General features: G+C 62.8%; 47 protein-coding genes, 4 pseudogenes and 1 riboswitch (1 of these 52 running past the window's edge). Of the genes and pseudogenes, 26 read left to right on the plus strand and 25 right to left on the minus strand.

What is annotated here, in order from left to right:
* Positions 1 to 390: 390 nt before the first annotated feature.
* A riboswitch (cobalamin riboswitch) is annotated at positions 391 to 612 on the plus strand.
* A 94-nt stretch (positions 613 to 706) separates the two neighbouring features.
* The 7 genes from H620_RS0102835 to H620_RS0102860 all read left to right on the plus strand — a co-directional run bounded on the left by H620_RS0102835 (position 707) and on the right by H620_RS0102860 (position 7216).
* Positions 707 to 892, plus strand: a complete 186-nt coding sequence (locus H620_RS0102835; RefSeq protein ID WP_027906678.1) for a CbtB domain-containing protein — start codon at positions 707 to 709, stop codon at positions 890 to 892.
* 10 nt (positions 893 to 902) lie between these two features.
* Complete coding sequence (locus H620_RS0102840; RefSeq protein ID WP_027906679.1) at positions 903 to 1595, plus strand: CbtA family protein; 693 nt, start codon at positions 903 to 905, stop codon at positions 1593 to 1595.
* Entirely contained in the window at positions 1595 to 2005 is a 411-nt protein-coding gene (locus H620_RS0102845) for a cobalamin biosynthesis protein (protein ID WP_023380816.1), read from the plus strand. The genes H620_RS0102840 and H620_RS0102845 overlap by 1 nt, the downstream gene beginning before the upstream one ends.
* Before the next feature lie 32 nt (positions 2006 to 2037).
* On the plus strand, positions 2038 to 2790 hold the full coding sequence (gene cobM / locus H620_RS0102850; protein ID WP_027906681.1) for a precorrin-4 C(11)-methyltransferase: 753 nt from the start codon (positions 2038 to 2040) through the stop codon (positions 2788 to 2790).
* 66 nt (positions 2791 to 2856) lie between these two features.
* The gene (locus H620_RS26195) at positions 2857 to 3099 is read left to right on the plus strand and encodes a DUF1272 domain-containing protein (RefSeq protein ID WP_023380818.1); all 243 of its coding nucleotides are present in this window, start codon (positions 2857 to 2859) and stop codon (positions 3097 to 3099) included.
* Positions 3100 to 3315: 216 nt separating this feature from the next.
* Positions 3316 to 3930, plus strand: a complete 615-nt coding sequence (locus H620_RS0102855) for a response regulator transcription factor (RefSeq protein ID WP_023380819.1) — start codon at positions 3316 to 3318, stop codon at positions 3928 to 3930.
* A gap of 13 nt (positions 3931 to 3943) precedes the next feature.
* On the plus strand, positions 3944 to 7216 hold the full coding sequence (locus tag H620_RS0102860) for a transporter substrate-binding domain-containing protein (RefSeq protein ID WP_027906682.1): 3273 nt from the start codon (positions 3944 to 3946) through the stop codon (positions 7214 to 7216).
* Here H620_RS0102860 and H620_RS27665 read toward each other — a convergent pair.
* The 3 genes and pseudogenes from H620_RS27665 to gntR form a co-directional block, all read right to left on the minus strand.
* Complete coding sequence (locus H620_RS27665) at positions 7191 to 7685, minus strand: methyl-accepting chemotaxis protein (RefSeq protein ID WP_374375096.1); 495 nt, start codon at positions 7683 to 7685, stop codon at positions 7191 to 7193. The genes H620_RS0102860 and H620_RS27665 overlap by 26 nt on opposite strands.
* A gap of 42 nt (positions 7686 to 7727) precedes the next feature.
* Positions 7728 to 8510, minus strand: a pseudogene (locus tag H620_RS27670) (PAS domain-containing protein); the annotation flags it as partial.
* Positions 8511 to 8621: 111 nt separating this feature from the next.
* The gene (gene gntR, locus H620_RS0102870; protein ID WP_023380822.1) at positions 8622 to 9641 is read right to left on the minus strand and encodes an HTH-type transcriptional regulator GntR; all 1020 of its coding nucleotides are present in this window, start codon (positions 9639 to 9641) and stop codon (positions 8622 to 8624) included.
* A 207-nt stretch (positions 9642 to 9848) separates the two neighbouring features.
* On the opposite strand from gntR, the gene H620_RS0102875 reads away from it, so the two are divergent.
* Positions 9849 to 10388 carry a gluconokinase gene (locus tag H620_RS0102875; protein ID WP_023380823.1) on the plus strand — a complete coding sequence of 180 codons (540 nt, stop codon included), beginning with the start codon at positions 9849 to 9851 and terminating at the stop codon, positions 10386 to 10388.
* A 110-nt stretch (positions 10389 to 10498) separates the two neighbouring features.
* A complete protein-coding gene (locus tag H620_RS0102880; RefSeq protein ID WP_023380824.1) occupies positions 10499 to 11851 on the plus strand; it encodes a GntP family permease in 1353 nt (450 codons plus the stop codon).
* A 30-nt stretch (positions 11852 to 11881) separates the two neighbouring features.
* Here the strand turns inward: H620_RS0102880 and H620_RS0102885 are convergent, their stop codons facing one another.
* The 4 genes from H620_RS0102885 to H620_RS0102900 all read right to left on the minus strand — a co-directional run bounded on the left by H620_RS0102885 (position 11882) and on the right by H620_RS0102900 (position 17233).
* Complete coding sequence (locus H620_RS0102885) at positions 11882 to 13306, minus strand: sigma-54-dependent transcriptional regulator (RefSeq protein ID WP_023380825.1); 1425 nt, start codon at positions 13304 to 13306, stop codon at positions 11882 to 11884.
* Positions 13275 to 14768 carry a sensor histidine kinase gene (locus tag H620_RS0102890; protein ID WP_027906683.1) on the minus strand — a complete coding sequence of 498 codons (1494 nt, stop codon included), beginning with the start codon at positions 14766 to 14768 and terminating at the stop codon, positions 13275 to 13277. Before H620_RS0102890 ends, H620_RS0102885 begins: the two co-directional genes overlap by 32 nt.
* 292 nt (positions 14769 to 15060) lie before the next feature.
* The gene (locus tag H620_RS0102895) at positions 15061 to 16518 is read right to left on the minus strand and encodes a sensor histidine kinase (RefSeq protein ID WP_023380827.1); all 1458 of its coding nucleotides are present in this window, start codon (positions 16516 to 16518) and stop codon (positions 15061 to 15063) included.
* A gap of 118 nt (positions 16519 to 16636) precedes the next feature.
* Positions 16637 to 17233, minus strand: a complete 597-nt coding sequence (locus tag H620_RS0102900; protein ID WP_023380828.1) for a lytic transglycosylase domain-containing protein — start codon at positions 17231 to 17233, stop codon at positions 16637 to 16639.
* A 185-nt stretch (positions 17234 to 17418) separates the two neighbouring features.
* Here H620_RS0102900 and gspG point away from each other — a divergent pair, with 185 nt between their 5' ends.
* Together gspG and H620_RS0102910 are read left to right on the plus strand one after the other, a co-directional pair.
* Positions 17419 to 17844, plus strand: a complete 426-nt coding sequence (gspG, locus tag H620_RS0102905) for a type II secretion system major pseudopilin GspG (RefSeq protein WP_023380829.1) — start codon at positions 17419 to 17421, stop codon at positions 17842 to 17844.
* An 11-nt stretch (positions 17845 to 17855) separates the two neighbouring features.
* Positions 17856 to 19046, plus strand: a complete 1191-nt coding sequence (locus tag H620_RS0102910) for a type II secretion system F family protein (RefSeq protein ID WP_023380830.1) — start codon at positions 17856 to 17858, stop codon at positions 19044 to 19046.
* 42 nt (positions 19047 to 19088) lie between these two features.
* Here the strand turns inward: H620_RS0102910 and H620_RS0102915 are convergent, their stop codons facing one another.
* From H620_RS0102915 to H620_RS0102935, 5 genes are all read right to left on the minus strand, one after another.
* Positions 19089 to 20624 carry a DHA2 family efflux MFS transporter permease subunit gene (locus H620_RS0102915; protein WP_023380831.1) on the minus strand — a complete coding sequence of 512 codons (1536 nt, stop codon included), beginning with the start codon at positions 20622 to 20624 and terminating at the stop codon, positions 19089 to 19091.
* Positions 20621 to 21814: an HlyD/EmrA/EmrK family protein gene (locus H620_RS0102920; RefSeq protein WP_023380832.1), complete on the minus strand. Its 1194-nt coding sequence runs from the start codon at positions 21812 to 21814 to the stop codon at positions 20621 to 20623. The genes H620_RS0102915 and H620_RS0102920 overlap by 4 nt, the downstream gene beginning before the upstream one ends.
* 30 nt (positions 21815 to 21844) lie before the next feature.
* Complete coding sequence (locus H620_RS0102925; RefSeq protein ID WP_023380833.1) at positions 21845 to 22318, minus strand: MarR family winged helix-turn-helix transcriptional regulator; 474 nt, start codon at positions 22316 to 22318, stop codon at positions 21845 to 21847.
* Positions 22319 to 22482: 164 nt separating this feature from the next.
* Entirely contained in the window at positions 22483 to 23115 is a 633-nt protein-coding gene (locus tag H620_RS0102930) for a response regulator transcription factor (RefSeq protein ID WP_027906684.1), read from the minus strand.
* A 14-nt stretch (positions 23116 to 23129) separates the two neighbouring features.
* Complete coding sequence (locus H620_RS0102935) at positions 23130 to 24536, minus strand: sensor histidine kinase (RefSeq protein ID WP_027906685.1); 1407 nt, start codon at positions 24534 to 24536, stop codon at positions 23130 to 23132.
* Positions 24537 to 24730: 194 nt separating this feature from the next.
* Between H620_RS0102935 and H620_RS0102940 the strand changes: the two genes are divergently transcribed.
* The 3 genes from H620_RS0102940 to H620_RS0102950 all read left to right on the plus strand — a co-directional run bounded on the left by H620_RS0102940 (position 24731) and on the right by H620_RS0102950 (position 29340).
* A complete protein-coding gene (locus H620_RS0102940; RefSeq protein ID WP_023380836.1) occupies positions 24731 to 26353 on the plus strand; it encodes an acyl-CoA synthetase in 1623 nt (540 codons plus the stop codon).
* 39 nt (positions 26354 to 26392) lie between these two features.
* The gene (locus tag H620_RS0102945) at positions 26393 to 28162 is read left to right on the plus strand and encodes an acyl-CoA dehydrogenase C-terminal domain-containing protein (protein ID WP_027906686.1); all 1770 of its coding nucleotides are present in this window, start codon (positions 26393 to 26395) and stop codon (positions 28160 to 28162) included.
* A gap of 170 nt (positions 28163 to 28332) precedes the next feature.
* On the plus strand, positions 28333 to 29340 hold the full coding sequence (locus tag H620_RS0102950; RefSeq protein ID WP_023380840.1) for a FecR family protein: 1008 nt from the start codon (positions 28333 to 28335) through the stop codon (positions 29338 to 29340).
* A 12-nt stretch (positions 29341 to 29352) separates the two neighbouring features.
* Here the strand turns inward: H620_RS0102950 and H620_RS0102955 are convergent, their stop codons facing one another.
* Complete coding sequence (locus tag H620_RS0102955; RefSeq protein WP_023380842.1) at positions 29353 to 30672, minus strand: Na+/H+ antiporter family protein; 1320 nt, start codon at positions 30670 to 30672, stop codon at positions 29353 to 29355.
* Positions 30673 to 31205: 533 nt separating this feature from the next.
* Here H620_RS0102955 and H620_RS27675 point away from each other — a divergent pair.
* The 5 genes and pseudogenes from H620_RS27675 to H620_RS0102975 all read left to right on the plus strand — a co-directional run.
* Positions 31206 to 32171: pseudogene (locus tag H620_RS27675) on the plus strand (methyl-accepting chemotaxis protein); the annotation flags it as partial.
* Between the two features lie 345 nt (positions 32172 to 32516).
* Positions 32517 to 33029, plus strand: a pseudogene (locus H620_RS27680) (methyl-accepting chemotaxis protein); the annotation flags it as partial.
* 179 nt (positions 33030 to 33208) lie between these two features.
* On the plus strand, positions 33209 to 34126 hold the full coding sequence (locus H620_RS0102965; protein WP_023380846.1) for an AEC family transporter: 918 nt from the start codon (positions 33209 to 33211) through the stop codon (positions 34124 to 34126).
* A 48-nt stretch (positions 34127 to 34174) separates the two neighbouring features.
* Positions 34175 to 34786 (plus strand): cell wall hydrolase, encoded by a 612-nt coding sequence (locus H620_RS0102970; protein ID WP_027906687.1) that lies wholly within the window; start codon positions 34175 to 34177, stop codon positions 34784 to 34786.
* Positions 34787 to 34959: 173 nt separating this feature from the next.
* Positions 34960 to 35811 carry a CAP domain-containing protein gene (locus H620_RS0102975; RefSeq protein WP_023380848.1) on the plus strand — a complete coding sequence of 284 codons (852 nt, stop codon included), beginning with the start codon at positions 34960 to 34962 and terminating at the stop codon, positions 35809 to 35811.
* A 20-nt stretch (positions 35812 to 35831) separates the two neighbouring features.
* Here the strand turns inward: H620_RS0102975 and H620_RS0102980 are convergent, their stop codons facing one another.
* The gene (locus H620_RS0102980) at positions 35832 to 36800 is read right to left on the minus strand and encodes a GlxA family transcriptional regulator (protein ID WP_027906688.1); all 969 of its coding nucleotides are present in this window, start codon (positions 36798 to 36800) and stop codon (positions 35832 to 35834) included.
* A gap of 101 nt (positions 36801 to 36901) precedes the next feature.
* On the opposite strand from H620_RS0102980, the gene H620_RS0102985 reads away from it, so the two are divergent.
* On the plus strand, positions 36902 to 37513 hold the full coding sequence (locus tag H620_RS0102985) for a LysE family translocator (RefSeq protein WP_027906689.1): 612 nt from the start codon (positions 36902 to 36904) through the stop codon (positions 37511 to 37513).
* A 24-nt stretch (positions 37514 to 37537) separates the two neighbouring features.
* Here H620_RS0102985 and H620_RS0102990 read toward each other — a convergent pair whose 3' ends face one another.
* A complete protein-coding gene (locus tag H620_RS0102990) occupies positions 37538 to 38437 on the minus strand; it encodes a LysR family transcriptional regulator (RefSeq protein WP_027906690.1) in 900 nt (299 codons plus the stop codon).
* Positions 38438 to 38554: 117 nt separating this feature from the next.
* On the opposite strand from H620_RS0102990, the pseudogene H620_RS26200 reads away from it, so the two are divergent.
* The 4 genes and pseudogenes from H620_RS26200 (at position 38555) to H620_RS0103010 (ending at position 43566) form a co-directional block, all read left to right on the plus strand.
* A pseudogene (locus H620_RS26200) lies at positions 38555 to 38908 on the plus strand (cupin domain-containing protein).
* A gap of 299 nt (positions 38909 to 39207) precedes the next feature.
* A complete protein-coding gene (locus H620_RS0103000) occupies positions 39208 to 41625 on the plus strand; it encodes a glucose/quinate/shikimate family membrane-bound PQQ-dependent dehydrogenase (protein ID WP_027906692.1) in 2418 nt (805 codons plus the stop codon).
* Between the two features lie 111 nt (positions 41626 to 41736).
* Complete coding sequence (locus H620_RS0103005; RefSeq protein WP_023380857.1) at positions 41737 to 43008, plus strand: carbohydrate porin; 1272 nt, start codon at positions 41737 to 41739, stop codon at positions 43006 to 43008.
* 171 nt (positions 43009 to 43179) lie between these two features.
* Entirely contained in the window at positions 43180 to 43566 is a 387-nt protein-coding gene (locus H620_RS0103010; protein WP_023380858.1) for a VOC family protein, read from the plus strand.
* Positions 43567 to 43572: 6 nt separating this feature from the next.
* Here H620_RS0103010 and H620_RS0103015 read toward each other — a convergent pair whose 3' ends face one another.
* The 7 genes from H620_RS0103015 to H620_RS0103045 are packed head-to-tail and all read right to left on the minus strand — an operon-like array spanning position 43573 to position 49853.
* Positions 43573 to 44940, minus strand: coding sequence for an ATP-binding protein (locus H620_RS0103015; protein ID WP_027906693.1), 1368 nt, complete (start codon positions 44938 to 44940; stop codon positions 43573 to 43575).
* Positions 44937 to 45599 (minus strand): response regulator, encoded by a 663-nt coding sequence (locus tag H620_RS0103020; RefSeq protein WP_023380860.1) that lies wholly within the window; start codon positions 45597 to 45599, stop codon positions 44937 to 44939. The genes H620_RS0103015 and H620_RS0103020 overlap by 4 nt, the downstream gene beginning before the upstream one ends.
* 2 nt (positions 45600 to 45601) lie before the next feature.
* A complete protein-coding gene (locus H620_RS0103025) occupies positions 45602 to 46243 on the minus strand; it encodes a tetratricopeptide repeat protein (protein WP_023380861.1) in 642 nt (213 codons plus the stop codon).
* Entirely contained in the window at positions 46240 to 47046 is an 807-nt protein-coding gene (locus H620_RS0103030; RefSeq protein ID WP_027906694.1) for an SDR family oxidoreductase, read from the minus strand. The genes H620_RS0103025 and H620_RS0103030 overlap by 4 nt, the downstream gene beginning before the upstream one ends.
* Positions 47033 to 47713: an iron-containing redox enzyme family protein gene (locus H620_RS0103035; protein ID WP_023380863.1), complete on the minus strand. Its 681-nt coding sequence runs from the start codon at positions 47711 to 47713 to the stop codon at positions 47033 to 47035. The genes H620_RS0103030 and H620_RS0103035 overlap by 14 nt, the downstream gene beginning before the upstream one ends.
* 12 nt (positions 47714 to 47725) lie before the next feature.
* Positions 47726 to 49186, minus strand: a complete 1461-nt coding sequence (locus tag H620_RS0103040; protein WP_027906695.1) for an AMP-binding protein — start codon at positions 49184 to 49186, stop codon at positions 47726 to 47728.
* Positions 49176 to 49853, minus strand: coding sequence for a thermostable hemolysin (locus H620_RS0103045; RefSeq protein ID WP_023380865.1), 678 nt, complete (start codon positions 49851 to 49853; stop codon positions 49176 to 49178). Before H620_RS0103045 ends, H620_RS0103040 begins: the two co-directional genes overlap by 11 nt.
* 142 nt (positions 49854 to 49995) lie before the next feature.
* Here H620_RS0103045 and H620_RS0103050 point away from each other — a divergent pair, with 142 nt between their 5' ends.
* Positions 49996 to 50565: a hypothetical protein gene (locus tag H620_RS0103050; RefSeq protein ID WP_023380866.1), complete on the plus strand. Its 570-nt coding sequence runs from the start codon at positions 49996 to 49998 to the stop codon at positions 50563 to 50565.
* 86 nt (positions 50566 to 50651) lie between these two features.
* On the opposite strand, the gene H620_RS0103055 is transcribed toward H620_RS0103050, so the two are convergent.
* The 3 genes from H620_RS0103055 to H620_RS0103065 form a co-directional block, all read right to left on the minus strand.
* Positions 50652 to 52331 carry an MFS transporter gene (locus tag H620_RS0103055; protein WP_023380867.1) on the minus strand — a complete coding sequence of 560 codons (1680 nt, stop codon included), beginning with the start codon at positions 52329 to 52331 and terminating at the stop codon, positions 50652 to 50654.
* A 218-nt stretch (positions 52332 to 52549) separates the two neighbouring features.
* Positions 52550 to 52963: a VOC family protein gene (locus tag H620_RS0103060; protein WP_023380868.1), complete on the minus strand. Its 414-nt coding sequence runs from the start codon at positions 52961 to 52963 to the stop codon at positions 52550 to 52552.
* A 76-nt stretch (positions 52964 to 53039) separates the two neighbouring features.
* A complete protein-coding gene (locus tag H620_RS0103065; protein WP_023380869.1) occupies positions 53040 to 53966 on the minus strand; it encodes an alpha/beta fold hydrolase in 927 nt (308 codons plus the stop codon).
* A 231-nt stretch (positions 53967 to 54197) separates the two neighbouring features.
* On the opposite strand from H620_RS0103065, the gene H620_RS0103070 reads away from it, so the two are divergent.
* Positions 54198 to 57671: the 5' portion of an NEL-type E3 ubiquitin ligase domain-containing protein gene (locus H620_RS0103070; protein ID WP_023380870.1), read on the plus strand. The gene runs 1404 nt beyond the window's last position; 3474 of the gene's 4878 nt are visible here — the first part of the coding sequence; it begins with the start codon at positions 54198 to 54200; its stop codon lies beyond the right edge, outside the window.

Consider the following 57671-nt stretch of genomic DNA (forward strand, 5'->3'; position numbering starts at 1 on the left):
TGCCAAAAAGTGACCCGCTGTAAGAGCGGAAAGGTGATTGAGCGTCACCTTGGCAAATGGATAAGCTCACGCATCCAGAAACCAAAACTTCAAACTTCAAACTTCAAAGCCCAGATTTAAGGACGGCATTCAGATAGCGTGAATATTCATTCACCATGGAGGCGCACATTAACCCTTTCGCCTTTACGGCGACCTACTCCGGCCCCTACGCTGCGCTCCGGGGTCCCCTCGCTACGGGCTTGCTCCCGGGAAAACCTAGGCTCGGCCCCCTGCCCTCGCATTTGGCTGCGCCTGAACCAACCCGCATAGAGGAGCAACAACAAAGCGACAACAACGCAAAATCGCTGTTGAAATGTAACTGCATTTGACGTGCATCCCGCCCCGTGCTCTCCTTACGCCTTGCGTTCAGGTGCCCCATCAGGGGTGAAACGGGAAACCGGTGCGTCACAACCCCCGACAGGGGTGGACAAAGCCGGTGCTGCCCCCGCAACGGTAAGCGAGCGAAGCGTCTAGACCACTGTGCCAGCACCCCTGGCATGGGAAGGTGACCCTTTACAAGGAGCCCTGCTCCTCCTCGTGAGCCCGGAGACCGGCCTGGCGTTCATGAACACCCCGCGGTGGGCGGGCGCTGTCGCATTCCCCTGGGCACTTCGCGCTCGGGGTTGCCGCGCCTGCCCATTGCCCACAAAAAGCAGAGGAACGCGTCATGCCCGTCACCAGCGCCAAACACAACGTCGCCACCCCCGTTACCCTGAGCCAGCGTGTCGTCATCGCCGTTGGTGCCAGCCTGCTGGGCCTGTGCCTGGTCTACTTCGCAGGGTTTTCGCACATCGAGGCAGTGCACAACGCCGCCCATGATACTCGCCACAGCGCCGCCTTCCCCTGCCACTGAGCCTGCCCCCATGATCAACCGCATCGCCCGTACGGCAGGCTTCAGCGGCCTGCTTGCCGCCCTCCTGCTGACTTTGCTGCAGAGTTTCTGGGTTACACCCCTGATCCTCGAAGCGGAAACCTACGAGTCCGCCACCCCCGCTGTCGAGCCGCACAGCCATGAGGGCCAAGCCGCTCACACCCACGAACACAGTGAACACGCCTGGTCGCCGGAAGATGGCTGGCAACGCGTGCTGTCCACCACTGGCGGCAATCTCGTCGTGGCCGTTGGTTTCGCGCTGATCCTGGCTGCACTGTACAGCCTGCGCGAACCCAGCCGCGTAGCCACCGGCGCACTGTGGGGCCTGGCCGGTTTCGCGGTGTTCTGCCTGGCGCCCACCCTTGGCTTGCCACCGGAACTGCCCGGCACCGCCGCCGCTGAACTGGGGCAACGCCAAACCTGGTGGATCGGCACCGCTGCAGCGACCGCACTGGGCCTGGCACTGCTGGTTTTCGCTCGCCACGGTTTGCTCAAGGTCGTGGGCGCCGCCCTGCTGGTGCTGCCACACGTGATCGGCGCGCCGCAGCCTGAAGTGCATCAAAGCCTGGCCCCCGAAGCGCTGGAAACCCAATTCGTGTTCGCCTCCTGGCTGACCAACGCGGCCTTCTGGGTAGCGCTGGGCCTGATCAGCGCTTGGCTGTACCGTCGCTCCAGCCAGGCTTGATGGCCTGCGGGGTGTCCTCGTCCCTGCTCTATGCAGGCTTCGGTTGCCGCCAAGGCTGCCCGGCGGCCACGCTCGACACCCTGCTACGCCAGGCACTGGATGCGCATGGCCTGCCACTGACGGCACTTGGCGGCATTGCCAGCATTCCAACCAAGGCCGATGAACCAGGGTTGCGGCAACTCTGCGCGCGACTGGGCCTTCCGCTAACCGTATTCGACTCGGTACAACTACAGCCATTCGAACCGCTATTGAGCCACCGTTCACCAACGGTGTTCGCCCACAGCGGCTGCTGGGGCGTGGCGGAGAGTGCCGCATTGGCGCTTGCCACCCACCATCACGGTTCGGCCAGGCTTGTCGTGCCCCGTCTTGTGCTCGGCCCGGCTACCCTCGCCCTTGCTTGTGGCCGATAATCGCTTCATTCATTTATCTGCAAGGACTCTCCATGACGGTCTACTTCATTGGTGCCGGCCCCGGCGACCCGGATCTGATCACGGTCAAGGGCCAGCGCCTGATCCGTCAGTGCCCCGTGATCATCTACGCAGGTTCGCTGGTTCCGCCAGCCGTCCTCGAAGGCCATCAGGCACACACCGTCATCAACAGTGCCCAGCTTCACTTGGAGCAAATCATCGAGGCGATGCGCGATGCCCATGAAAAGGGGCTGGATGTAGCTCGTGTCCACAGCGGCGATCCAAGTCTCTATGGCGCCATCGGTGAACAGATCCGCCACCTGCGCGAACTTGGCATCGACTATCAGATCGTACCTGGCGTTACCGCCGCTGCCGCCAGCGCCGCCCTGCTCGGCTGCGAGCTGACACTGCCCGATGTGGCGCAAACCGTGATTCTCACACGCTACGGGGACAGCTCCCCCATGCCGGCTGGCGAGCAATTGGGCGACTTGGCCCGCCATGGCAGCACCCTGGCCATTCATCTAGGGGTGAAGCACCTGCCGCGTATCGTGGACGAGCTGATGCCCCACTATGGCCCTGATTGCCCGATCGCCGTGATCCATCGCGCCACCTGGCCCGATCAGGACTGGGTGCGTGGAAACCTTGGGAATATCGTCGAACGCGTGGCGGCCAAGGGCTTTCGCCGCACCTCGCTGATTCTCGTCGGCCATGTACTTGGGGATGCCCCCTTTGCCGAGTCCGCCCTGTATCGGGCAGGTCACGCCCACCTGTATCGCCCTGGCGATTGACCATTGCCAAGCGCCTGAGGCCCGTAGCAGACTCCGCTGTACCTCTCTCGAACCGGAGTCACGTCCATGCTGGAGCTACGCCCGAATTGCGAATGCTGCAATGCCGATCTGCCGGGTGACAGCCCGGATGCGTTCATCTGTTCCTTCGAGTGCACGTTCTGCCGTGCGTGCGCCGATACCCGTTTGAAAGGCCGCTGCCCGAACTGCTCTGGGCAATTGGTGGCTCGCCCCAGCCGCGTAGGCCAGGCGCTTCGCGACAACCCCGCCTCCATAGAACGGGTGCTAAAACCACACGCCGCTTGCGCCTGATCTGTCTTGGGCATCGCCAGGGTTCGCTTGGCGATGCCTATCTCAAGCATTTTGTAGGATTTTTCAACAGGTATCGGCTGCTTATTCAACAGTTCTATACTCGCCGTTACCAATCATCCTGAATGGAAGTATCTTGCAGCGCTGCTGAAAAAGCCGATGCAGACGTATTCCTGACAGTTTCAGGAAACGGACCACCTTCCGACAGGAGTTAGCTACATGACAACCGTGCTGATCGTCGACGATCACCCCATCGTGCGTCTTTCATTGCGCTTGCTACTTGAGCGCGAACGTTTTCACGTCGTCGGCGAAGTGGGCGATGGCAGTGAAGTCGCGCAGAAGGCACGGGAGCTGCGCCCGGACGTGGTGGTGCTGGACATCGGCTTGCCCGGCCTGGATGGCATGGAGGTGATCAAGCGCCTGCAGAACATGGAACCCGCACCGAAGATAATGGTGCTTACCGGCCAGGCCACCGACCTCTATGTACGCCGCTGCCTGGATGCCGGTATCGGCGCCTTCGTCACCAAGGATGAAGACCACGAGGCGCTGATCTTTGCCTTGAAGGCCCTCGTCAAAGGCTACTCGACCTTCCCGCAGATGTCCGTGAACAGCAATTCTCTGGAAAGCGAAACCGTGCGCCTGAGCAGCCTCTCCAACCGTGAGATGGAGGTGCTTCGGCGCCTGTCGCGGGGCGAAAACAACAAGAATATCGGTACCTGCATGAACCTCAGCGCCAAGACCATCAGCACCTATCGCGGGCGCATCATGGAAAAGCTCAAGACCGAATCGCTGGTAGAGATGGTCGATCTGGCCAAGCGCAACAACGTCAACTGAGCAATCCGCTGCCATGAAGCGCCCACTGTCGACCATGCTGCTCGCCCTGTTCCTGGCCTTGCCTCTTTGCGCACTGGCCGATGGTGAACCGCGAGACCTGCTTGCACGCGCGTTGAGCGCTGCCTCGCCGTTGACGCTGGATGCCCAGGACCGCCAATGGCTCCAGCGGCGCGAGGCACTGATCCTGGGCAGTTCCCGCCCCGACTATCCGCCGTTCGAGATCAACACCAGCCTGTCGGACTACGAAGGCCTGAGCGCAGACTACGCCGGAGTGATCGCCGAACAACTGGGGGTGCCCATCAAGGTAATGCGCTTCGCCAATCGCCACGAAGCGATTGCCGCACTGCGCGACGGTCGCATCGACCTGTTGGGCAGCTCCAACGCATTCGAGGCTGACGATGCCCACCTGGTCCTCAGCCAGCCTTATACCGACGACCTGCCGGTCATCGCCACTCGCGAAGGCCGCTCCCTGAAAAGCAACCTGGAACTGGATGGGCTGCGCCTGGCCATGGTCGATCACTACCTGCCAGGCGAGGCTGTACGCGCGCTTTATCCAAAGGCCCAGTTGAGCCTCTACCGCTCTACCCAGGCCGGCCTTGCCGCCGTCGAACTGGGCGAGGTGGATGCCTACCTGGGTGATGCGATCAGCACCGACTTCCTGATCGGCAAGAGCTACCAAGGCACGGTCAAGATCGACCACTTCTGCCTGGCACCGGGAGGCACCTTCTCCTTCGCCCTGGCCAATGACAATCCACGCCTGAAGCGCCTGGTGGACCAGGCCCTGGACAGAATCAGCGAGAGTGAGCGCCTGAACATCCTGCGGCGCTGGACCAGCGGCAACACCAGCTTGCTGATGGAGCGTCACCTGGCCGCACTGACCGCCGAGGAAGAAGAATGGATCGCCCGGCACCCTACCGTCAGCGTATTGATCAACCCGGCACTGGCACCACTGACGTTCAACAACACCCAACAACGCTTGAGTGGCATCACGTTGGAACTGCTGAAACAGATCACCCTGCGCACCGGCTTGCAGTTCAAGTTGATCGAGCAGCATTCGGTGCAGGCCATGGTGGACCAACTGGCCCAAGGCCAGGCGGACATGATCGGCGCGCTAGGCTACGGCGTGGCACGTGCTCGACAACTGCGCTTTACCCGCCCCTACCTGGTCAGCCCCAGGGTACTGGTGACCCGCAGCGCCTTGGCTTCGCCAACCCAGGCCACCGCCCTGGATGGCCAGCGAATTGCTTTGTTGCGGGGCGCACCGCAGCTGGCGGACGTGAAACGCCAGTACCCGCACGCCAGTATCGTCGAAGTCGACAACCCGCTTGGGCTGATGGAGGCCGTGGCCAACGATGAAGCCGATGTTGCCTACAGCAACCATATCAATGCGACGTACTACATCAACCACGTCTTCAAGGACAAACTGCATATTGCCGCCGTCCTTGGCGACGAACCCGCCGTCGCCGCATTCGCCGTGGCACCCGGCCAGCCAGTACTGCAGGGCATCCTCGACAAGGTGCTGCTGAGCATCCCGCCGGAAGAGCTGGACCAATTGATCAATCGCTGGCGCACCAGCACCGTGGTCAGCGATAGTCCATGGCGTGACTATCGCACCCTGGCCTTGCAAGTGCTGGTGCTGTCCACGTTACTGCTGGCTGGCGTGGTGTTCTGGAACAGTTACCTGCGCAAGCTTATTCAGCAGCGTACCGAGGCCCAAAGGGCCCTGCAGGACCAACTAGCGCTGAGCCGCGGCCTACTCGAGCAACTGCGTCAGGCCAAGGAGGATGCCGAACAGGCCAGCCAGACCAAAAGCACCTTCCTGGCAACCATGAGCCATGAAATCCGCACGCCGATGAACGCCGTGATCGGCTTGCTGGAGCTGGCCCTGGAAGACAGCCGCTGCGCGCACTCCGATCGCCAGACTTTGCAGACAGCCCACGATTCGGCGGTGGGCCTGCTCGAGCTGATTGGCGACATCCTCGACATCTCGCGCATCGAGTCTGGCCACATGACGCTTCAACCGGTGCCTATCGACCTGGTCGAGTTGGTACGCGCCACCGCACGTGTATTCGAGGGCAATGCCCGGATCAAAGGCCTGCACCTGCAAAGCGCCTTGCCTCCCGAGCCGGTCTGGGTGCTGGCCGACCCTCTCAGGCTCAAGCAGATCCTCTCCAACCTGCTGAGCAACGCCATCAAGTTCACCGACCGCGGCGAAGTCATCGCGAGCCTGACTGTGAGCTCGGTGCTGGAGGAAGGCAAACGTGAAGTCGAACTGTGCGTACGCGACACCGGCATTGGTATCGGTGTGGCCGACCAGGCCCGACTGTTCACCAGCTTTGCCCAGGCCAATGGACCACGGGCTCGCCAAGGTGCAGGCCTGGGTCTGGTCATCAGCCGTACCCTGGCGGAGCTGATGGGAGGTACTCTCAGCCTGCAGAGCGTCGAAGGGGTTGGCACGAAGGTGGAAGTGCTGCTCAGGCTACCCGCCTGCCAGCAGCCCGCTGTCGCTGCGCCCGATACCCCGGCCCGGGAAAGCGACGGCAGCCCACTGCACATCCTTGTGGTCGACGACTACCCGGCCAACCTGTTGCTACTGGACAAGCAGCTAACCAGCCTGGGCCACCGCGTAACCCTCGCCGAGAATGGCGCAGTGGCGCTCGCCCTTTGGCAAGAGGCGACGTTCGATCTGCTGATTACCGACTGCAGCATGCCGGTGCTCGATGGCCACGCCCTTACCCGGCGCATTCGCGAGCTTGAGCGCCAACGGCAGCGACCCGCCTGCCGCATCATTGGCGTCACCGCCAACGCCCAGGCCGAGGAGCGTGCCCGTTGCCTGGCCAGTGGCATGGATGACTGCCTGTTCAAACCGATTGGCCTACAGACCCTCAAGGCGCACCTGCCCCGGCTGCCTGCCCAGCCGGAGCCGTCAAGCACTCCGTCAAGCGGCTTTGACCTCAAGGAACTCCGTCATCTGACTCAGGACAACGAGCAACTGACGCGCAGCTTGCTCGAACAATTGGCGCAGAGTGCCCGCGAAGACCTGGCAACTCTCCAGGCACTGGGCCCCACTCCCCCCGCCGACGCATTACGCACCGTGGCACACCGTATCAAGGGTGGCGCCAAGATGGTCAGGGTGCGTGGCGTGGTCGGCGACTGCGAGGCCATCGAGCAGGCCCTGGCCCAGGACCTGCCTACCGCCGCGTTGCAGCGCCGCCTGGAAGCGAGCCTGCAGAGCCTGCAACGCGAACTGGCCGATACCCTCAGTGCAATTGCAACGTCGAACTGATCTGGCTGATGGCGTCGACCACATGCCGCGACCCCTGCTGGATCTCCATGATCACCGTACCGGCCTCGTTGGCCAGCGCCACCCCCTGACCGGTGCGAGACAAACTCGATTGCATGCTCGCCACCGCTGTCAGTGACAGGTCGTGGTTCTGCCGCACCACATCGACGATCTCTAGGGTCGCCTTGCTGGTCCGGGCCGCCAGGCTGCGCACCTCATCGGCCACCACGGCAAAACCACGCCCCTGATCTCCTGCACGCGCAGCCTCGATGGCAGCATTCAATGCCAGCAGATTGGTCTGGTCGGCAATGCCGCGGATGGTCAGCACGATCTGCCCTATCACGTCGGATTGGCGGCTGACCGCATCGATGTTACGGGCGGCATCGTTCAAGTCCTGGGAAATCTGCTCGATTACCTCGACCGTCTGCTGGACCACCTCCGTGCCCTTGCGGGCGCACGCATCGGTCTGCACCGAGCTGGCATGGGCCGCTTCGGCGGCGCTTTGCTGGGTGCTGATCTGGGCAGTGATGTCGCTGGCGAACTTCACCACTTTGTACAGTCGCCCCTTGCTGTCGAAGATCGGGTTGTAGGAGGCTTCCAGGTAAACGGTCTGGCCTTGTTTATTGACCCGCTCGAAGCGATGGGAATGGTATTCGCCACGGTTCAGTGAGGCCCAGAACTCACGGTATTCGGCCGACTCACGCTCATGGGGCAGGCAGAACAAGCCATGATGCCGGCCCACCACTTCCTCGAGCCGATAGCCCATGGTGTTGAGAAAATTCGGGTTGGCCTTGATTACCCGCCCCTGGGGCGTGAACTCGATCACTGCCATGGAGCGGCCAAGGGCCGTGATCAGGCTTTCGCTTTCATGCTCGTCCTTTACGCGCTGGCTGATATCAGCGGCGACCTTGAGCACGCTGGTGACCTGCTGCTGGTCATCGAGCACAGGCATGTAGCTCGCCTCCAGCCACACCTCTTCGCCGGCCTTGTTGATGCGTTCGAAGGTGCCGCTGATGGCTTTACCCTGGCCCAGTTCACGCCACAACTGCTGGTACTCGGCACTCTGGGCGTAACCCGGGTCGCAAAACAGCCGATGATGCTTGCCCCGCAGTTCTTCTGCGCTGTATCCCATGGCCCGACAGAACTGTTCATTGGCATCGAGAATGGTGCCATCGGGTTCGAACTCGATGATCGCCATGGACCGGCTGATCGCCGCCAGTTTCGCCTCCACGCCGGCCAAGGCCTGATGGCAGCGCTGGATCTCGATCAAGTCGGACTTGCGATGGAAATCGAACATGGTGCCGGGCTCCTTCTGGGCGGAATTTTCAGAGCATAGATCGGCATTGGAGGCGTGCAAGCACGTTGATATCACTTTGTAATTAGGCGCCAAGCCTGATTACGCACTCGCTCAGGAACTCTCGCGCACCATCAATTCAAACCCCAGGTCCTGCTGCTCGGTCGTGACCCGCTTGCCATCGAGCAATGCCAGCAATGCCTGGGCCGCGCCGCGCCCGACGGCCGCTCGTGGTGTACGGATCGAGGTTAAGCGCGGCACCATGTGCGCCGAGGCTGGCAAGTCGTTGAACCCCACCATGGCCACTCGACCTGGCACCTCGACGCCCTGACGCATGGCCTGCAGCACTGCACCCTGGGCCAAGTCGTCGTTGCAGAAGAATATGCCGTCGACGTCCGGTGCCTGCTCCAACAACTGGCTGAACAGTTCGCTACCCAAGGCGATGGACGACGGTTGCGGGGCGAGAATCTCCAGCTCCGAGGCCTGCAATCCGGACTCCACCAAGGCCTGGCGGAAGCCCTCGGCACGCTGCATCACCCGCGGGTCGAGCTGCGCGGCAATGAACGCCAACCGGCGGCGGCCGCGCTCGATCAGGTGACGGGCGGCAGCACGGCCAGCCTGCTGCTGGGAGAACCCCACCGATAACTGCCCCGCTTCCCCGCCGAGCTCCATCATGTGGACACATGGCACGCCACTGGCCGCCAGCATCTGGCGCGATGCGTCGCTACGGTCGAACCCGGTCAGCAACATGCCACACGGCTGATAAGCCAGATAATTGCGAATCAGGTTCTCTTCCTCGGCGATATCGTAGTGATAGTTGCCGATCAGCACTTCCAGACCGCGTGGACGCATCACCTCGTGGATAGCTTCGAGGGTGTCGATGAACAGTTGGTTGGACAGCGAAGGAATCAGAACCACCACCGATTGGCTACGCGCCGATGCCAAGGCGCGGGCGGCCGGGTTGGCGACGTAACCCAGGCTCGCGGCGGCAGCCATGACTTTTTCGACCAGTTCTGGCGCAACGGTGCTGACGCCGCGCAAGGCACGGGAAGCGGTAATGGGGGAAACCCCGGAAAGCCGGGCGACTTCTGCCAGCGTGGGACGACCGGTAGTGCGAGAGCCTGTGCGAGACATGAATGTTGTAATTTTACTACTTGCCAAGGAGGGGGAACGGCCATAAGGTAGCGCTGTCTCAGGACGCAGGCAATGTAATCTTTGGTAGTGCCCGGCACTGATAGCCTGCCAAGCGTCCATACTGCGTAAGGACAAGACCAATAACACCGGGGAGGTGGCGTGTCGTCGAAGACGAGACAGCGCTGTCTCACTCCGCAGGAGGTACTGATGAACTCTTCCCTGTCCGCCATTGTGGTGATGGGTGTCGCCGGCTGCGGTAAAAGCAGCGTAGGCGCCGCCATTGCCGCCAGGAGCGGAGGCCGCCTGATCGAAGGCGACGCTTTCCACCCTGCCGAAAACATCAGCAAGATGAGCGCCGGCATCCCTCTGAACGACGACGACCGCGCCGGCTGGCTGGTTCGCCTTGGCCAGGAGCTACAGTCGACGCTCCAGTCCGGCGAACGCCCGATCCTGACCTGCTCCGCCCTCAAGCTTCGCTATCGCGAAACCTTGCGCGCTGCGGTGCCGAACCTGTGTTTCGTATTCCTCGAACTGAGTCCGGCCGAAGCGGAAAAGCGGGTGCTGGCACGCCCCGGCCACTTCATGCCTGCCAGCCTGATCGACAGCCAGTTCGCCGCGCTCGAACCACCCCATGGCGAGACGCTGACCCTCGCGCTGGACGCGACTCGTCCGCTCGACACGCTCGCAGAGCAGGTCGACGTATGGCTAAAGCCTTGCGGTGAGCGGAGCCTGGCGCGGACCGCCTGATCCCGGCGGTTTTCCTGGCTCACCTGAGATAGCGCTGTCTTTACGCTAACAAAGCTTAAAAAATCAAAAAGCTACGCCAAAAACAACGATAAGACCGAGGCATAAGAACCATGTTCGGACTGGCAACTGATACCTACCTGCTGCTCGACGCCCTTGTCACCATTGTCGGGCTGATCCTGCTGATCACCCATTTCAAGGTCCACCCCTTCGTCGCCCTCACACTCGCCGCCGGCTTCCTCGGCCTGACCTCCGGCATGCCGGTCGCCAAGGTCATGAAGTCGTTCCAAGACGGATTTGGCGGCGTGCTTGGCTTCGTCGGCATCGTGCTGGCGCTGGGCACCATGCTAGGCAAGCTGATGGCCGACTCAGGTGGCGCGGACCAGATCGCACAAACGCTAATTCGCGCCTTCGGCAAGAAGAACGTGCATTGGGCGATGATGTTCGCCGCGTTCCTGGTGGGCATCCCGCTGTTCTTCGAGATCGGCTTCGTGCTGCTGATTCCGCTGGTGTTCATCGTGGCCCGCCGCTCAGGCGTGTCGCTGATCAAGATCGGCATCCCGCTGCTGGCCGGTCTTTCCGTGGTCCATGGCCTGGTGCCGCCGCACCCGGGACCACTGCTGGCCATCGGCATCTTCCACGCAGACATCGGCAAGACCATCTTCTATGGCCTGCTGATTGCCTTGCCGACCGCCGTGATCGCCGGACCACTGTTCGGTAACTTCATCGCCCGCTACATTCCGGGCAACCCCTCGCAAGAACTGATGGACCAGATCGCCAAGGAGTCCGACCAAGGCAACCTGCCAAGCTTCACCATCACCCTGGTCACCGTACTGTTGCCAGTGGTGCTGATGCTGCTCAAGACCTTCGCCGACGTGGTCCTGCCAGCCGAGCACATCGTGCGCCAATGGATGGACCTGATCGGCCACCCGATTACCGCCTTGCTCGCCGCCTTGCTGTTGGCCTTCTACACCTTCGGCTCGGCCCGGGGATTCAATCGCCAACAGATCATGAAGATGCTCGACCAGAGCCTGGCGCCAACAGCGGCCATCGTGCTGATCGTCGGCGCCGGCGGTGGTTTCAAACAGATGCTGGTCGATACTGGTGTGGGTAACGTGATCGGGCAAATGGCCGTACAGGCTGAGATTTCGCCGATCCTGCTGGCCTGGCTGGTCGCCGCAGTGATTCGTATCGCCACCGGTTCGGCGACGGTGGCCACCATCACTGGCGCAGGCATCGTGGCCCCGGTGATCGACCTGGTGCCGGGCGTGAACCGTGAACTGCTGGTATTGGCCACCGGTGCCGGCTCGCTGATCCTCTCGCATGTCAACGACGCCGGTTTCTGGCTGGTGAAGCAGTACTTCAACATGACCGTGGCCGAAACTTTCAAGACCTGGAGCATGATGGAGACCATCCTGTCGATAGTCGGCATCATCTTCATCATGTTGCTGTCGTTGGTGGTGTGACCCTCAAGGGGGCGGCCAACGCCCCCCACTTCACCACTGTCGCTTGTCAGGCCGGGTCAACCCAAGCTTCTCGATCCGGTAGCGCAGCATGTCGCGTGACAGACCGAGCATCCGCGCCGACTTGGTGACATTCCAGTCGGTGCGATCCAGCGTACGGCATACCAGATCCCGCTCCATGTCCGGCAGACTGGTACCCGGGTCAGGCTCGAAGCGTGGTGCCTCGAACGACGCAGGCGCAGGATGAGCCAAAGGCTCGTCGATCAAGGTCATGCACAGGTTCAGCTGGTGTGCCTGCACCACTTCATTAGGTGCCAGCAAGACCGTCTGTTCCAGCATGTTACGCAGTTCACGCACATTTCCAGGCCAGCTGTAACCCAGCATCAGCGACTCGGCCTCGGCCGAGAAACGCAGGTTGGGCTTGCCATAACGACGCCCGTGATGGGCCAGGAAGTGCCGGGCAAGCAGCAGGATGTCCTGCCCGCGGGCATACAGACGTGGCACCTTCAAGGCAATGATGCGCAAGCGGAAGAACAGGTCGCGACGGAATTTGCCCTGTTGAACCATTTGCTCCAGGTTGCAGTTGGTGGCACTGATCACCCGCAGGTCGACCTTGCGCTCCTTGACCGCGCCGATTCGCCGAATGCTGCGATCTTCCAACAGCTTGAGCAGCTTGGCTTGCAGGACCAGGTCCATTTCACCGATTTCATCCAGAAACAGCGTGCCGCCGTCCGCTGCCTCGACCAGGCCTACGCGGCGCTCCTTGGCATCGGTAAAGGCACCTTTCTCGTGACCGAACAACTCGGCCTCCAGCAGGTTGGCCGGAATCGAGGCGCAGTTGAACTCGATGAACGGCCCCTTGCTGCGTGAGCCGTCGAAATGCAGGGCACGGGCCACCAACTCCTTACCAGTGCCGGTCTCCCCTTCGATCAGCACCGGCGGCAGATCGTCACTGGCCATGCGGCGCTCGGCATCGAGCACCTGATGCAGGGTGTGCTTGAGCGTGAGCATCGCCGGCGACTCGCCGATCAATGCCTGCAGGCCGGACTTCTGCGCTTCCCGCTCCTGATAGAACGACAGTGTGCGCTCCATGCGGTCCGCTGCCAGCGCCTTGTCCAAAGTCAACTTGAGTTCTGCCAGCACCACCGGCTTGGTCAGGTAATGGAAGGCCCCCTCCTTCATCGCCAGCACGGCGTCTTCGACATTGCCGTAGCCGGTCATCATGATCACCTTGAGGTCGGGCGCCTGTCCGACGAGGGTGCGTAACAGGTCATGACCGTTCATGCCGGGTAGCGAATTGTCGGTGAGCACCGCATCGGGCTGGACGCGCTTGATCTGCTCCAGTGCCAGTTCGGCACTGTGGCACACCGTCACCTCGAAGCCTTTGATGCCCAGGTACGTGCGAATGTTATCGGCGAGGACTTCATCATCCTCGACTACCAGGATGCTGTGCTCCATGGTCTCCTCCCGCTGCGATATTGAAAGTAAGGCTGACGCGGGTTCCTTCCTCTTCACGACTGCTCAAGCTGACCGAGCCGCCAAAACGTTCCATGATGCGTTTGACCAAGGCCAGGCCAACACCCAGCCCGCCTTGCTTGGTGGTGAAGAAAGGCTTGAACACCATCCGCTCCTGCTGCCGGGTCATGCCCTTGCCGGTGTCGCTGAGCAGCAGCTGAGCGCGCTGCCCGTCCTGCACACTTACCTCGGCGCGCAGCTCGCCGCCGTTAGGCATCGCTTCCAAGGCGTTGGCGAACAAACTGTTGAGAATTTGGGTAAGCTGCAGCGGCTGGCTGGCGACCCACTGCACCGATGGCCCCTCGAAGCTGAACTGCACACCGTTGCGCTCGATCTGCTGCGTGAATGCCAGCCGGGTGTCCTCGATGGCAGCGACCAGATCCACCGCCTCGGCTTCGTCGCTGGCCGGGCGTAGCGATACCAGTAGATCGCGCACCCAACGGGACATACGGTCAACCTGACCGATGATGTCGACGATGTTCTTCTGCGCCACGGGATTGGCGATTTCCTGCGCCAACTCCGCACTGGAACGGATGTTGGCCAGCGGGTTGCGCAAACTGTGGGCCACCGCCGAGGACATCTCGCCAAGCGCCACATAGGTTTCACTGGCCACCAGGCGGTCCTGCTGCTGACGAAGCATGGACGCTGCCCGACGTACGATCCAGAACAGGCCGAAGTAAATCAGCGCGCCGCCGACCAAGGTCGACGCCCAGATCAGTACGTAGCCGCGCTGTATGCGACGGATCAGGTCCTTGGGTTCCTTGTAGATCTCAACCATAGAAAGCACCTGCTCCCCCTGGCTGTCGAACAAGGGGATGTAGTTCTCGATGAACAGGTACTCGGGCTCACGCAGAAACTTCTGTTCTTCACGGTCTTCGTGGGCCTTGTGATAGCTGGCCGACACAGCCTTTCGTGAGCGGAACGCACGATCGAGGTCGCCATCGGCCTCGATGCGCACGCCGATCAATTCTCGGTTGGTGGACCACAGGATGGTCCTGTCGCGAGCATAGACGTTGGCCAGCAAGGTGTCCGGGAGGTGCTCGACATGATCGAGGAACTCGACGCGGGTAGACTCGGCCAGCGCCGGGGCGAATTGCAGATGCTGCTCATCCCGTCGTGGGTCAAGCAATTCGCCCATCGTGACACCTGGGGGCAACTGCGAATGGCGTACCTCAGCCTGGGCCATGGACTGGATGAATTGGGCGGTCAGCATGGCATCGCGCTCGACGCTGTCGCGCACCACGAACCGAGTCGACAAATACCCCAAGCCCCCCGCCACCGCGGCGATGATCAGCAGGCTGATGATCGAAAACCAGCGCAGCAGATTGAATTCGCGCAACGGCACAGCTGGGCCACTGGTAAGGCCACGCGTCGTGCCCGGAACTTCGTTTTCCAGCATCTGCATCGCTTGGTTCCCGCTCAGCAAGTCCATTCAGGAAGGCCTCAAGGGGTTGCTACCGTACGTAGCAAATTGATAGCACTTCGCCAGAGCGGCAACAGCCGCCATTTGTCGTGATCATGACGCTGCAAAAAGTTGGCCAGGCTATTTAGATTATATTTTATATTTACAATTCAATGACTTATGGCACTTTTATTATGCAGATTCGAGAATAATTCCCCGACATCGGGTGTTTTCCACCCAATTCGTAGAAAACGTTTTAAATCAGATACTTAAGGTCAACATGTAATTCAGGACATCACGTTCTCGCCAATCGGAAGCTCAACGAGACCCGGGTGCCATGGCCCGCGCGGCTGCTCAACCTTACCGAGCCTCCAAAACGCTCCATGATGCGCTTTACCAACATGAGGCCCACCCCCAAGCCACCTTGCTTGGTGGTGAAAAAGGGTCGAAACGCCAGTCGCTGCTGCTGCTCGCTCATGCCCTTGCCGGTATCGGAAAGACGCAAAGTCAGGTTGGTGCGATCGTGGCGTACCACCTCGACCTTGAGTTGCCCACCCTGCTCCATCGACTCCAGGGCATTGGCGATCAGGCTGTTGAATATCTGCGCAAGCAACGCTGGCTGACCCAGCACCTGAACGGCGGGTAATGGTCGCACTTCCAGGCTGACCCCTGACCGCGCGAGCGCCGCCGCGAATGTCTGCAGGCTTTCCTGCAGCGCCTGGGACAGGTCCACCGGCACCGCGTCGTCGTTCAGCGGCCGCAACGATTGCAACAACTGGCGGATCCACTGCGACATGCGGTCGACCTGGCTGATGATGTCGTTGATGTTTTTCTGTGCGGGGCCGTCGTCGAATGCCTGGGCCAGCTCTGCACTGGAGCGAATGCTGGCCAGCGGGTTGCGCAAGCTGTGGGCCACCGCCGAGGACACCTCGCCCAGGGCGACGTAGGTCTCGCTGTTGATCAGCCGCTTCTGCTGTACCGCCATCACCCGCGAGGCACGCCGCATGATGCCGTACAGGCCGATGTAGACCAGGCCTGCACCGACGGCGATCGCCAGCCAGATCAGCAACAGGCCGTGCTCGATGCGCACGATCAGGTCGTGGGGCTCCTTGTAGATCTCCACCATCGCCGTGACCTGCTCGCCCCCGGCATCGAACAGCGGAATGTAGTTCTCGATGAACAACTGCTCAGGCGGGGTCACGAACTTTTGCTCGGCCCGCGCCTGCTCGAAGTCGTGATAGCTCGCCGACACCCGCATCTTGTACTCGAAGGCGCGGTCCAGGTCTTCGTCGCCTTCGATCAGCTTGCCCACCAGCGCAGGGTTGCTGGACCAGATCACCGTGCGGTCAGGTGCATAGATGTTGGCAAGCAGCATGTCCGGCAGGTGGGCGATATGGTCGAGAAACTCACCCCGAGCCCTGCGCCGCGCGTCCGGGTCCACGTCAGGCAAGGCTTGCTGGTCGGTGCGAGGGTCGATCAACTCGCCCATGGTGCGCACATTGGGGATGGACACATGGCGCACTTCGGCATCGGCAATGGCGGTGATGAACTGGGCCGTGAGCAATGCGTCGCGCTCGACGCTTTCATCGATGATGAAGCGGCTTGAAATCAGGCCCAGCCCAACGCCGATGGACAGAATGATCGCCAGGCTGACCCAGGCATACCAACTCAACAAATTGAATGGCTTGCGCTGTGGAGCGGCCTCGCCAGCTGTGGGCACGTCGAGGCTGTTCAAATGCGGGGCGCTGTCCATGCCGGACTCCAAGGCGGGTCACCTTTGAAGGTTATAGCCCAGAGTTGGGGAATCATGACGCCGATTGGTCGGAACGCTGCGGTTTATACGTTCTAGAGCCGCGTGCAGCAGTGCGGTACTACAAAGGGGAATCTTCGGCCAACCCCTGCAATTTACGGTATTCACGCAATACGTTGGGGACATATCGGCGGGTTTCGGCGAACGGCGGAACCGCCCGTCCACGTCGCAGCACCGCATCGGGTCCAGCGTTGTAGGCAGCCACGGCCAGGGTGATATCGTTATCGAACAGCTTCAGCATTCGCTTGAGGTAGCGTGCCCCGCCCTGCACGTTGTCTTCAGGATCCAGCGCGTTCTCCACGCCCATCTCCCGGGCGGTGTCCGGCATCAATTGCATCAGCCCGACTGCCCCGGCCGCCGAACGGGCCTTGGGGTTATAGCCGGACTCGGCCTTGATCAAGGCATGCAGCAACGCCTGGGGTACATCATGGGTTCGCGCCGCCGCCGCGACAACATCGGCGTATGGCCTTCCGGTCACCCTCTGCGCATCGGCAGGACCGGCCTGGGCGACCGTTTCACTGATCACCCGCTGGTAGTGGCTGCCTGGCCGATGGACGTTGGTCAGGACATAGCCGCCTTTGGCATCAATGCTGATGTACACGTCGGCCTGGGCCGCACCTGCCACCAGCCAGATCAATCCCAGAATGATAACTCGCATCTCGGTCACCTCCCGTTCGCTGCCCCCGTTTTGGGGGATATGCCCCAGAAAACCTGAGCTTTCGAGCTACGACGCAAGCACCGTGCCGCTTGCCATCCCGCATGCCGCAAGGCCCCGAGGCAGACGTGCACGGCAGTTGCATAAGGCTTGAAAAAGCATGTCCACATGCAGCGGAGGGCTTCACCATGCAGCGCAGAATCAATACCCAACGTGGTTTCACCCTGCTTGAGCTTCTGGTGGTGTTGGTGGTGCTTGGCCTGTTGGCCGGGATCGTCGCGCCCAAATACTTCAGCCAGCTCGGCCGCTCCGAGGCCAAGGTGGCGCGGGCACAGATCGAGGGGCTGAGCAAGGCGCTGGACCTCTATCGCCTGGAAGTGGGGCATTACCCCAACAGTGAGCAAGGATTGCAGGCGCTGGTGGCAGCCCCCAGCGGCGAGGCACGCTGGTCCGGGCCTTACCTGCAGAAAGCGGTGCCACAGGACCCCTGGGGCCGGCCTTATATTTACCGCCAACCGGGTGAGAACGGCGGCGAGTACGACCTGCTCTCGATGGGCAAGGACGGCCAGCCCGGCGGCGATGGGGAGAATGCCGAAATCACCAGTTGGCAGTAAGGAGAACGGCCATGCGCTACAGCCTCAAAGCCTTGGGTAGCCGGGGCCTGGTGCAGTTGCAGATCGACGCAGAGGATATCGAGCAGGCGCGGCGCAAGGCCGAAGAGCAAGGCCTGAAGGTGGTCAGTGTGCGTGGCCAAGGGCACTGGCTCGGCGGCCTGACCTGGCGCCGCGAGGCAACGTTCGACCTGGTGCTGTTCAGCCAGGAGCTTTCAACCTTGCTCAATGCCGGCCTCCCCCTGATCGACGCCCTGGAAAGCCTGGCGGAAAAGGCTCCTGCCGCCGCGACCCGCAAGGTGCTGGCGGCGTTGGTAAGCCAGCTCTACGAGGGCCGCTCGCTGTCCCAGGCCCTGGGACAACAACCGCGGGTCTTCCCAAACCTGTATGTGGCGCTGGTGCAGTCCAGCGAGCGCACCGGCGCCCTGGGAGATGCGCTGACCCGCTACATCAGCTATCGCCAGCGCCTGGACCTGGTTCGGCAGAAGCTAGTGGGTGCCTCGATCTACCCCTTGCTGTTACTGCTGGTGGGTGGGGGTGTGGTGCTGTTTCTGCTGGGCTACGTGGTCCCCCGCTTTAGCCTTGTGTTCGAAGGCATGGGCACCGAACTGCCCTGGTTGTCACGGGTACTGATGCAGATCGGTCTGTTCCTGCACGCCCAGCAACTGCCGTTGGGCCTGTCGGCCTTGGTGAGCATAAGCGCACTGGTCGTACTGCGCCGGCATCCGGCGCTGCGGCGTTGGGCATCCCGCCAACTGCGACGTGCTCCGGCCCTGCATCAGCGCCTGATGATGTACGAGCTGGCTCGGTTCTATCGCTCGCTGGGCATATTGTTGCAGGGCGGTATTCCCATCCTCACCGCCATGGGTATGGCCCGCGGCCTGCTGGGCAGTGCCGCGGCCCAGGGGCTGGAGCAAGCCAGCAAACGGGTGGGTGAAGGGTTGCCACTGTCCGATGCGCTGGAAGCGGGCCAACTGGTGACGCCCGTTTCGTTGCGGCTGCTTCGGGCGGGTGAGCAGTCAGGCAACCTTGGCGAAATGCTGGAGCGCTGCGCGGACTTCCACGACCAGGAAATCGGACGTTGGGTGGAGTGGTTCGTTCGTCTGTTCGAACCGTTGTTGATGACCTTCATCGGGCTGTTGATCGGCCTGATCGTGATCCTCATGTACATGCCGATCTTCGAGCTGGCATCGAGCATCCACTGACCATCAGGCGGACGAGACGGCTCCGCCCGCCTGTGGCGCGACTCAGTGCCCTGCCGACGCCGGTCCGGCCTTGGCGGTGAAGGGTGGCTTGGCCAGCCATACCAGCAGGATCAGGCCGGCGAACACCCAGGTCATCAAGGTGAAGTAGTCCACCGTCGACATCATGTACGCCTGTCCGTTGAGCATCTGTTCCAGTTGCGCGTAATGCTGTGGGGTGGCGCCGCCCAATTGCTCCAGGGTGTGCCGCGTCGTCGGGTCGTAGGCGCTGATGTGCTCGCTGAGATAGGCGTGGTGCTGGTCGGCGCGGCGAATCCAGATCCAGGTCGTCAACGAGGCGGCAAAGCTGCCACCCAAGGTGCGTAGGAAGGTCGCCAGGCCAGAACCATCGGCGATCTGCTGCGGCGGCAGGTCCGACAACAGGATGCTCAGGGTTGGCATGAAGAACAGCGCCACACCGATGCCCATGAACAGTTGCACCAAGGCTACGTGCTGGAAATCAACGTCGCTGGTGAAGCCTGCGCGCAGGTAACAACTGGTGCCGATGGCCAGGAACGCCAGCCCGGCCAGTACCCGGAGGTCGAAGCGGTGCGCATACTTGCCCACGAACGGCGACAGCACCACCGGCAGCAGGCCGATCGGCGCCACCGCCAGGCCTGCCCACGTGGCGGTATAGCCCATCTGGGTCTGCAACCACTGCGGCAGAATCAGGTTGATGCCGAAGAATGCGGCGTAGCCCCCGACCAGCACCAGCGTGCCGATACGAAAGTTGCGGTGAGCGAACAGCCGCAGGTTGACCACAGGGTGTCGATCCGTGAGCTCCCAGATCACGAAAATCGCCAGGAACACCAGCGAAATCAGGCTGCCGACGATGATGAACGACGACTCGAACCAGTCCAGGTCGTTACCTTTGTCCAGCACTACCTGCAGGGCACCGACGCCAACGATCAGCGTCAGCAAGCCGATGTAGTCCATCGGCTGGCGACTGGTGACCACCGGGCGGGTGCGCATCTGCTGACGCACCACGGCTGCGGCGAACAAACCGATGGGCACGTTGATGAAGAAGATCCACGGCCAGCTGTAGCTGTCGGTGATCCAGCCGCCCAGAATCGGCCCGGCGATCGGCGCCACCACCGTGACCATTGCCAGCAACGCCAGCGCCATGCCCCGCTTGGCCGGCGGATACACCGCGATCAGCAGTGTCTGGGTCATCGGGTACAGGGGCCCGGCCACCACACCCTGCAATACCCGAAAGCCCACCAACTCGGGCATCGACTGCGCAATACCGCAAAGAAAAGAGGCCAGCACGAACAGCAAGGTGGCCCAGATGAACAGTTTCACCTCACCGAAGCGGCGGCTCAGCCAGCCGGTCAGCGGCAACGCAATGGCGTTGCTCACCGCGAACGAGGTGATCACCCAGGTGCCCTGCTCATAGCTGACACCCAGGTTACCGGAGATGGTCGGCAAGGCCACGTTGGCGATGGTGGTGTCGAGCACCTGCATGAAGGTAGCCAGCGACAGGCCGATGGTGGTCAGCAGCAGGCTCGGCGGCGTGAACTGCGCAGGGGCTTGGTTGCTCATCGCTGGGCCGTCTTGCCAGTCGCGCTGTTTTCGTGAATCAACCGGGCGATCAGCTTGTCAGCCTCGACCAACTGGCGATCGTAAACCTGCGTGGTGTAACTGGCCTGCTGCGGTGGCTGCTGGGCCAGCGCCGGGCCACTCTGGTCGTGCAAGTCCACCTCGACCACCGTGGACAGGCCGATACGCAGCGGGTGGTCCTTGAGCTGCTCGGGGTTCAGTTGGATACGCACCGGGACACGCTGCACGATCTTGATCCAGTTGCCGGTGGCGTTCTGCGCAGGCAACAGGGCAAAGGCACTGCCGGTGCCGGCGCCAAGGCTGTCGACCGTACCGCTGAAGGTGACCTGGCTGCCGTAAAGGTCTGCAGTGATCTGCACAGGTTGGCCGATGCGCATCTCGCGCAGTTGGGTTTCTTTGAAGTTGGCGTCGATCCAGACCTCGTCCAAGGGAATGACTGCCATGGTCGCAGTGCCCGGTTGCAGGCGCTGTCCCAACTGCACGGTGCGCTTGGCGACATAACCGGTCACTGGGGCCACCAAGGTGGTACGGGCATGGTCGAGATAGGCCTGGCGCAGATCGGCGGCGGCAGCCATCACCTCAGGGTGCGAAGACACCACAGTGTCGTCGATAAGCGCCGCGCTGGTGTTGAGCTGCTGGCGGGCGCTGTTCAGGGCGCTCTGGGCCACGCTCAGGTCGTCACGAGCGTGGGAGATTTCCTCAGCCGCGATGGCCCCGCTGTCGGCAAGCACCTTGCGTCGGTTGTAGTTGTCCTGGGCCTTCTGCAGCTCGGCCTGGCGGGTCTGCAACTGGGCCTTGAGGGCATCGACATTGCTGTACAGGCCTCGGACCTGGCGCACGGTGCGGGCCAGCTTGGCTTCGGCGGACTGCAGCGCAACCTCGCTGTCGGCCGGGTCGAACTGCAACAGCACCTGGCCCGCGTGGACCAGGTCACCATCGTCAGCACCAATGCTGGTCACCGTGCCGGTCACCAGTGGGGTGATTTCCACCACGTTGCCGTTGACGTAGGCGTCGTCGGTGCTTTCGTGCCAACGCCCGACCAGGCTGTACCAAGCCCAGGCGCCGAGGCCACCGAGGACCAGCAGCAGAAGCAGGCCGAGCAGCCAGACCTTGCGCTTGCGCGAAGGTTCGGGGGTGGCGGAGGGATGAGAGGCGTCTGCGGGAGTAGCCATGACAGTACCTTGGAGAATGCTTGACAGGGATCAACGATCGCCGAAGCGGCGGATCGTCAGGGGGTCGCCAGAACCGAGCAGAACCTTGGCCAGCAGGCTTTCGAGGGTCTTGAGTTCCTCAGGCTGCAACACACCGACCAGCTCGTTCATCGCCAGGGCGCCGATCTCGGGCAGGCGATCGGCCAGGCGCTGGCCATCGGCAGTCAGCGCCAGGCGGACCTGGCGCCGGTCGTCCTCGCAGCGGTTGCGCAGGACCAAGCCCTTTTGCTCGAGGCGGTCGAGCATGCGGGTCATCGAACCACTGTCCAGGCCCAGGTAGCGGCACAATTCGGCCGGCGTATCCACCTGGTACTGGGTGACGATGATCAGCACCTTGAACTGAGCAGCGGTCACGCCCTCGGACTCAAGGTGCCAGTCCAGAATGCGGTCCTTGAGGATCGCCGCCCGACCCAGGAGCATGCCGATGGCACAGGTATGGAAATTTTCCGGGTTGAAATGGGACATCGGGGTCTGCTCGATTAGATGTGTAAAAATATTACTGCCTAGGCAGTTAATGTCAAAGCTTTGATTAGGTGGCTATGTAAATAGAGATGAATGGTCCGCCTTGGTTCGAGCGGCCTTGCATCGCGAAAGGCCGCTCAAACAGCGGATGTAAACACGTAGGTGATTCAAGCCTTGCTTACCACTCCCAACCCCAGTGCTTCCACCACGCCGCAGGCAATCGCCATTCCCACCAGCTCTGCCAGACTTTGCGCCTGCAATCGCTTCATCACCCGTGCGCGATAAAGATCGACGGTCTTGACACTCACCCCCAGCCGCTCGGCCACCTCGCGGTTGCTCAGGCCTTGGGCCAGAGGCACGAATACATCGCGCTCACGCGGTGTCAGGGCATCGATCCGCGCCTGCACCTGCGCCAGCTCGCCACGCCGCGCTCGCCCGGCACGCTCCAGCGCGGCCTGGACACTGTCCAACAGCAACTGGTCGTTGTAAGGCTTCTCGATGAAGTCACAGGCGCCGGCCTTGAATGCCCGCACCACGATGGGCACATCGGCATGGCCGCTGACGAAGATCACCGGAATCTCCAATCCCCGCTCACGCAGTGCCTGCTGCACCGCCATACCGCCAACTCCCGGCATGCGTACATCGAGCAATACGCAGGCCGGCCCATCGTCCACGCATGCCTCCAGAAACGCTGGTCCGCTGGCGAACGGCAACGCCTGCAACCCCACCGACTCCAAGAGCCATACCGTCGAGTCGAGCATGCCCTGGTCGTCATCGACCACATACACTTTCGCTTGCACCCTTCTGCCTCCCGTTATCCCCGGCTCACGGCCAGCCGACAGCACATCACCAGCCCGCCCTGCTCACCCAATCGTGCCCACAAGTTGCCGCCAAAGCCCTCGATCAGGCTGCGGCTCATGCTCAACCCAAGCCCCAGACCGTCCGCCTTGCTGGTGGTGAACGGTATGAAGATATCCTCCAGGCGTTCAGACGCTACGCCTGGCCCTTGGTCCTTCACTTCGACCAGCACACTGTCGCCCTCGCGCACAGCGCCCAGCAGGATACGCGACGGTCGCTCGCCGTGCTGCTCGCGGTTGGCATCGATGGCATTGCGCAACAGGTTGAGCAGCACCTGCTCCAGCAACACCCGGTCGGCATAGACCGCAGGCAACTGCGCGCTCACACGCAGTTCGATGCTGACCTGCTCGCGGGCAGCCTCCCAAGCACACAGGCGAATGGCTTCGCCCGCCACGTCGGCCACTTCAATGGCCTGCAGGCGCCTTGGCCCCTTGCGCAGGAACGCCCGCAAACGGCGGATCACTTCGGCCGCGTGGGTAGCCTGCTCGGTGATACGCAGCAATCCCTGGCCAACCCGCTCACGCGCCTGCGGGTCGTGGTCCAGGCCCTGCAAGTAGCGCTGGCTGGCGTTGGCGTAATTGACCACCGCCGCCAATGGCTGGTTGATTTCATGGGCGATACCCGAGGCCAGCTCGCCCAGGGTGGCCAGCCGCGCACCATGAGCCAGGCTCTCCTGGGCCTCGATACGCAACGTGATGTCCCGAGAGACACAAACGATCTCCACCACCGCACCGGTGTAGGTTTCACGTATCGCGCGGGCGGCGATCTCGAACCAGCGGTAGTTGCCCGACGCGTGGCGCACGCGGCAGGTCATGGTGTGATAGCCGTCCTGATCCAGGGCCTCGGCGGCCTGCTGCAATACCTGACGGCGCTCACGGGGGTGCAACAGCGCGCGAACCGCCGTGCCACGCAGGTGCTCAGGCCATACGCCCACCAGTCGATAGGCGGCGGGCGAGGCGTCGAGGAAACGGCCATCGGGGCTGTGACGTGAGATCAGGTCAGTGGTGTTTTCGATGATCAAGCGGTAAAGGCGTCGCGCCTGGGCGGCTTCCCGAGCCCCCATACGTTCGTCGCTCGCATCGCGGCAGCGGGCCAGCACCTGTTGGCGCCGATCGTCAGGGATGAAAGTCCATAACAGGATGCGCTCACCGACCTGCACCTCCACGTCGGCAATTGCCCGGTGCTGATGCAGACATGCACGCACCAGCGCCCCAGCGTTAGACGGCAGCCAGCCAGTCAGTGCAAGGCCCTCGTCAAGCAACGCCTGGAGAGCCGGGTTTACGGCGAGGGGCTGGGCATCGGCCGCCAGAATCAGGCTCGGTTGTGGATCTAGGGCGAGCAAGGGTGAGGGGGGTGTGTCCACGTTACAAAGCTCACTCGTATAGTATTTATACTATATTGCTATGGTCGATATTCCAGATACCATAGCAATTCGCGTAAAACAGCGACAGAGGAAGGCGGCCCATTGCGCGCCTTCCCGTTCCCTGATCAGAGCTAACAATCAGCCACCGGGGTCATGCGCACAACTTGCGCCTGTCTCCCCTACAGGAAAACCGCATGTCGATCTTCTCTCAGGGCCTGATGCCCGCTGCTGTCAACCACGTCGCCCTCACCCCCTTGAGCTTCATCGAACGCACCGCGGCCGTCTACGGCAGTTACCCGGCGGTGATCCATGGCGCCATCCGCCGCGACTGGCGCGAAACCTACCAACGCTGCCGCCGCCTGGCCAGCGCTTTGGCCGGGCGCGGCATCGGCCCTGGCGACACCGTGGCGGTGATGCTGCCGAACATCCCGGCCATGCTCGAAGCGCACTTCGGCATACCTATGGTTGGCGCCGTGCTCAATACCCTCAATGTGCGCCTGGATGCCGAAGCGATCGCCTTCATGTTGCAGCATGGCGAAGCCAAGGTGCTGATCACCGACCGCGAGTTCCATGGTGTGATCAGCGCCGCCCTCGCCCTGCTCGAACACCCCCCACTGGTCGTGGACGTGGACGACCCCGAATACGGTGAGGGCCAGCCAGTCAGCGAACTGGACTATGAAGCCTTTCTGGCCGAAGGTGATCCGGCGTTCGACTGGGAATGGCCCGCTGACGAATGGCAGGCCATCTCCCTCAATTACACCTCGGGCACCACCGGCAACCCCAAGGGCGTGGTTTACCATCACCGCGGAGCCTACCTCAATGCCTTGGGCAACCAGATGACCTGGGCCATGGGCCACCATCCGGTGTACCTGTGGACCCTGCCGATGTTCCATTGCAACGGCTGGTGCTACCCCTGGACCATCACTGCCCTGGCTGGTACCCATGTGTTCCTGCGCCGGGTCGATCCCCAGCGCATCCTAACCCTGATCCGCGAGCATCGGGTTAGCCACCTGTGCGGTGCGCCGATCGTGCTCAATGCCCTGGTGAACATGCCAGAGACCGCCAAGGCGGCTATCGAACACCCCGTGAACGCCATGGTCGCAGGAGCCGCCCCGCCGGCCAAGGTGATCGGCGCGGTGGAAGAAATGGGCATTAAGGTCACGCATGTGTACGGCCTGACCGAAGTCTATGGCCCCGTCACCGTCTGTGCCTGGCACGCCGAGTGGGATGAACAGCCACTGGCCGAGCGGGCGCGGATCAAGTCGCGCCAGGGTGTGCGCTATCCGACACTGGACGGCCTGATGGTCGCCGACCCACAGACCCTGCAGCCCGTACCTCGCGACGGGACTACCCTGGGCGAGATCTTCATGCGCGGCAATACGGTGATGAAGGGCTATCTGAAAAACCCCGAAGCCACTGCCGAGGCCTTCCGAGGCGGCTGGTTCCACACCGGTGACCTGGCTGTGTGGCATGCCGACGGCTACGTCGAAATCAAAGACCGACTCAAGGACATCATCATTTCAGGTGGCGAGAACATCTCCACCATTGAAGTGGAAGACACCCTGTACAAGCACCCTGCCGTACTGGAGGCCGCCGTGGTAGCCCGCCCGGACGAGAAATGGGGAGAAACACCGTGCGCCTTCGTGGCACTCAAGCCAGGACACGAGGCCACCCGTGAAAGCGAGATCACCAGCTGGTGCCGCGAGCACCTGGCCGGGTTCAAGGTGCCCAAGACCGTGGTGTTCGGTGAACTGCCCAAGACATCGACCGGCAAGATCCAGAAATACGTCTTGCGTGACCGGGCCAAAGGACTGTGACCCGCCCTACTGCCATCCGACTTTTTCAAGAGCGCTGCCATGACTGACTACAATGCCCCCTTGCGCGACATGCGCTTCGTCCTCCATGAGCTGTTCGACGGCCCCGCCCTATGGGCGCGCCTGCCGGCCCTGGCCGAACGGGTCGACGCCGACACCGCCAATGCCATCCTCGAAGAAGCGGCCAAGGTCGCCGGCCAATTGATCGCCCCGCTCAGCCGCAACGGCGACGAGCAAGGCGTGCAATTCGATGCCGGCCTGGTCACCACTGCGCAAGGCTTCCGTCAAGCCTGGCAAACCTACCGCGAAGGCGGCTGGGTGGGCCTGGGCGGCAACCCTGAGTACGGCGGCATGGGCATGCCGAAAATGCTTGGCGTGCTGTTCGAAGAGATGCTCTACGCCGCCGATTGCAGCTTCAGCTTGTATTCGGCATTGAGCGCCGGCAGTTGCCTGGCACTCGATGCCCACGCCAGCGAAGCGCTCAAGGCGACTTACCTCCCGCCCCTGTACGAAGGCCGCTGGGCCGGCACCATGTGCTTGACCGAACCCCACGCCGGCACCGACCTGGGAATGATCCGCACCCGCGCCGAGCCCCAAGCCGATGGCAGCTATCAGATCAGCGGCAGCAAGATCTTCATCACCGGTGGCGAACAGGACCTGACCGAGAACATCATTCATCTGGTACTGGCCAAACTGCCGGATGCCCCTGCTGGCGCCAGGGGTATCTCGCTGTTCCTGGTACCCAAGTTCATGGTCGAGGCAGACGGTCGCCTGGGGGTACGCAACGCCGTGCACTGTGGTTCGATCGAGCACAAGATGGGTATCAAGGCCTCGGCCACCTGCGTGATGAACTTCGATGGTGCCACTGGTTACCTGGTCGGTGAGCCAAACAAGGGCCTGGCAGCCATGTTCACCATGATGAATTACGAACGGCTATCGATTGGCATCCAGGGTATCGGCTGCGCCGAAGCGTCCTACCAGAGCGCCGCCCGATACGCCAACGAGCGTCTGCAAAGCCGCGCCGCCAGTGGCCCGCATGCACAGGACAAGGCTGCCGACCCGATCATCCATCATGGTGACGTTCGGCGCATGCTGTTGACCATGCGCACCCTCACCGAAGGTGGCCGGGCTTTCGCCGCCTACGTCGGCCAGCAACTGGACCTTTCGCGCTACGCGGAGGACACCAATGAACGCGAGCAAGCCCAGCGCCTCGTGGCGTTGCTCACGCCAGTGGCCAAGGCATTCTTTACCGACAACGGCCTGGAAAGCTGCGTGCTCGGGCAGCAGGTCTATGGTGGCCACGGTTACATCCGCGAGTGGGGCCAGGAGCAGCGTGTGCGTGACGTGCGCATCGCCCAGATCTATGAAGGCACCAACGGTATCCAGGCCCTGGACCTGCTGGGACGCAAGGTGCTCGCCGATGGTGGCCAGGCCCTGGCCAGTTTCATCCACGAAGTGCGCGCCTTCAGCGTGACCGCTCCCCTGCACCGCGACGCCCTGCAGGAAGCCCTGGCACGCCTTGAAGCTACCAGCCAGTGGCTGCAACAACAGGCCCCTGCCCAGGCCAACCTCGTCAGTGCCGTGGCGGTGGAATACCTGCACCTTTTCGGCTTGACCGCCTATGCCTACATGTGGGCGCGCATGGCCGCCGTGGCGCAGGCCAAGGCCGATGAAGACCCGTCCTTCTACGGCGCCAAGCTGGCCTGCGCCGACTTCTTCTTCCAACGCATCCTGCCACGCAGCCTGGCCCTCGAGGCCTGCATTCGGGCCGGCAGCGCCAGCCTCTATGGGATGACGCCCGCGCAATTCTGACCCACCTCGCGCCCCATGGCCCGCAATGTCCGATGGGGCGCGAAGCATTCTCAAACGCTGAATATTCAGCGCAAAACCGACAAAAGACCGCTCATCTGATAGTTATTCGCCATTACCTCGGTTCTCGGAAACCCCTCGCCAGGGGTAGAATGCGCAAAACCGGAGCCGCAATGAACCACGATCCCTTGACCCCCGCCCCTGACGATGCCATTACCGACGCCGCCGCGCATTGGTGCATGCGTCTGCATGCCGACGACTGCACGGCGGCCGAGCGCGAGGCGTTCACTCGCTGGCTGGCCGCCGATAAGCGGCACGCCGAAGAGTACCAGGCGATGCTGGAGATCTGGGATACCGCCGAGCTGCTGCCCCGTACGGCCACGGTGGTCGAATTCAATCCGGCGCCACACGTCACCCGCCGCACTCGCACGTGGCGCCCGCTCGCTTCTGCCGCGGCCATTGCCCTGGCGGTACTGCCGTTGGCGGGCTGGATCGGGTGGGAACAAGGCTGGTTACCCAACCAGTACCAGCACTTCGAAGCCGACGGCCGGATGCAGACCGTGCAACTGGGCGATGGCAGCCAGGTCGACCTCAACCTCAACACCGAGCTGACCTACCTCAATTTCAAGGATCAACGCCAGGTCAGGCTCAAGCGCGGCGAGGCGTTCTTCAACGTCACCCACGACAGTGCGCACCCGTTCATCGTCCACGCCGGTCGTGGCCAGACCCGCGTCACCGGTACCCAGTTCAACGTGTGGAAGTACCAGGACGAGGTCAAGGTCACCCTGGTGGAAGGTTCGGTTCTGGTCAGCAGCGACGGCAGCGAAGGCGGCTACCGCCTGGGCCCTGGGATGCAGGCCAGCTACCACACCGGCGACTTCGAGCCGCAACTGGTGCAGAGCAACGACTTTGGCAACGCCCTGGCCTGGCGCAGCGGCAAACTGATTCTGGACAACCTGAGCCTCGACCAGGCCCTGCCGGTGATCAACCGCTACCTCGACGCACCGCTGTTGCTCGCCGATGCCAGCACCGGCCGGATCCGTATCAGCGGTATCTACAACACCCGCGAGGTCGAGCGGCTGGTCGACAACCTGCCCAAGGTCCTGCCGGTTTACCTGACCCGCAGCAAGGACGGCAGCACCGTCCTCAACCGCATTTCTCCTCCGCCGAGCGAGGGCTGACGGCGGCCAGCCTTACAGCACCATTGCCGCCAGCCAGCCAAAGGCCAGCAGCGGGAGGTTGTAATGGATGAAGGTCGGCACCACGGTATCCCAGATGTGGTGATGCTGGCCGTCGACGTTCAGACCTGAAGTTGGACCCAGGGTCGAGTCTGACGCCGGCGAACCCGCATCCCCCAGCGCTCCAGCAGTACCGACGATGCAGACGGTGGCCACCGGGTCGAAGCCCAGTTGCACGCACAGCGGTACGAAGATCGCCGCCAGAATGGGCACCGTGGAAAACGACGAGCCAATGCCCATGGTCACCAGCAGTCCCACCAGCAACATCAGCAAGGCACCGATGCCCTTGCTGTGATCGATCCACTGCGCCGATGCCTCGACCAGGCCCTTGACCTCACCGGTCGCCTTCATCACTTCGGCGAACCCCGAAGCGGCGATCATGATGAAGCCGATCATGGCCATCATCTTCATGCCCTCGGTGAACAGGTCGTCCGTGTCCTTCCAGCGCACGATGCCCGACAGCGAGAAGATCAGGAAACCCACCATCGCGCCGATGATCATCGAATCCAGCCACAATTGAACGATGAACGCGCAGGCAATGGCCAGTCCCGCCACCAGTAGGGTCAGAGGGTTGTACTGCACACTGACCTGCTCCACTTGCTCGATGCGTTCCAGGTCATAGTCACGACGTTTGCGGTAGCTGAAGAACACCGCGATCAGCAGGCCTGCCAGCATACCGGCAGCCGGAATGGCCATCGCATGGGTCACGTTGATACCGCTGACATCGACCCCGGCGCGAGCGACATTGGCCAACAGGATTTCATTGAGGAAGATGTTGCCGAAGCCTACCGGCAGAAACATGTAGGGCGTGATCAGGCCGAAGGTGATGACGCAGGCGATCAGGCGTCGATCGATGCGCAATCGAGTCAGCACGTACAGCAGGGGCGGAACCAGCAATGGAATGAAGGCGATGTGGATAGGCAGGATGTTCTGCGACGACACCGCCACCACCAGCATCAGGCCGATCAGCAGCCACTTCATCCGACCACCCTCGGCATGTCCCTGGCGGTCGATCATGGCCAGGGCACGGTCAGCCAGCGCATGGGCCAGCCCGGACTTGGCGATGGCCACGGCGAACGCACCCAGCAACGCATAGGACAGCGCCACCGTGGCACCACCGCCCAAGCCGCCGTTGAACGCCTTTAGCGTACCTTCGATACCCAGGCCGCCGAACAGCCCTCCAGCCAGCGCACCGATAATCAGGGCGATGACCACATGCACCCGAGACAGGCTGAGTATCAGCATGATGCCGACCGCGGCGATCACTGCATTCATGGTTTGGCTTACCTCGTTTGCGACAGAAAAAAAGCGCGCACTCTGAAGCACCGAGCGAAGGATGTCAAAAGCGCCATGTGTCGACCTGTTTCGAGGCTATCAACGCGTCGCCACAGGCTGGGCCAAAAATTAAATTGATCGTTCGAATAAAGAAAAAAATTTCAGCGCCGACACAGTCTCTAGCCCAGACCTATTACAAGGGAATTCTCCCCATGCCTTTGCGACAACTTTCCATCCAGTGGAAAATCACCCTGCTCGCCGGTCTCTGCCTGGCGGGTATTGTCACGTTGCTTGTAGGACTATCGCTGTATCGCATGGACCACAGTTCGGACCTGGTCAAGCAAAGCAGCACGCAGATGCTCACCCAGGCAGCCCAGGCACGCATCGAGTCACAAGGTGAAGTCCAAGCGCTGAACATTCGCCGCCAGTTCATGGACGCCTATCAATACGGCGCAGGGTTCGCCCGTCAGGTGCTGTTCCTGCGCGAACAAGCCGAAAAGCGTTTCCTCGACGCTTTCGACCTGCGCGAGGACATGACCCGCCAGGTGCGCGCCGCGCTGCAGGCCAACCCCGACCTGCTCGGCTTGTCGCTGGTGTTCGAACCCAACGCTCTGGATAACAAAGACAGCCTGTTCGCAGACAAGGCGGAGCTGGGCAGCAACGAAACCGGGCGTTTTTCCCTGTACTGGTCGCAACCACGAGCAGGCCAGCTGACCTCCATGTCCCTCCCCGAGCGCGACTTGACCGATACCCAAATCGGGCCGAGCGGGCAGCCGGCCAACACCTGGTTCGTGTGCCCACGCACCACCGGTAAAGTCTGCGTGGTCGAGCCTTACTTCTATGACATCGACGGCCAACGGGTGCTGATGACCAGCATCGTCTTCCCGCTGTCGGTTCAGGGCAAAGTGGTCGCGACGCTTTCCGTCGACATCAATCTCAACAGCCTGCAAGCCCTGAGCGAAGACGCCAGCCGCAGCCTGTACGAAGGTCGTACCACCGTCGGCATCCTCAGCCCGGCAGGCCTGCTGGCAGGCTACAGCGCCGACGCCAGCAAGCTTGCCCATCGTTTCGACGAGGTTGACCCGGCCAAGGGCGACGAACTGGTCCGCAAGCTGGCGGAAGGCAAGCTCAACGTCCTGCACGACCAGCAACGTCTGAAGGTACTGACGGCATTCCAGCCGATCCCAGGCGCCCAGCCATGGGGTGTACTGCTCGATGTGCCGGAGAACGCCCTGACCGGGCCGGCTGAAACCCTCAAGCGCGAACTCGACACCCTCAACACCAGCGGCACCTTGCTTGAACTGGGCCTGGGCCTGGCAGCGGCGATCGCCGGTCTGCTGATGGTGTGGCTGATGGCCCGTGGCGTCACCCGACCGATTCTTGGGGTAGCGGCGATGCTCAAGGACATTGCCAGTGGCGAAGGCGACCTCACCCGCCGCCTGACCTATGACAAGCGCGACGAGCTCGGTGAACTGGCTGGCTGGTTCAACCGCTTCCTGGACAAACTGCAGCCCACCATTGCCGAGGTCAAACGCTCGGTCCAGGCTGCTCGCGGCACCGCCGACCAGTCTTCGGCCATCGCCACTCAGACCAGCGCCGGCATGGAGCAGCAATACCGCCAGGTCGACCAGGTCGCCACCGCATCCCATGAAATGAGCGCCACGGCTCAGGACGTCGCCCGCAGCGCAGCCCAGGCCGCCCAGGCCGCCCGCGATGCTGATCAGGCAACCCGCGAAGGCCTTGCGGTAATCGACCGCACCACCCAGAGCATCGACACCCTGGCCGCCGACATGAGCACCGCCATGGCCGAGGTCGAGGGGCTGGCGCAGAACAGCGAGAAGATCGGTTCGGTGCTGGAAGTGATCCGCTCGATCGCCGAGCAGACCAACCTGCTGGCTCTGAACGCCGCCATCGAGGCTGCACGGGCGGGTGAAGCCGGCCGTGGCTTCGCCGTGGTCGCCGATGAGGTACGCAACCTGGCGCAACGCACCCAGGAATCGGTGGAAGAAACCCGTCAGGTGATCGAAGCCCTGCAAGCCGGTACCCGCGAAGTGGTCGGTGCCATGGACAACAGCCACCGCCAGGCCCAGGGCGGTGTCGAGCAGGTCGGACAGGCCGTGACCGCGCTGCAGCGTATCGGACAGGCCGTGACGGTGATTACCGACATGAACCTGCAGATCGCCTCAGCAGCCGAGGAGCAGAGCGCGGTGGCCGAAGAGATCAACAGCAATGTGGCGACCATTCGCGATGTGACCGAGTCGCTGTCCGGGCAAGCCAACGAGTCGGCGCGGGTCAGCCAGTCGCTCAACAGCCTGGCCAACCAGCAACAGGCGTTGATGGACCAGTTCCGCGTCTGAGCCTCGAGGGCCGGCAGAAGCCGGCCCTCTTCACATGGCCACCACGCTGGCCGCCAGGCGCGCGGCGGTGGTTTCTGAGCGCGGCATTACACCCGTCAACCGTCTGTGTGCAAAACAACGTGTTCCCAAACATCGGTCCACGCTAGTCTGTGCCGGAATCCGACAACGGAACACCGACCATGCTCCACCTGCTGCTGACCACCTTGGTCCCGATCATCGTGCTGATTGCCTTGGGAACCTTCCTGCGCGTTCGTGGTTTTCTGGCCGAACCATTCTGGCCCGGCGCAGAACGCCTCAGTTACTACGTGCTGCTGCCGTCGCTGTTCCTGCATGGCCTGGCGACCGCCAACCTCGATGGCGTTCCGGTAATGGGCATGGTTGTCGTGCTGATGCTCTCGACCGTGCTGGGTGCCCTGCTGCTGATGCTTTACCAAGGCGCCGCCAACCATGACGGGGCCGACTTCACCTCGGTATTCCAAGGCGGCGTGCGCTTCAACAACTACATCGGGGCCACATTGGCAGCCGGCATCTATGGCAGCGCCGGCATCGCACTGGCGGCAGTTGCCAACGCAGCGATCGTGCCGCTGGTGAACCTGCTTTGCGTCCTGGTCTTCGCTCGTTTCAGCGCACGCCACAGCTCACCGATCACGGTACTGCGGGCAATCTTTGCCAACCCTTTGATCGTCGGCTGCGCGGGCGGGCTGCTGTTGCGGTTCAGTGGCCTGGGTCTGCCCGCGGGTATCGAACCCACGGTCAAGGCGCTGGGCCAGGCTGCCCTGCCCTTGGGCTTGCTTTGCGTGGGAGCGGCCCTGGGCGGTGCAAGACTTGGCCAGCAGGTGCGGCCGTTGGTGGCCGCTTCGACGTTCAAGTTCCTGGTCATGCCGCTCACAACCTGGGGGCTGTGCCGGCTGCTGGGGCTGGGCGGTCAGGCGGCCGTCGTGGCAGTGTTGTTCCAGGCGTTGCCCACGGCTTCATCGTCCTATGTCATGGCCCGGCAAATGGGCGGCAACGCACCGTTGATGGCCACCATCATCGCCCTGCAGACAGTGGCTGGCGCAGTCACCCTGCCATTGATGCTCTCGCTGACGTTGAGTTGATGGCGATTGGCTAGACTGTGATTCAGCTCACAGTACGGACATTCGCCCATGCGCCTATCGTGGATGGTAATCGCGTTGACCACAGCCCTGCTTGCAGGCCCTCTTCACGCGGCCGACAGTACCAAGGCCGCGGTCGCCGAGGACAAGGCCGAAGCGCTCGAGGAAAAAGTCGTCGAGGATTCCCCGCCACCGAAGAAAAGCGAAACCCTGACCCCGAGCGAGGTAAAAGCGGTGGACCCGGCCGGCCAGTCGCCGATGGACGACAGCATCACCTGCCTGGCCCGGACCATTTACTGGGAAGCCAAGGGTGCCACGGACGAGGACATGAGTGCGGTGGCCAGCGTAGTGCTCAATCGCCTGGGCCATGAGGGCTTCCCGGACTCGATCTGCGCGGTGGTCAAGCAAGGGGTCGAAACCAAATCCTGCCAGTTCTCCTGGTGGTGCGATGGTCGCCCGGACCAGGTCGAAGAAGAACAACGCTACACCATCGCCAAGGAAATCGCGCGCAGGGCCCTCAACCAGCAACTCAAGGACCCCACAGGCGGCGCACTGTACTTCCATGACCGCAACGTACACCCGGAGTGGGCCAAGGCCTACCGCAAGACCGCCGAGACCCAGCATTTTCTGTTCTACAAGCCAAACCAGGCGTTGGCCCGCTGAGCCAGGTCATTGGATCGCACTTTTCCGGCGACCAATGGTCTATCCCCTCCTTTGCCGCCCATAACCTTTCTGCCGGCTTCACCGGCAAGCTGCACGATTCCGGGCCAAAAGCCTCGAGCTTGTGTAGGATGGGCAGCGCTTACCAAGACGCTGCCAGCCATAGGGAGATCCACATGCGCGTCCTGTCATCCGTTGCCGCCTTGTCACTGGGCCTGGTCGTCTCGACGGGGGCCCTGGCCGTTACTGGCGAAGAGGCGCAACTGATCGATTCGATCAATGCCTATCGCAGTCAGACGCAACGCTGCGGCGGCGAGGTGTCGCTGGAACTGCCGCCCCTGAACAGCGATACGCGCCTGGCACTGTCGCCGGAAGGCACCCGCGACCTGCAGCAGGCCATGTCCCGCGCGGCCTACCCCATGGTCAATGTCCAGGCCATCAGCCTGTCCGGCCCGCGCGACGCCCGTGCCGCGATGAACGCCATCGAAGAGAGCTTTTGCCAGGTGGTGCTCGACCCCCAATTCGTCGACATCGGTGTGAGCCAGGAAGGCCGTGACTGGCGTATCGTTCTTGCCCGTCCGCTGCTAAGCGGCGGGCTGGGCGACTGGCAAGCCGAGGGGCAAAAGGTGCTGCAGGCGATCAATGCCGCACGCAAGGTGCCACGCCAATGCGGTGGCCAACCCTATGCCGCTGCCCCCGCACTGGGCTGGAACGCGACGCTGGCAGGCGTGGCCGCCAGCCATACCCGAGCCATGGCCAATCAGAATTTCTTCGACCATGTCGACAAGGATGGCCGCACCCCGGGCGACCGCGCCGAGCTTGCCGGCTACCTCTATCAGCAAATCGGCGAGAATATCGCCGCCGGTCGCGATACGGCGCGCAAGGTGGTCGACGGCTGGCTGGACAGCCCAGGACACTGCGCCACCCTCATGAACCCAGACTTCCGCGAACTGGGCGCGGCCTATGCGGTGGACCCGAAAAGCGATGCAGGCATCTACTGGACGGCGCTGTTCGGCAGTCCACAGTAAGTCCTTCTGGTGAAGGGGTTTCAAGGACCTGTCCGGCGCAAGACCTGCGCCGTGCAACCAAAGCGCCGGCGCACGCATTTGCCCAGGTAACTCGCATCGCCCAACCCTACCTCGTCGGCAATCTGCGCCAAGCTGTGACTGGAATTGAGCAGTCGCCAACGCGCCTGCTGCAAGCGCATCTCCAGCCACCAGCCTTTGGCGCTCATGCCGTGGCTGGCCTGGAATTGTCGATCCAGCTGGCGCCGACTGATGCCAAGCTCGCTGGCCAGTTGTTCGACGGACAGCTTCGCCCCCAGATGGTGACGCATCAGCGCCAAGGCCCGCGTAACCTGACGCCCCTGCCCAGCCCCGGTTTCGAGCGAGCGCAGCGCGTGACGGCTGTGGCGTGTTTCGTCCACCAACATGTCGGCCAACCCCTTGAGTGCACGGGTTCGACCGCAGGCTGCCGACAACAGCTCCACTGCAAGGTCGATGACCGCCGTACCGCCTGCACAGGTAATGCGCCCGCCATCGATGCAGTACAGCTGCTCGGGCAGAACCTGAAGGTGCGGGAAACTGGCTCTGAACTCCACTTCGTGGCGCCAGTGCACCACCACCTTGTGCCCGTCCAGCAAGCCACAAGCCGCCAGCAGAAAGGCTGCATTGTCGACTGCGACCAGCTTCACGCCCGCCTTGACAGCCTGCCTGAGCAGGCCCTGATAACGCGGAGCGAGCTGGGCGGTTGCGCCCGCGCTGCGTCCGCCGAACACCACCAGGTAGTCGTAACCGCGCAGTTCCAGCTGCTCCGGCGTTACGTGCACATGGACCACCGCCCCACTGCTCGATGGCACCGGATCGTCAGTCAGGCCCAGCAATGTCCAACAGCAATACCGCTGACGGCTGTAATCCTCATCGTCGGCGCTGAAACGCAGCTTGTCGAGAAAGCCGCCGAAGGGCAGCAAGGCAAAATCCGGCAACGGCAGGATCAACAGGCGAAGATCAGGGGGCATTGCACAATGTCCAGAAAACACCATTGAATGGCCAGATAATACCCTTTGATTCGAACGGCGTACCCTAAACTGGACGTCTGTGAATCGACAAGGCACTTTACATGGCACTCGACACCTGGCTGATCTACCTGCTGGCCAGCACCGGCCTGTCGCTGACCCCAGGCCCCAATAGCCTGCTGGCCCTGACCCACGGCGCCCAGTACGGCGCTCGCCGGACGCTGTTCACCATCGTCGGCGGTGTGTTTGGCTTCAGCGCCCTGATCGCCCTGGCCATGTTCGGCCTTAGCGCCCTGCTGCAAGCGTCTGCCTCGGTGTTGACCGTGCTCAAGTGGGTTGGCGGCGCCTACCTGATCTGGCTGGGGATCCAGCTATGGCGCAGCCCAGCCCTGCACCTGGAGATGAACGCGCGGCCTGCTCGACTGAACAATGCCGGACTGTTTCGCCAGGGCCTGCTGTCGGCCTTGGCCAACCCCAAGGTGCTGCTGTTCTATGGCGCCTTCCTGCCGCAATTCATCGACCCGCAGCGCGGGCTGCTCATGCAGTTCGTGGTGATGGCTGCTACTTTCGCCAGCGTCGAGTGCCTGGTCGAGTATGTGCTGGCGCGTCTGGCATTTCGCATCCGTCCCTGGTTGGCCAAAGGTGGCAAAGGATTCAATCGCTGCTGCGCCAGCCTGTTCGCGCTGATTGGCGCGGCGCTGCCCTTGGGTCGCTGAAGGCCATCCTTTGAAAGCCTCGACTCAGGGCTTGAGCAAGCCTTCGCAGAAGCTGACGAATGTCTTGACCCGACGCGAGCCACGATGATTGGGCAGGTACAACGCATTGATGCTGTCACTGGCCGCGCCTGGGCTTGCCTGCCAATCACCGAAAATCCGCTGCAGCCGGCCAGCCGCCACGTCCTCGCGCACCAGCCAGTCGGCCAGCAGAGCGATGCCGCAGCCCGCAAGGGCAGCCTCGCGCAACATATCGGCGTTGGCGCTGCGCAACGGCCCGCTGACGTCCAGTTCCAACGCCTGCTCTGCCTGGCGCAAACGCCAGGGCCGCGCTTTTTGTCCGTAGCGAAAACGCAGGCAGGCGTGATCCAGCAGCTGCCGAGGGTGGAGTAACGGCTCGCGCCCAGCCAGATACGCCGGGCTGGCCACCAGCCAGCGGTCGAAAGTGCCCAGCTGGCGGCAGACCAGTTCGTCATCCGGCGCCGGGTCGCCCAAGCGGATCGACAGGTCATAACGGCCATCGAGCAGGTCATCGAGACGGTCGCTCATGTCGATGTCCAACTCCAGCGCCGGATGCTGTGCCATGAACGGCCCCAGATGCGGGGCGATCACCCGGCGACCGAACTCCACCGGCAAGCACAGGCGCAACACCCCTACCGGCTCCTCGCCTCGGTCGGCCACACTGGCGTCAGCCTCTGCCAACGCCTCGAGAATCGCCCGTGAGCGCTCATAGTAGCGGGCCCCCGCCTCGGTCAGGCTGACTTGGCGGGTGGAGCGATTGAGCAACGTGGCCCCCAGGGCGCCTTCCAGGGCATCGACCAGCCGGGTGACCGAGGACGGAGCCACACCCTGGGAGCGGGCAGCGGCTGAAAAACCCTGTGCATCGACGGTGGCCACGAACATCTTCATCGCCAAGAGCTTGTCCATATCTTTCCCGCCGTTGAAATCTCGGAACGGTCCTACAATCGGTGTGGCAGGTCAAGAAGCGCACTGATGACTCCTCCCGTTCATAGTGGAAACACCCCCCGTAGAGCGAGATCCCAAATGCCCCTTGCGAATGTATTCGACGCACTTCCGTCCCGTTGCCCGAGCGACGTCGAACTGGTCGACGCGTTGCTCAAGCGCCCCGGCCTGCGCATAGAACGTATCGTCTCCACCGGCCAGGCCAGCCCACCCGGCTTCTGGTAAGACCAGGCCGAAGGCGAATGGGTCGTGCTGCTCAGCGGCGCAGCCGGGCTGCGTCTGGAGCACGAAGACCATACCCGCCTGCTCAAGCCGGGGGACTGCCTCGACATTCCTCCCCACTGCCGCCATCGGGTGGAGTGGACCTCCCAGCAAACTTCCACCATCTGGCTCGCGGTGTTCTACAGCGCCTCCCTGCCCTGGCCAAATAGCTGAGCCGACCTGCCCACGCCCACTGACTGAACGCCTGCCTGCTGCCCGCTGGTGGCGGCGCCCGCGCAGCGTTACCGACTGCCCCTGGGTGGCGCATTACGACGAAAGTCTACTGCGTCACATCGACAAATGAACACGAACGGCACACCCCGTGCACATTTACCGGCCTGATCTAGACTTTTAGCCACTCCATGGCAAGTTCAACCCTGCGACAATCAGCCTCAGAAAATTTTGTACTAACTTGTTAATTAGCTTGCTAAGGGCTTAAACTCCGCCGCATTCCACCTGCTGAGATCTCTGGCATGAAAGAAACCCCGCGCGCCTCTGGCGCCACAACCCTCATTCTGGTCGGCTTGGGCGTAATCGTCGCCCTGCTTGGCCTTCTCCTGGCTGCTGGCGGCATCAAGCTCGCTGGCCTGGGCGGTTCCTGGTACTTCCTGATCGGCGGCCTGGCCATGGCCATCGCCGGCGTCCTCATCGCACGCCGCAAGGTCGCCGGTGCCTGGCTGTACGCCCTGTTCCTGGTCGGTACCGTGATCTGGGCGCTGGTCGATGCCGGCTTGCAGTTCTGGCCGCTGTTCTCGCGCCTGTTCATGTTTGCCGCGATTGGCTTGGTGGTGGCATTGGTGTACCCAATGCTGGCCCGCGCCAACGGTGCCAGCGCCGGCCGTGGCGCTTATGGCATCGCGGGCGTATTGGCTGTGGTGCTGGCCATCGCCGTCGGCAACATGTTCGTTGCCCACCCCAGTGTCGCCCCCACCGGTAAAGGCCCTGGCCTGACCCCAGTGGCGCCGGAAAAAGCACAGAAAGACTGGGCCCACTACGGCAACACCGAAGGTGGCAGCCGCTTCGCCGCGCTGGACCAGATCAACCGCGCCAACGTCGACAAGCTGCAGGTGGCCTGGACCTACCGCACCGGTGACGTCGCCCTCAGCGACGGCAACGGGGCCGAGGACCAGCTGACCCCCCTGCAGATCGGCAGCAAGGTGTTCATCTGCACGCCGCACAACAACCTGATCGCCCTTGACGCCGACACCGGCAAAGAGCTGTGGAAGAACGAGATCAACGCCCAGTCCAAAGTCTGGCAGCGTTGCCGTGGCATGGCCTACTTCGACGCCACCGCGCCGATCGCACAGCCGACCCAGCCAAACAGCTCGCCAATCACCCAGGCCAGCGTGCCAGCCGGCGCCAACTGCCAGCGTCGCCTGCTGACCAACACCATCGACGGTCGCCTGATTGCCGTCGACGCCGACAATGGTGAGTTTTGCCAGGGCTTCGGCAACAATGGCCAGGTCGACCTCAAGGCTGGCCTGGGCAACGTCCCTGACTCCTACTACCAGCTTTCGTCCGCGCCGCTGATGGCCGGTACCACCGTCGTGGTCGGCGGCCGCGTTGCCGATAACGTCCAGACCGACATGCCAGGCGGCGTGATCCGTGGCTTCGACGTCATCACCGGGGCCATGCGCTGGGCGTTCGACCCAGGCAATCCGGAAGATCGCAACGCACCGACAGGTGACAATACCTACGTGCGAAGCACCCCCAACAGCTGGGCACCCATGTCGTACGATCCGGCGATGAACACCGTGTTCCTGCCGATGGGTTCCTCGTCCACCGACATCTACGGTGTCGAGCGCAGCAAGCTGGACCACACCTACGGCGCGTCGGTGCTGGCCCTCGACGCCACCACCGGCAACCAGAAGTGGGTGTTCCAGACCGTACACAATGACCTGTGGGACTTCGACCTGCCAATGCAGCCGAGCCTGATCGACTTCACCAAGGACGACGGCAAATCCGTTCCTGCGGTGGTGATCGGCACCAAGGCTGGGCAGATCTATGTACTCGACCGCGCCACCGGCAAGCCGCTGACCCAGGTTGACGAAGTACCGGTCAAGCCGGGCAATATCCCTAACGAGCCGTACTCCCCGACGCAACCGAAATCGGTGGGTATGCCGCAGATCGGCGCGCAGACCCTGACCGAATCGGACATGTGGGGTGCCACGCCGTTCGACCAGCTGCTGTGCCGCATCGACTTCAAGAAAATGCGCTACGACGGCCTGTACACCGCGCCGGGTACCGACCTGTCGCTGAGCTTCCCGGGTTCGCTGGGTGGCATGAACTGGGGCAGCATCTCTACCGATCCGGTACACGGTTTCATCTTCGTCAACGACATGCGCCTGGGCCTGTGGATCCAGATGATCCCATCGCAGAACAAGGGTCAGGCCGCAGGTGGTGGTGAAGCATTGAACACCGGCATGGGCGCGGTACCTCTCAAGGGCACGCCTTACGCGGTGAACAAGAACCGCTTCCTGTCGGTAGCCGGCATTCCATGCCAGGCACCGCCTTTTGGCACCCTGACCGCCATCGACATGAAAACCCGTCAGGTTGCCTGGCAGGTTCCGGTCGGCACCGTCGAAGACACTGGCCCGCTCGGCATTCGTATGCACCTGCCAATCAAGATCGGCCTGCCGACCCTTGGCGGCACCCTGTCGACCCAAGGTGGCCTGGTGTTCATCGCCGGCACCCAGGACTTCTACCTGCGCGCCTACGACAGCAGCAACGGTAACGAGATCTGGAAAGCCCGCCTGCCCGTAGGCAGCCAGGGTGGCCCGATGACCTATGTCTCGCCGAAAACCGGCAAGCAGTATGTGGTCGTCACTGCCGGCGGTGCCCGTCAGTCGACCGACCGTGGCGACTACGTCATTTCGTACGCCTTGCCGTAAACCGCTTCGTCCGTCATCACCGGCAAGCCGGCCACTACAGGACCCGCGAAGGTCCCAGTAGTGGCCGGCTTGCTGGCGATGAGGCCCTGAAAGACTATCCGAGACCCCGTAATGTCCCCCGCTCTTCGCTACACCCCCACTGCTCTACTCCTGGCCCTGGCCAGTACCACAGCCCTGGCCGATGGCGACCTCATGACCCGCAGCACCCTGACCGGTGACTGGGGCGGCCTGCGTCACCAGCTGGAAGAGGACGGCATCAAATTCACCGGTGACTACAGCGGCGAAACCGCCTACAACGCCCATGGCGGCCTGCACCGCTCCGCGCGCTATTCGCAGAACCTCAAGCTCGGTGTGCAGTTTGACCTGTCCAAGCTCTATGGCCTGGATAACGGCGGCAAAGTCCAACTGACCATCAATGACCGTCGCGGCAACAGCGCCTCGGAAGATCTGGTGGGCAACCGTCTTCCGATCCAGGAAAACTACGGCGGCCTTTACACCCGCCTGACCGAACTGAGCTATGAGCGCACCCTGTTCACCCCGGCGCTGAACGTCAAGCTCGGCTACATGGCCATGGGCAACGACCTGGGCGGGCTGGACAGCGGCATCCTGTGCAACTTCATGAACGCCGGTTTCTGCGGCCACCCATTGAACATGTCGGGCGGTAGCGGCTGGACCAACTATCCCAACGCCCACCTCGGCGTGCGTGTGAAGTACGACTTCTCGCCGTCCTGGCAGTTGCGCGTCGCGGCGTTCAATGTCGACCCCGAAAGCAATGGCAACTCCAGTCGCGCCTGGCACCTGGGGCCGAAGCACACCACCGGCACCGTGGTTCCGGTAGAGCTGGTGTACAAGCTTCAAGGCGAGCTGCCGGGCGAGTACAAGCTGGGCTATTACTACGACAGCTCCGATGTAAAACGCATTGGCAGCGACGACGAAGTGTCGGGCCGTGGTGGTCACTACCTGCTGATCGACCAAGCCGTGTGGAACGATCCGCAATCGGCTGGCCGCAGCCTGCATGCCTTCGGCCAGTATTCGGCATCGAGCAAGGCCGCCTCGCCATTCACCAAGTGGTATGGCGCCGGTGTGGTGCTGTACAAGCCGTTCGAAGGGCGCCCTCGCGATACCCTGGCCCTGGGTTACGGTCGCGCCGTGCCGAACCCGCGTAGCCGCGACGTGCTGGAAGAAACTGCGCTGAACAATGGCCAGGCCTTCCCCGATATCGACAGCGCCGAACAACTGATCGAGCTGAGCTACGGCTACCAGGCCACTCCATGGCTGAACCTGCGACCTGATGTGCAATACATCATCGAGCCAGGCGCCTTCTCCGGAAAGGACATCGACAACGCACTGGTGGTTGGCCTGCAGGTCAAAGCCACGTTCTGATAGCGGTTCAGGCTAGAACGCGCCGGTGGTTTGCGCGCCCTTTTCCATCAAGGGAAGGGGGCAACCGCCGGCCCGTCCCCCCAAGGCTCAGGCCGAGTTCGGATAACGCTGGCCAAACGATGCAGAGCAGCTTTACTAGAGGATAACGAGCTTTGGAAACGGTGGGCGCCCATGAAGATCGTAGTCACCAGCATCCTCGTAGACGACCAGGCCAAGGCCCTTTCCTTCTACCATTACGTGCTCGGCTTCGAACCCAAGCATGACCTGCCCATGGGCCAGCATCGCTGGCTGACCCTCACCTCACCCAATGACCCTGACGGGGTCGAACTGCTGCTCGAACCGGATGTACACCCTGCAGCAAAGACCTACAAGTCAGCGCTCAAGCAGGAGGGTATTCCCTTCACGACCTTTCGGGTGCGCGATATCCAGGCCGAGTACGCCCGCCTGTGCAAAGCTGGCGTGAGGTTCACCCAGCCGCCTACCGTCATGGGGCCGGTCACCACCGCGGTGTTCGATGACACTTGCGGCAACCTGATCCAGCTCGCCCAGAAGCACTGAAGGCATTCACGACTTCGTCGGTAGACGCAGCGTTGCACGCAAGCCATGCGGTGCCCGGTTGTCCAACTGCACGCTGCCGCCCACGCGGCTCATGATGGCGGCGACGATCGATAGCCCCAACCCAGCGCCATTGGGTGCATCCTTGCTGTAGAAGCGCTCAAAGACCCGCTTCAGGTTCGCAGGCTCGATGCCAGGCCCTTCGTCATCAACATCCAGCCGCACTGTCTGGCCCTCGCGACGCAGGCGTACACTCACCCGTCCACCCGCCGGCGAATGATCTGCAGCGTTGGTCACAAGGTTCTGGATGGCGATACCCAGGGCACCGGCATCGGCACTGACGCGGTAGTCAGCTTCGGCAATGTCCAGGGAAGGCTCCAGTCCTCGTGCGAGCATCCAAGGGGTCAGGTCGGCCAGGGTATCGGTGACCACCTCAGCCAGATCGACCGGCTGCCAGTCACGCGGGCCCAGTTGTGGCTCTAGCCGCGCCAGGGTCAGCAGTTGGTTGACCACCCGGGCAAGGCGGTCGACACCACCAATCAGGTAGGTCAGCGCCTTTTGTCGCTCCGCCTCGCTGGCAGCAGCAAGCGCGTTCTGCGCATGCAGGCGCAGAATTGCCAACGGCGTGCGCATCTCATGGGCGGCATCGGCGATGAAACGGTGCTCGCGTCGGAGCATTTCGTCGATCTGCGCGAGCAACCGGTTGATCGCGGCCTGCATGGGCTCGAGCTCAGCCGGTAGCGGTACCAGCTGCAAGGGCTCGAGGGATTCGGCGTGGCGCGCGCGTATGACCGTGGCCATGTTCTGCAACGGCTTCAGCCCCCAGCCAATCGCCGCCCAGACCAACAGTGCCAGCACCAGGCTGCCGAGCAGGAACGGCATCAACGTGTGGCGCACGATGCGGTCGATCAGGTCATAGCGAACATCGTTGCGCTCGCCGACCCAGATCACCCAGCGCTTTTCGGGTACCGGCAGCATGAAACTGCGCCAGCGCTGCTCGGCCACGACGATATCGGCAAACCCCGGCGTGCGCGGGGCTGGCTCGATACGCGGTGCGCTGGGCGTGTGCACCAGCAAACTGCCATCATCGGACCAGACCTGGAATGCCAGCTTGCTTTCATAAGGGTGGCCCACCCTGTGGTGCCCCGCCTTGCTCAGCGCCTCGTTGAAGGCACGGTAGAGGGCATCGCGGCTCTGTTCCTGCACCGGCAGGCTCATGATCCCTTGCAACAGCCGCGCGTTCTGCGCCAGGTGGGCGTCATAGACCTCGTTAATTTCGTGTCGACTGTCGTGGTAGTTGTACAGCGCAAGCGCTCCGCTCCCGACCAGCAACGACAGCATGACGCGCCACAACGTGCGCTGGCGCAATGAACTCATCGATGGCCTTCCACCAGGTAGCCAATACCTCGCACGGTTCGGATCAAGCCATTGAACAGCTTCTTGCGCAGCTGGTAGATGTTCACCTCCAGGGTGTTGCTTTCAGGCTCCTCATCCCACCCATACAACAACTGGGTCAGGCGCTCACGGGTGAAGACCTTGCCCGGTTGCGCGAGCAGTTCGTGCAGCAAGCGATACTCCTTGGGTGTCAGCACCACCGGCTGGTCCAAGTAATACACCTGCTGGGTCGCAGGGTCCAGACGCACCCCGGCATGTTCGATGACCAGTTGCGCACGACCGGCACTGCGGCGCAGCAGGGCCCGCAACCGGGCCTTGAGCTCGTTCAGGTCGAAGGGTTTGACCAGGTAGTCGTCGGCACCGGCATCCAGGCCATTGATGCGATCTTCGGTGGCATCCCTGGCGGTGAGTATCAGCACTGGCAGGTTCTTGCCGCTGGCGCGCAGGCGCCTGAGCAGTTCGATACCGTCCAACCGGGGCAGCCCCAGGTCCAGGATGACCAAATCGAAAGCCTCGTGCACCAGGGCGTGCAGCGCACTGGCGCCATCCTGCAGCCAGTCGAGGGTATACCCTTCCTGGCGCAGGCCGTCACAGATCCCCTCTCCTAACGCTGCATCATCTTCAACCAGCAGTAGACGCATGCTTAATCCTGCTTGTCCTTGATTGCCTTGAGTAAAGCATCGATTTCCCCTCGCCGGCCCTGGTCGGCCAATTCGCGGCCGGGCCGGGCGGGCGCTTGCAAGGCCTTCTGCAGTGCGGCGCGGGCCTCATCGTAGCGGTTCTGCCGATACAAGTGGTCAGCCCAGAAGTAGTTGCTGTCGATGCCATCAGGGTTGATCGCCAGGGCTTGACGCAACATCGCTTCGGCCTTGTCATGGTCGCCAAAACTCAATGGCCACCCCGGCACCTGATCATACAGCGCCCCCAAGCTTGTGTAAGCGGAGCCTTGCAGGGCCTTGGGGTCCATGGCCAAGGCCTTTTCCAGGCTGGCCCGTGCCGCCTTGACCTTGCCCAATGCCCCTATCCCGCCGGTGGCACCCGCCCAACTGCTGTTGACGATTCCGTCCCAGATCAACGGCTCGGCTGAACCTGGGTGCTGGTGAACCAGGGCCGCCGATTGCCCGGCCAGGGCCTCGAACGCGGCAGCCTGCTGCGCCTCGGGTACACGGTAGCGAACCTCGGCCCAGCGCTGCTGGATGGCACCGAGCTGCTGCGTGCCGGCTTGATCCAAGGCCCAGGTGAAAGGCGCGATGACCAGCAGACTGGCCAGTATCAGGGGTTTCATTTGCTCGACTCCTTGCTGTGCGAGGTGCTGTAGCGGCGAATCAGCGGCAGTTGCTTGCGCAGCGCGCGGTCGACCACGCCCGGTAGCATGCCGTTCAGACGGACGAATAATTTCTCTGGCCACCCCAGGTACAGCTCGTTGCGGTCCGATTGCACCGCCGCCAGCACGGCGCGGGCAACATTTTGCGGGTCGTCCATGCCCACCTTCAAAGCCTGGTTCAAGGCCGTCGCTGCACTACTGTTCATTGCCGTACGGGTGGCCCTAGGGGCGGCATACAGCACGCTTACCGTGGTGTCGGCCAGTTCGCGCCGCAAGGCTTCGGAGAAACCACGCAGGGCAAACTTGCTGGCACAGTAGGTGGCGTAGCCTGGGTAACCGATCGAGCCATAGGTCGAGCCTACGTTCACCACCAATGCCGCAGGCTGTTCGCGCAGCAGTGGCAGGCAGATGCGGGTGAGCTTCACTGCGGCTTTGATGTTCAGGTCGAACAGTTCGTCGAGCGCGGCTTCGTCGAGCTGTTCGATCAAGGCGAAACGGTTAACGCCCGCCGCGTTGATCAACACATTGAAACCGCCCATGGCCCGCGCCGCTGCCAACACCTCGCCGCGGCCTTCGGCGCTGCACAGATCAGCCGCCTGCCAGCGCAATTGCTGCGGGTAGCGATTCATCAGGCTGCTCAGCTTGCCCAGGTGGCGGCTGACCGCCAACACCCGCGCCCCCGCCGCGCAGAGTTGATCCGCCAACTCAAGGCCAATGCCGCCGCTCGCGCCAGTCAGCACCACCACGCAGTCAGACAGCCGCATGGCGCACCTCGCCCCGGTTGGCGCGTGGCAACCCTTCGAACATCGCGGTGTACAGCCGGTACACCACTTTCGCTGCGTGGACTACAGCCTGCTGGTCCTCGGGACTGTCGAGGCGATCCATCAGCTTGCGATACGTGGCCATGTGGTCCTGATCCAGCGCGCCGTGGGAGCTGAGGTAGCTGAATGCGGTGTCCGGCAGGCCGAGGCCTTGCTTCAGGGAACCGGCAGCCTGAGTGGCCAAGGCAATGCTGGTGCCTTCCAGTACATTGACCATTCCGAACAGCGCCACGGGGTTGCCACGGGCGACCTGGTCATAGAGAAACGCCACCATCAGCTCGATGGGTAGCGCCGGCCGCGCATCGCGTACCTGTTGCGGCTCGCCACCGCAGGCAGCGATGTCATTGAGAATCCAGTGTTCGTGGCCATATTCTTCTTCGATGTACTCGCACACCGCACCGCGTAGCCACTCCAGCCGCTCAGGCAGTCTCGCCCCGCAGGCCATCATCAGTGGCACGGTATGCCGGACATGGTGATACGCCTGGCCGAGGAAGGCCCTGTAGGACTCAAGGCTGGCCTTGCCGTCAAGCGCGTCCTTGATCACAGGCACATTGAACAACGCCGTACGTTCCTCGGCGGTTTCCGCTTGCAAGGTTGCAAAGAATGACATGATGGACCTCTTTCATTGAATTTCAGTTAGCAGCGACTCGTAGCGCTGCAGAATGTGTTCACGCCGCGGGCGGCCATTGGCCGTGAGGGTCTGCTGGGCAACACTCAGTGACTCGGGCAAACGCCTCCAGGCATGCACCTGGGCATAGTCCGGCAGCCCGGCGTTGGCCTGACGCACCGCTTGCTCGATCGCTTCATCGGACGCTGACGGGTCCAGCGGCCAGAGCAACGCCAGGTTGTGGGGCAGGTGCTCGCCGTGCACGAACGCCTGCGCGATCACGCCCCCTTGCGTCAACTCGGCCTCCACCCATTCAGGGTTCACGTTGCGTCCGAAACTGGTGGTGAACTGGTGCTTCTTGCGCCCATCGAGGTACAGGAAACCGTCCGGGTCGAAGTGCCCGATGTCCCCCGTGGGCCACCAGGCGCCGTCGAACCCAGGCTCCCCCAGGTAACCCAGCAGGGCCGAGCCACAGACCAGTACCTCGCCGTCCTCGGCGATACGTACCTGCACATGGGGCAAGGGCCGCCCGACACTGCCCAGGCGCTGCTCGCCAGGACGATTGAGGCATACCACCGATGCGCATTCGGACAACCCGTAGCCCTCGAACACCGGAAGCCCGACGGCCTCGGCTCGCTGCAGCAGGCTGGAAGCCACTCGCGCACCGCCCACCGCGACAAAGCGCAAGGGCCCCACACGCATCAGGCCCCGCTCGATGGCCGTGACCAGACCCAGCAACAGCTGTGGAACCAGAATCAGGCTTTCGGCTCCGGACAACGCGATGCAGCCCAGCAGACGCTTGAAGTCGACCTGACTGGCGCCACCCATGCCCAACTGCTGCTGCGGGTACAGCATTACACTGGCACCTGCCAGTAAGGCGGCGTACAGGCCCAGGTTCTCCAGTAGAACGGCCAAAGGCAGCACTGCCAGGTACTTGCCCGGTGCCGCAGCGCGGCTGGCGGCCTCCAGCTCACTGGCGACCCGTAACAGGCTGTCGGCGCTGAGGCACACACCTTTGGGCGCCCCCGTGCTGCCGGAGGTGTAAGTGATCTTCGCGGTGCCGAGGGGCAACGGCTGGGCGACTGTGGCTTCACGCGTCCAGTATTGTTCACGCGGGTTGAAGCCGCATTGGCGCAGGTCCTCGGCGAAGCCCTCATCGGCCACCGCCAGTACCGCGCCGCTCTGCTCCAGGCAGTGCCTGCGCTGGGCATGGCTGAAGAACGTCGGCAGGATCACGCACGGGCGATCGCCGAACAGTGCCGCCAGGTCCCAGAACAAGGCCTCGGGGCCATTCTCCAGGGCCAGCACGAAGGTACCGCGAGGTTGCCCGGCCAACCAGTCCTGCCGCCATTGCACTTCGGCCAGCAGCTGGTCATAGGTAAACGCGCCGCTGCTGCCTTGCACGGCGGGTTGCGCGCCACGGCTACGTGCATGCCGGTGCAGGATCTGCTGAAACGCTTGCAGTTCATGCGGCATGACCGGCCTCCTGTACAGATACCGGCAAGCCAAACCGCTCGAATACCCCACTCTGGGCGAGCGCCGTGTAGCCACCACCGATGCGTCCGACGAACACTTGCGGATGCTGGGCGTAGTAATGCCCCCAGCTCGCTGCCTCGCCGTGCAGGCGCTCCGGGTCCGCCGGGGCCAGTGCCGTTGGCACCAGGCCAAGTCGATGGAAGCTGTTGACCAAGGTCGTCGCCCCTGTGAAGGCCACCCACTGCAAACCACGTTCGGCCAGCAACCAGGTCACGGCAATGATCATGATCCGCGCGCTGCCCGCACTGAGTGCGGCCAGGTTCCCGACCTCCACCAGTTCCGAGCGCTGCACCGTGCCGGCGGCCAGGCGCGATACGCAAGCCTCCAGTGGCTCATCGAGATAGCGTTCGAGAAATAGCGGACCGCTGATGGCCGGGCGAATGCCCGCCGCGGCGATCAGACGATGGTGACTGTCGTACAGCCCCAGTAGCTCAGGCAGATAGTGATGGACGTCGGCGTGGTGAATGGACTGGAAGCGGGCATGGATGAACTGTTCCAGTTCGGCGCGTCCTGGGTCGGACACGCCATGCAGCAGCAGATGGGCCTGGCGCTCGGGATGCACGCCTATGGCCAATGGAAACATCGCGCCGCAATCGTTCTGGGTCATGGTATCCCCCTGGGTTCATGCGTTCGGCGCAGTATCCCGGAGAAATCTGAAGCCAGTCTGAAGTGGCTGTCCTGCGTTCACAGTCTGCAAGGCGTCCGCTACAGTTGCCCTTGCTCACCGCGTATTACAACAAGGAACAGCGATGCGCCACGAATTCAGCGAAGTGCTCACTGACTGGGTCGACTACTTTCTGGTCGGCGATATCCAGTTGCTCGAAAGCTACAAGCAGGCCCATGGCCTGCCAGACGATCTGGCCTACGAGTTCACCCATGGCGACAGCGGCGACCAGGCCGTGCGCGAGGGGGTCGTGCTGCCTTTGGCCGGCGTCGACAACCTGCCCTACCGCATCCTTTTCACCCTCGACGGCGACCCGCCCGCGCTGCGCCAACCCGGCAGCCGCCTCAAGCATCAACGCTCCGGCTATGTGTTGCGGGTTGAGAACCGCGCGCTGATGCTGTTCACCTGGCGCATCCTGCAACACTTCACCCCCAAGACCTTGGGCGACCTACTGGCACGTTACCAGGAGCCCGGGCGGCCGATCATCGAGCTCGATAACGGCTGGTATGACGTGGAGGTGCTGGCGGGTGCCGTGGTGCGCGAAGGGTTGTACGAGCCGGCATTCGAGTTCGTGTTGAACAAGCGCTGGAGCCGGGGTGAGGCCGCGCAGGTGGATATCGGCTACGCCTTCACCCTGCGCGGGTACTTCGATTGAGCAAGCACCTGCAGCGGCCCTTGGGCGGGTAAGCCCGTTCCTGGCTGCGTGGGAACGAGCCTGCCCGCGAAAGGGCCAATGAAGCCTCAACTGTGATGGATATCCCGATCCTTGGTCTCCGGCAAGAAGAAGATCCCCAGCACCGCGGTCATCACCGCAATCACGATCGGATACCACAACCCATAGTAGATATCGCCGGTCGCCGCCACCATGGCGAATGCCACCGTCGGCAGGAAGCCACCGAACCAGCCATTACCGATGTGGTATGGCAACGACATCGAGGTGTAGCGGATACGCGCTGGGAACAGCTCCACCAGCCAGGCGGCTATCGGCCCGTAGACCATGGTCACGTAGATCACCAGAATCGTCAGCAGCAGCAACACCATGGGGTAATGGATCTTCGCCGGGTCGGCCTTTTCCGGATAACCGGCATCCTTCAGAGCGCCCGCCAAGGTAGCGGTGAAGGCATCGCTCTGGGACTTGAAGTCAGCGGCCGCGAGGCCACTGCCATCGAAGCTCGGAATCACCCGCTCGCCGATACGGATCTGCGCGACGCTACCCGGCTCGGCCTTTTCGTTCCCATAGGGGATCGCACGCTTGGCCAGCAGGCTTTTGGCGATGTCGCAGGAACTGGTGAATTTGGCCTTGCCGACCGGGTCGAACTGGAAGGCGCATTGGTCAGGATCGGCCACCACCACAACAGGGTTCTGCTCCTGGGCGACGAACACGTCCGGGTTGCCGTACTCGGTCAGTGCCTTGAAGATCGGGAAGTAAGTCAACGCCGCGATGATGCACCCCGCCATGATGATCTTCTTGCGTCCGATGCGGTCGGAGAGGCTGCCGAAGACGATGAAAAACGGCGTGCCGATCAGCAACGAACCCGCAATCAACAGGTTGGCGGTCTGCGGGTCGATTTTGAGCGTCTGCAGCAGGAAGAACAGCGCATAGAACTGCCCGGTGTACCACACCACGGCCTGGCCGGCGGTCCCGCCAAGCAACGACATGATCACCACCTTCAGGTTGTCCCAACGGGCGAAGGACTCGGTCAGTGGCGCCTTGGACGCTTTGCCTTCGGCCTTCATCTTCATGAACACCGGCGATTCGTTGAGCTGCATGCGGATGTACACCGATATCGCCAGCAGCAGGATCGACAGCAGGAACGGAATGCGCCAGCCCCAGGCTTCGAATGCCTCGGTCCCCATCGCGGTGCGGCATGCCAGTATCACCAGCAGCGACAGGAACAGCCCCAAGGTAGCGGTGGTCTGGATCCAGGCGGTGAAGAAACCTCGCCGCCCTTTGGGTGCATGTTCGGCCACGTAGGTCGCCGCGCCGCCGTACTCGCCTCCCAGAGCCAGGCCTTGCAACAGGCGCAGGCTAATCAGAATGATCGGCGCCGCAACCCCGATGGTCGCATAGCTGGGCAGGATACCCACCACCGCGGTGGACAAGCCCATGATGACAATGGTGATGAGGAAGGTGTACTTGCGCCCGATCATGTCGCCCAGGCGACCGAACACGATGGCGCCGAACGGCCGCACGGCAAAGCCTGCGGCGAAGGCCAGCAAGGCGAAGATGAACGCGGTGGTTTCATTGACGCCTGCGAAGAAGTGCTTGGCGATGATGGCCGCCAATGAGCCATAGAGGTAGAAGTCGTACCATTCGAACACCGTACCCAGGGATGACGCGAAAATGACTTTTCGCTCCTCTCGGGTGATGCCGCGTTGGGGTGCGCTATTGCCCGTGGTTGCGCTATCGAGTACCGCCATGGGTTGCCTCCGTCTTGTTGTTCTAAGGCCGGAGTACCTCACACCCATTTCAGCGTCGCACCCAGGCCCTGGGGCTTGCATTGGTTGCGCGAAGCACGACGAGGCAAGCCGCCTCGGATCGCAGCAAGGACAGTAGAAGCATAATCGGCTTTTCCAGGATATCCACTGGCCAGCATCGCCAGTGAGCGCCGAGGGCTCCGCGTTCCTCGCCCTGGGGTTCAGTCCTGCACTGGCCCCTTCAACTCGACCTGATTACCGTCGGGATCATAACAGTACAGCGACAACCCTTCCCCTTCGGCACCGTAGCGTCGTTCGGCAGGTTCGACACGGATTCCCTGCTCCAGCAGGTAGGCGGTCAGCGCCTGCTCATCGAAAGGCTCGATGCGCAGGCAGAAGTGATGCAGGTTGCGCCCTTGCGACCCGGGACCCGCACCGCCCGGTTTACCCAGTGGACCATCGAGGGTGACCAGATCGATCATCGCCGAACCGGTCGCCAAGTGGACCATGCCCAGATCCTCCCGCTCGCGACTGACCCGACAGCCCAATACATCGCGGTAGAACGCAACGCTGCGCGCAAGGTCCGTGACCCTCAAGACCAGATGGTCGATATGGGCGATGGCGAAAGGTCGCATGCCGAGCCTCCCTATGGCATCCAGGCAATCATTGCCTGTCACCATAGCTCAGGACCTGACACCGTCGCCATAACCGTCACTCATTGACCCGTCGTTGCAGCAAGCTCCCCTCGTGGCGGGCCAGGATGCGCAGTATCTGGTCGACCAGCGCGCGATCAGGTGCTTCCAGGTGAAAATGGTGGCCACCCGGATGCCAGGAAACGCGGGCATGTTCAGGCAAGGCCGCCTTGCGTTGCTCGAACCCTTCACCGGTGAACGCCCCCTGGCGACCGAACATCAGATACAGCGGACAACGGATTTGCCGAAGCAGGTCGCAGGCTTCGCCCTCGGTCAGCGGCATGGGTTCGGGCAGCACCAGCCGTGGGTCGTGGCGCCAGCAGTAGCCATCGCCCAGTTGCAGCAAGTCGCGCAGGGCCAACAGTCGCGTGGCCTCTTCGGACAATTCACCGTCCAGGCGCTTGCGCCGTTGCGCCAAGGCCATCTCGATGGTGTCGAAACGCTGTGTGTCAGGCTCGCCGAAGCCTTGCAACTGGCTGCGCTGGACCATGCGCTTGAGCCGATAGGCGCGCGCCAGGTGCTGCACGCGGTCATGCTCGGCAACCGTGAACGGGGCTCCCATGCCGTCGAGGAAGATCATGCTGGCGATGCCACTGGTCATAGCACCAAGCAGCGATGCGACCCCGGTGCCCATGCCATGGGCCAACACATGAAACTGCGACAGGCCCAGGCTGTCGGTCACCGCCAGCATGTCCTCGGCATGCTCCCACAGGTAGTAGCCGCTGTCATGGCGTCGATGGTCGGAGCGCCCGTGGCCAACCATGTCCGGGGCCACCACGAAACAACCGTCGAGCAACGGCCCGAGCCGTTCGAACGAAGCCGCGTTGTCCAACCAGCCGTGCAGGGCCAATACCGGGATCCCATCTTCAGGCCCCCACGTGCGCACGGCAATTTCAATGCCTTCGAGGTCAAGCAGATGATCCTTCGGACCGCATAGCGAACGCATGCAACTACTCCCTGGCTAAACCTGGCGCCATGGCCAGACGGAATTCGCCACCGTCGTCATGCCTACCCGGTGACACCGTGTATAGCCACACCATCCTCCAGAAGCCCCGGCAACGCTGCCCTCGTACCGACCCATACATGCGCGAGACCGACCCTTGCGGGCAAGTATCTACCGCATCCTGACCGCGAAACGAAGGTCGACTATCGCCTCTGAAGACCAGAGGCTCTCGCCATGTACAGCACACCCCCGCTCCACCAGGCATCTATCAGCCGCGCCCTGCCCGAATGGGTCACGATGTTGCATCCAACGCATACCCAGTACATCGTCGAGCAATTGCGTGCCGACTACCTCGCCGATGACGGCGCCCCCTTCAGTTGGTACAGCACCGCCTCGGATGATGATCGCCAGCGACTGCGCTCACTCATCGAAGCGCGCAACACCCACCAACGAGCCCTGCAAAAGAGCCTGCGCGGGTTCCAAGGGATCACCGAATTCTGCAAACCGTTGCTGACCCGCCGACTGAACATCGCTGTGGCCGTGGACAAGGCCCACTATGTGTTCCAACCCTTCGAACCCGCCAGCAGCAACTGGCCAGGCGTTCCCAACCCGGAGATACCGCTGGTACCGGAGCGGGAAGTGGACATCCTGGCCACCCGACCTGTCGGCGCGTCGCAGTCGCGCAGCCTGTTCGAGGCGGCCCTGCACAACTTCGAAGGCCTGGATGAAGTCGGCGCCTACAGCACACTGATCAACGCGCCAGACGATGACAGCCCACTGCAAGGGCTATCGATGGCGAGCTTCGTCAGGCATTGCCGGGAGCTGGACCTGGGTCGACAGTACCAGGCCCATCTTCAGTCGTACTATGACGGCCCGCGGAAGGCTGAAATCGAGCGACTGACCCTCGACACCCTGCGCCATTCATTACGGGTGCGGGCGCAGGTCGCGGCCCTTCAGGGACTGCTTAGCCAACGCGGCCTCCGCGGCCTGAACCAGCTGGCCGAAAACGCAGCTCGGCCAACCTATGGACAACACGACCTGCACTGCTGGCGCCTGAGCCTGTTCGACATTCCCCTCCACGACCTCCTGCTGATCGGGCCAGACCAACCCGACCAGAACAATCCATGCATCGTCTACATGCCGAATGACAGCGAACACCCGGTCAGGGAGTTCAGCTCACGCCAGGAGGCTGGACGGCATCTCAGCCACAGGCTGCTGCAGAGCACGTTCCGCCGCCTGTTGATCAATTGCGCCTACCAGGACAGACAGGCGGAGCTGAACCGCTTGCTTGAGCAGGCACTGTTCGAACCGCGTGACGGCCTCGTCCACCCGCGCCGAGAGATCGATCTGCGGTTCACCCCTTCGCGAGTCAATGGCGGGCTCTGGTCGGCGCTCTACGCGGCCAATGTCTCGCGGATGAAAGCAGATGCCAGGGCCATCGCCGTCCCAACCGCCGATGTCGACGCCAAGGCCCGCCAGGAACGTCTGGCCCATTGGGCCGAGACGGGCGTGAGCCTTCTCAATGTCGCCGCCTTTTTCGTCCCCGGCCTGAATACGGTCATGGCGGGCGTGTTCGCCTATCAAATCATGGATTCGGTGTTCACCGGGTTCCACGCCTGGGAGGAAGGCGATACTGCCCAAGCGTTGGGGCAATTGACCGCACTGGCCATCAATGCGGCGGTAACGGCGGGTTTTGCGGTAGGTACGCGGCTGGTGCAGGCCTCTGGCTTCGTCGATGCCTTGCAACGCGTCTGGCATGACGGGCAAGCATTGCTGTGGCACCCGCAAATGGCCCGTTATGCCAGCTCCACAGTCTTGCCGGAGGGTGCAGTGATGGACGCGTCAGGCTATTACCGGGTCGAGGGTAAGATCTACTGGATGCACGATGGCGCGATGTTCGAAATCTTCCAGGACGCCGAACAGCAGTGGCGTGTTCGCCATCCCCACGACCCCAATGCTTATGCCCCTCGTCTGCACCACCACGGTGACGGTCGTTGGCAACTGGCTTTCGAACGACCGGTGGAATGGGAGCCAGCCCAGTTGCTGCGCCGCCTGGGCCAGTTCAGCGCCGGGCTCGACGATGCCGAACTGGCCGCCGCCCTGCGTACTACCGGCATCGACAGCACGGTCCTGCGGCGCACCCAGGCTACCGGGCTGCAGCCTCCGGCACTGCTGCGCGAAACCTTGCTTCGCCTGCGCCTGGACAACCAGGTAGAGCACATCGTCGGCAGCGTACGCCATGGCCAACGCCTGGCCGCCTACAAGAACTACGCACTGCCAGAACTGCTGAACATGCCCCAATGGCCCCTGGATCATGTGCTGAAGGTGTACGACGGCCCGGAGCCTTGGGGCGATTCGGTGCGCTACGGCGCGCCACCGATGCTTGGCCAGGTGGAAATCGAGATCACTCGCTCGGACCTGGAAAGCGGCCATTTGAGCCAGACCGTGCTGGCCCAGATGGGTGAGCAACAGCGGCAATCCCTGCTGGGCGATACGCCTTCCGCGCAGCGTGCCAGCACCCTGGACCAACGACTGGCCGATCGCCTGGACAGCAAGCGCCAGGACATTTTCGACAGCTTGCGGCACAGCCAGGGCAAATTGCGTAGCCCTGCCGAGCAAACACTGGCACGGCAGTTTCCTGGGCTACCGGACAGCGCGCTGGAGGAGATACTCAGACACATCGGGCACGGCGAGCGGCAACGACTTGCATCGGGGCGGATGCCCTTGCGCATTGCCGAAGAAGCACGGTTGCTGCAAGCCCATGCACGGCTCGATCAGGCACTCCTGGGCTTGTATCGGCCCTCGCTGGCCAATGCCGACAGCCATTTGTTGAAACAGGCGTTGCTGGCCGAACACCCCGGCGCAACGGCCACCGAGCTGTTCGGCCACGCCACCGCCGACCGAGGGCATTGCGCTGCCCTGCTCGGCCAACAGCCCATCCGGCCGAGCGTGCGATCACCCTTGCGCCTGGCCAACGGCCGTCTGGGCTACCCGCTCAGTGGCCGAGGCGCCTCCACGAGCGTCGCCACCGGACGACTCCGGGCCCTCTACCCAACGCTCAATGCCGAGCAGCTCAGCGCGCTGCAAGCGCAACTGTCCCAAGCCGGTGACTTGGGCAGCGCAATCCAACGACTCGAAGAAGAACAGCGCACCTTGCTGAGCGCACTGAACCGCTGGCATCAGGCCGTCGAGCAGTCGCCCCTGCGTGACCAACGCCGGCAATGCAGCGAACGGCTCATGCGTGCATGGCGCCAAGAAGGCGAGCCCGACGCCTCGGTGCTGGTACTCGATGACCTGGAACTGACCGAACTGCCGGCAATCAGCGCACGCTTCCCACAGGTCCGCGCCCTTACCCTCGAGCGTCTGACGTTGACCCGACTGGAAGGCGCCTTTCTGGCGTGCTTCCCAAACCTCTCGCAGCTTGAAGTGATCGACAACCCGCGAATCGACGCTGAGTCACTGTTCGACGCCCTGAGGTCGACCCCTAAATTACAGGCGCTGTCGCTGGGCGAAAACCGCCTCACCACCCTGCCCCCCACGGCGCTGCGGGCCCTGGGCGCCATGCGTGACCTGCGTGTGCTCAATCTGCATGGCAACCTGCTGGAGCTCAACGATGCCAGCCTGGATTGCCTGGCAGGATTACCGCTGGAGGCCCTGGGCCTGTCGGACAACCACATCACGCTGAACCCGGCACTGGCGGCGCGCTTC

This window comes from Pseudomonas taiwanensis DSM 21245, from assembly GCF_000425785.1.
Classification (GTDB): domain Bacteria; phylum Pseudomonadota; class Gammaproteobacteria; order Pseudomonadales; family Pseudomonadaceae; genus Aquipseudomonas; species Aquipseudomonas taiwanensis.

Bases quoted from the DNA above. Each gene is read 5' to 3' on its own strand.
- H620_RS0102945 (WP_027906686.1), top strand. From the start codon at position 26,393: ATGACTGACTACAATGCCCCCTTGCGCGACATGCGCTTCGTCCTCCAT.
- H620_RS0103000 (WP_027906692.1), top strand. From the start codon at position 39,208: ATGAAAGAAACCCCGCGCGCCTCTGGCGCCACAACCCTCATTCTGGTC.
- H620_RS0103060 (WP_023380868.1), bottom strand. From the start codon at position 52,963: ATGCGACCTTTCGCCATCGCCCATATCGACCATCTGGTCTTGAGGGTC.
- H620_RS0103050 (WP_023380866.1), top strand. From the start codon at position 49,996: ATGCGCCACGAATTCAGCGAAGTGCTCACTGACTGGGTCGACTACTTT.
- H620_RS0102985 (WP_027906689.1), top strand. From the start codon at position 36,902: ATGGCACTCGACACCTGGCTGATCTACCTGCTGGCCAGCACCGGCCTG.
- H620_RS0102925 (WP_023380833.1), bottom strand. From the start codon at position 22,318: ATGTCCCATTTCAACCCGGAAAATTTCCATACCTGTGCCATCGGCATG.
- H620_RS0102885 (WP_023380825.1), bottom strand. From the start codon at position 13,306: ATGGAGCACAGCATCCTGGTAGTCGAGGATGATGAAGTCCTCGCCGAT.
- H620_RS0103030 (WP_027906694.1), bottom strand. From the start codon at position 47,046: ATGCGGCTGTCTGACTGCGTGGTGGTGCTGACTGGCGCGAGCGGCGGC.
- H620_RS0102910 (WP_023380830.1), top strand. From the start codon at position 17,856: ATGCGCTACAGCCTCAAAGCCTTGGGTAGCCGGGGCCTGGTGCAGTTG.
- H620_RS0102920 (WP_023380832.1), bottom strand. From the start codon at position 21,814: ATGGCTACTCCCGCAGACGCCTCTCATCCCTCCGCCACCCCCGAACCT.
- H620_RS0103035 (WP_023380863.1), bottom strand. From the start codon at position 47,713: ATGTCATTCTTTGCAACCTTGCAAGCGGAAACCGCCGAGGAACGTACG.
- H620_RS0102955 (WP_023380842.1), bottom strand. From the start codon at position 30,672: ATGAATGCAGTGATCGCCGCGGTCGGCATCATGCTGATACTCAGCCTG.
- H620_RS0102835 (WP_027906678.1), top strand. From the start codon at position 707: ATGCCCGTCACCAGCGCCAAACACAACGTCGCCACCCCCGTTACCCTG.
- gspG (WP_023380829.1), top strand. From the start codon at position 17,419: ATGCAGCGCAGAATCAATACCCAACGTGGTTTCACCCTGCTTGAGCTT.
- H620_RS0103040 (WP_027906695.1), bottom strand. From the start codon at position 49,186: ATGCCGCATGAACTGCAAGCGTTTCAGCAGATCCTGCACCGGCATGCA.
- H620_RS0102970 (WP_027906687.1), top strand. From the start codon at position 34,175: ATGCGCCTATCGTGGATGGTAATCGCGTTGACCACAGCCCTGCTTGCA.
- gntR (WP_023380822.1), bottom strand. From the start codon at position 9,641: ATGTCTCGCACAGGCTCTCGCACTACCGGTCGTCCCACGCTGGCAGAA.
- H620_RS0102875 (WP_023380823.1), top strand. From the start codon at position 9,849: ATGAACTCTTCCCTGTCCGCCATTGTGGTGATGGGTGTCGCCGGCTGC.
- H620_RS0102840 (WP_027906679.1), top strand. From the start codon at position 903: ATGATCAACCGCATCGCCCGTACGGCAGGCTTCAGCGGCCTGCTTGCC.
- H620_RS0103015 (WP_027906693.1), bottom strand. From the start codon at position 44,940: ATGAGTTCATTGCGCCAGCGCACGTTGTGGCGCGTCATGCTGTCGTTG.
- H620_RS0103025 (WP_023380861.1), bottom strand. From the start codon at position 46,243: ATGAAACCCCTGATACTGGCCAGTCTGCTGGTCATCGCGCCTTTCACC.
- H620_RS26195 (WP_023380818.1), top strand. From the start codon at position 2,857: ATGCTGGAGCTACGCCCGAATTGCGAATGCTGCAATGCCGATCTGCCG.
- H620_RS0102845 (WP_023380816.1), top strand. From the start codon at position 1,595: ATGGCCTGCGGGGTGTCCTCGTCCCTGCTCTATGCAGGCTTCGGTTGC.
- H620_RS0102965 (WP_023380846.1), top strand. From the start codon at position 33,209: ATGCTCCACCTGCTGCTGACCACCTTGGTCCCGATCATCGTGCTGATT.
- H620_RS0102895 (WP_023380827.1), bottom strand. From the start codon at position 16,518: ATGGACAGCGCCCCGCATTTGAACAGCCTCGACGTGCCCACAGCTGGC.
- H620_RS0102940 (WP_023380836.1), top strand. From the start codon at position 24,731: ATGTCGATCTTCTCTCAGGGCCTGATGCCCGCTGCTGTCAACCACGTC.
- H620_RS0102890 (WP_027906683.1), bottom strand. From the start codon at position 14,768: ATGCAGATGCTGGAAAACGAAGTTCCGGGCACGACGCGTGGCCTTACC.
- H620_RS0102980 (WP_027906688.1), bottom strand. From the start codon at position 36,800: ATGCCCCCTGATCTTCGCCTGTTGATCCTGCCGTTGCCGGATTTTGCC.
- H620_RS0103010 (WP_023380858.1), top strand. From the start codon at position 43,180: ATGAAGATCGTAGTCACCAGCATCCTCGTAGACGACCAGGCCAAGGCC.
- cobM (WP_027906681.1), top strand. From the start codon at position 2,038: ATGACGGTCTACTTCATTGGTGCCGGCCCCGGCGACCCGGATCTGATC.
- H620_RS0102880 (WP_023380824.1), top strand. From the start codon at position 10,499: ATGTTCGGACTGGCAACTGATACCTACCTGCTGCTCGACGCCCTTGTC.
- H620_RS0102855 (WP_023380819.1), top strand. From the start codon at position 3,316: ATGACAACCGTGCTGATCGTCGACGATCACCCCATCGTGCGTCTTTCA.
- H620_RS0103005 (WP_023380857.1), top strand. From the start codon at position 41,737: ATGTCCCCCGCTCTTCGCTACACCCCCACTGCTCTACTCCTGGCCCTG.
- H620_RS0102950 (WP_023380840.1), top strand. From the start codon at position 28,333: ATGAACCACGATCCCTTGACCCCCGCCCCTGACGATGCCATTACCGAC.
- H620_RS0103045 (WP_023380865.1), bottom strand. From the start codon at position 49,853: ATGACCCAGAACGATTGCGGCGCGATGTTTCCATTGGCCATAGGCGTG.
- H620_RS0102975 (WP_023380848.1), top strand. From the start codon at position 34,960: ATGCGCGTCCTGTCATCCGTTGCCGCCTTGTCACTGGGCCTGGTCGTC.
- H620_RS0103065 (WP_023380869.1), bottom strand. From the start codon at position 53,966: ATGCGTTCGCTATGCGGTCCGAAGGATCATCTGCTTGACCTCGAAGGC.
- H620_RS0103055 (WP_023380867.1), bottom strand. From the start codon at position 52,331: ATGGCGGTACTCGATAGCGCAACCACGGGCAATAGCGCACCCCAACGC.
- H620_RS0102915 (WP_023380831.1), bottom strand. From the start codon at position 20,624: ATGAGCAACCAAGCCCCTGCGCAGTTCACGCCGCCGAGCCTGCTGCTG.
- H620_RS0103020 (WP_023380860.1), bottom strand. From the start codon at position 45,599: ATGCGTCTACTGCTGGTTGAAGATGATGCAGCGTTAGGAGAGGGGATC.
- H620_RS0102990 (WP_027906690.1), bottom strand. From the start codon at position 38,437: ATGGACAAGCTCTTGGCGATGAAGATGTTCGTGGCCACCGTCGATGCA.
- H620_RS0102860 (WP_027906682.1), top strand. From the start codon at position 3,944: ATGAAGCGCCCACTGTCGACCATGCTGCTCGCCCTGTTCCTGGCCTTG.
- H620_RS0102900 (WP_023380828.1), bottom strand. From the start codon at position 17,233: ATGCGAGTTATCATTCTGGGATTGATCTGGCTGGTGGCAGGTGCGGCC.